This is a genomic window from Acidaminococcus nyctereutis (assembly GCF_052216985.1).
GTDB lineage: Bacteria > Bacillota > Negativicutes > Acidaminococcales > Acidaminococcaceae > Acidaminococcus > Acidaminococcus fermentans_A.
In genome coordinates, this window is the sequence record NZ_JBQOUY010000003.1 from 57,355 (window position 1) to 114,679 (window position 57,325).

A 57,325-nucleotide genomic window follows, 5' to 3' on the forward strand; every position below is an offset into this window, starting at 1 on the left:
CCTGACAACAAAACCACGGTGCCTGAAAGCAATCAGGCAGACAGCTGCAGCTGGAGTACAGGTGGAGATGGAACGTTTTTAGCGTAAATTATTTCTTAATCCAGGTTTTGTAGATCTTGTCTACAATCACCGCAATGGCGTTGTCCCCGGATACGTTGCAGGCAGTCCCGAAGGAATCCTGGGTGATGTACAGGGCTACCATCAGGGCACAGATAGGACCGTTGGGGTCTCCCTGTTCTTTCCCGAAGATCATCCACAAAAAGGGCAGGGCCGTCATGATAGAACCGCCGGGGGCTCCCGGAGACGCCACCATGGCTACCCCCAGAGTCATGATGAAGGGGATGACCGTACCCAGATGGATAGGAATCTGGTACATGAGGCAGACCGCCGTAGCACAGGCTGTAATGGTGATCATGGAGCCGCACATATGGATGTTGGCACATAGAGGAATCACGAAGTTGCGGATCTGTTCGCAGACACCGTCAGCCTTAGAACATTCCAGGTTCACCGGGATAGTGGCTGCAGAAGACTGGGTCCCCAGGGCTGTGGTATAGCCAGGGATCTGGTTCTTCATCAGGGTGAAGGGGTTCTTCCCGCTGAAGGAACCGGCAATCATGAATTGGATCACCAGCAGGATCAGATGCATGGCGATGACCACCAGGAAAACTTTCCAGAGGACGCTCAGGATCACAAAAGTCTTGCCGGAGCGGGTCATGTCCACAAAGGTACCGCAGATGTACAGCGGCAGGAAGGGGACGATGGCGTGGGTCAGGACCTGATCGATGATCTTAGAGAAATCTTTGAAGCTGTTGTACAAAGTATCCCCGATTTCTTTTCCCCGGAGAGAGGACAGGCACAGGCCGATGATGAAGGCCAGCACTACTGCAGAAATGGTATCCAGGATGGGCGGGATGGTAATGGAAAAGAAAGGCGGCAGGCTTTTGCCGGTGGTCTTGGCCAGTTCATCCAATACCCCGGCACTGATGAAAGAGGGGAACAGGGTATCGGCCACCGTGAAGGAGAAGGTACCCCCTACAAGGGTGGAACCGTAGGCCAGGATAGCGGTGATCAGGAGCAGCTTGCCTGCCCCCTGGGACAGATCGGCGATCCCCATGGTCACATAGGCCAGGATCATTAAAGGAATGACGAATTTCAGGAAATTACTGAAGATACCGGAAAGGGTGACGACGGTGCGGCAGATATCTTCCGGCAGATACTGTCCTATCAGGATACCGATGATGATGGCAATGATGATTTTTGGTACGAGACCGAGTTTCATGAAATAACCTCCCCTGAACTTGACAAACCGATTCCCGCCGGCAGGGAATCGCACGTTTGACTTTTCTGTTAATTCAGTGTACTATGGTTATGCTCATAAAGCAAATTAATAAAATCGATTCAATCGATGAAAATTTTTAATACTTCCAAAAGGCGGTTGACAAAATGGAACTAAGAGAATTGAAAAGCTTTCTGAAAATTATGGAAGTGGAAAGTTTTTCCCGGGCAGCGAAGGAACTGGGATACTCACAGTCCGCTCTCAGTGTACAAATCCATTCGTTGGAAACAGAGCTGGGCGTCCGCCTCTTTGATCGTCTTGGAAAACAGGTGGCCTTGACGCCTCCAGGCAGGGAACTGGCCCGGAGAGTGCTTCCCATCCTCCAGGAAGTGGCTGAAGTAGAGAATGTGATGCACAACCGGCCTTCTACGGCTGTGCTCCGGCTGGGGATGATCGAAAGCCTGTGCAAGGCCCATATGCCGCAGATCATGGATTATGTATCCCGGAACCTGCCTCATTTCCACATCACCATCTCCATCGATTCGCCCAGTGTACTCCTGGATGCCCTGAACCACAACAAAGTGGATCTGGTCTACGTATTGGACAAACCTCTCTTTGATGTGAAATGGGTGAAGGTGTTCCAGAAACGGGAGAACATCGTCTTTGTCTGTTCCCAGGATTCTCCTTTTGCCCGGAGAACGGACGTCCCCCTGGAAGAAGTGATCCGGCAGCCCTTTTTCCTTACAGAGAAGGCGGACAACTACCGGCTCAGCCTGGATCAGCGCCTGGCAGCCCGGCAGCTGGTATTGGAACCTTTATTGGAAGTCAGCGATACCGGCTTCATCCTGGACATGGTCCAGCGGAACCTGGGACTTTCTTTCCTGCCTCAGTATGTGGTGGAGAACTGTCCATTCCGAGACAGGCTCCAGATCCTTCGGGTCAGGGATTTCCAGATGCATATGTACCGTCAGCTGTTCTATCACAAAGACAAATGGCTGACCCAAGCCATGAAAGTATTTCTCCAGCTGGCCCAGCAGGAAAATCCTCCGGATGAGAGACTGGATAGGCAGGAGATTTCCCGAAAAAAGAGAAAGGGCTCTTGCATGGGCTAGGGGAGTATGATATAATTGTCAAGCGTTAATGTCGGGATATATTAATGCAATTTTAGAAAGAGGTGTTTCAGGAATGAAAAAGGGAATCCATCCTAACTACGGTGAATGCACCGTGATTTGTGGCTGTGGGAATACATTCAAAACTGGCAGTGTAAAGAAGGAACTGCGCGTGGACGTTTGCTCCAAATGCCATCCTTTCTTCACTGGTAAACAGCGTGATATGTCTGCCAGAGGCCGGATCGAAAAATTCAACAAACGGTACGGCAAAGACGCAAAATAAAAAATGCGCATGAACAGGGAGTGACTTGCAGACATTGCAGCACTCCTTTTCTTGTATCTGGGGAGTCATGGTATGACCAAAAAACTAAGCGTCGGTGGCCAGGCGGTCATCGAGGGAGTGATGATGCGGGGACCGGGGAAGATTGCCGTGGCGGTGCGTAAGCCTAATGGGGAGATCACGGTGGACCTGAAGGATGCCGGCAGCATCAGCGACCGGTATCCCATCCTGAAGAAGCCTTTTCTCCGGGGTGTGGTGTCCCTGGTGGAATCCCTGGGGTACGGGATGAAGGCCCTGTCTTTTTCTGCCCAAGCTTCCGGGGAGGAAGAAGAGGGCGAAGAGAGTATGAGCAGCCTGGAAATGGCGGGGACCATTGCGGTTTCCGTGGGGCTGGCGGTGCTGCTGTTCGTGGTGCTGCCCACGGGAGCTATGAAGCTGCTCCAGAATGAAGGATCCAGCTCCATGGTGCTGAACTTATGCGAAGGCCTTCTGCGGCTGGGGATCTTCCTGCTCTACATCTGGGGCATTTCCCGGCAGAAGGACATCCAGCGGGTGTTCCAGTACCACGGGGCGGAACACAAGACCATCTATACTTATGAACACGGGCTGCCCCTGCGGGTGGAGAACGTGCGGCCCTTTTCCACCCTCCACCCTCGGTGTGGCACCAATTTCCTGATGATCGTCATGCTCATCAGCATCTTCATCTTTACCTTCCTGGGCTGGCCCAGCCTGTGGGAGCGGATCTTGTCCCGGATCCTGCTGATGCCGGTGGTGGCGGGCATCAGCTACGAAATCATCCGGTTTGCCGGGAAGCATATGGATAAACCCTGGGTCCGGGCAGCCATCCTGCCGGGCCTGGCGCTCCAGAAGCTGACCACCCGCCAGCCGGATGACGGCCAGATCGAGGTGGCCATCGCTTCCTTGAAAGCGGTGCTGCCGCCGGAAGAAATCATTGAATGACGGGGAATCATCATGTTTGAGAATTTGGATAAACTCCAGGACCTGGAAGACCGGTACCTGGACCTGGAAGCCAAGATCAGCGATCCGGACGTGATCGCTCGCCAGGAGGAATGGCTGAAATATACCAAGGCCCATGCCAAACTGACGGAAATCGTCACGGTATACCGGGAATACAAAAAGGTAGTGGATACCTGGAAGGACGATGAAGCCATCGTCAATGCCCGGGAAGACCAGGACCTGACAGTTATGGCGGAAGAAGAAATGAAGGAACTCCAGCCTCAGCTGGAAGCCTATGAGGAAAAGCTGACTCTGCTGCTGCTGCCCAAGGACCCCAATGATGAGAAGAACATCATCATGGAGATCCGAGCTGGGGCCGGCGGGGACGAAGCGGCCCTGTTTGCCGGGGACCTGTTCCGGATGTACACCCGGTATGCCGAACAGAAGGGCTGGAAGGTGGAACTGATGGATTCCAGTCCTACCGGGCTGGGGGGATTCAAGGAAGTGGTGTTCATGGTGTCCGGTACCGACGTGTACAGCCATATGAAGTTCGAAAGCGGCGTACATCGGGTCCAGCGGGTCCCGGATACGGAATCCCAGGGCCGGGTCCATACCTCCACGGTGACGGTGGCGGTGATGCCGGAAGCCCAGGAAGTGGATATCGAACTGAATCCGGCGGACATCCGGGTGGATACCTACCGGGCCGGCGGGGCCGGAGGCCAGTATGTGAACAAGACGGAATCCGCCGTGCGGATGACCCACATCCCTACTGGGATCGTGGCCCAGTGCCAGGACGAAAAATCCCAGGCCAAGAACCGGGAAAAGTGCCTGCGGGTGCTCCGGGCCCGGATCCTGGAAGCGGAACAGGAAAAACAGCGGGCGGCTACGGCTGCCGAGCGGAAGAGCCAGGTGGGGACAGGAGACCGGAGTGAACGGATCCGGACCTACAACTATCCCCAGGGCAGGGTCACTGACCACCGGATCGGGCTGACCCTCCACAAGCTGCCGGACATCATCAACGGGGATCTGGATGAGCTCCTGGATGCCCTGATGCTGGCGGAACAGGCCAAAAAACTCCAGCAGGTGAAATAAGATGCAGCAACAGAGAACCGTATGGACCATATTGAAGATCCTCCAATGGACCCAGCAGTACTTCAGCTCCAAAGGCGTGGAAAACCCGCGCCTGGATGCGGAAGTGCTGCTTTGTGCTGTGCTGGACAAGAGCCGGATCCAGCTGTACACCAATTTTGACGAGCCCTTGGAAGAACAGGAACTGAAACAGTACCGGGAGTATGTGGCCCGGCGGGCGGCTAGGGAACCGGTGGCCTACATCCTTGGCCATAAGGGTTTCCTCCATTATGATTTCAAAGTGACCCGGGATACGCTGATTCCCCGTCCGGAAACGGAGCTCCTGGTGGAACAGCTGGTGAGCCTGAACAAGGCGAAGGGTCCAGTGTGGATCCTGGACCTGGGCTGCGGCAGCGGAGCCATCATCGATTCCCTCCTGGCGGAACTGCCGGAAGCCCAGGGCATGGGCGTAGATATCAATCCAGGGGCGGCAGCGGTGACCCGGGAAAACGCGGAAAATCTTGGGGTGGGGGACCGGCTGGAAACGGTGGTGTCTGATTTGTATGAAAAAGTGCCCCAGGAACCGAAGTTCCAGGTACTGGTCTCTAACCCGCCCTACATCCCGGAAGGGGATCTGGCCGGGCTCCAGGCAGAAGTCCACCGGGAACCCAGGCAGGCCCTGGACGGCGGCCGGGATGGTTTGGATTTTTACCGGCGGATCCTCCGAGATGTGTGGACGTATCTGGATCCGGAAGGCATGGTGGCTTTTGAAATCGGCCAGGGCCAGGGAGAAGAGGTAGCCCGGCTGTGCCGGGAAGCCGGCCTGGACTGTGTAAAAATACGCAAAGATTACGGAGACATCGACCGGATGGTCTTTGCCACCAAAGGGGGAACGGTCTATGGAAACGCAATATTGGAAATTAAAGAAAGATGAACCGCTGGAATCTCAGCTGGAATCGGCGGCGAAACTTCTCCGGCAGGGAGAAGTGGTGGCCTTTCCTACAGAAACGGTATACGGTCTGGGAGCGGACGGTCTGAACGGGGAAGCCTGCCGGAAGATCTTTGCCGCTAAAGGAAGGCCGGCGGACAATCCCCTGATCCTCCACATCAGTGACAAGGAAGAAATCCGACCTTTGACCTCCGGTCTTTCGCCCATGGCGGAAAAACTCATGGAAGCCTTTTGGCCCGGTCCCATGACCCTGATCGTGCCCAAGTCGGAAATCATCCCGGAAGTGGTCACGGCTGGCCAGGAAACAGTGGCGGTCCGGTTCCCCAGCGATCCGGTGGCCCGGGCGCTGATCCGCCTGACCGGACGGCCTTTGGCGGCTCCTTCTGCCAATAAATCCGGAAAACCCAGCCCCACCAATGCCCAGGATGTGCTCCAGGATATGGACGGCATCATCGGCGGTGTAGTGGACGGCGGTGCCTGTGATATCGGAGTGGAAAGCACTATCATCGATACCACTGGGACGGTACCGGTGATCCTCCGGCCCGGGGGCATCACGGAAGAAATGATCCAAGAGGCGATGGGAGAAGTGGAGCTGGATCCGGGATTGGTACGGCCGGATCAGAAACCCAAGGCTCCGGGCATGAAGTACCGCCATTATGCCCCCAAGGCCCCTATGGTGCTCATCGAAGGGCCGGAAGCCGGCCTGGGAGTGATCCGGGCAGCCATCATGGCGGAAGCCTGGGGACTGAAGGTGGGTGTGCTGGCTCTGGACGAAACGGTCCAGCATCTGCCTCACACGGCCAGCCTGGTGATCTGCGATGCTGGGAAGGATATGGAAGATCTGGCGGAGAACCTCTATACGGAGCTGCGGGAATTCGACCGGCAGCAGGTGGATATCATCCTGGGAGAAGGGGTCCCCACTCAGGGACTGGGCCTGGCCATCATGAACCGGATGCGGAAAAGCGCCGGCCATAATATCTTGGTCTACGACCGGGGAATGTTCAAGAAAAAGAGCGGACAGGTGCCGGAATTCCTGCAGGCCATGGTGGTGGAATAAGAGAAGGGGGGTGTTGCACGTTACGTGCAACACCCCTGGTCTCATAAGCCGCATAGCGGCTCGGTCTCGGGTCTCGAGTCTCGAGCCGAATGAGAAATTTGCAAGCAAATTTTTTGAATGTACAAACCCTAATCTGCTAACGATAAGATATTCGTTTCTATATCCAGCACGATACTAATTCTACACCTTCAAAAGAACCTGGCCATGGGGACAGGTTCTATCCAACGGCTCGAGACTCACGACTCGAGACCCGAGACCTCAAAAATGGGGCTGTTGCGCATGCAACAACCCCCCGTCTTTTCTCTTTTCCCCCTTTGTGTTACAATGATTGAGGTATGCGGCAGACGCATCGGACTATGGATGAGGGAGGCAAAACTCATGAAAATCATGATCGGCTGTGATCACGGCGGTTTTGAATTGAAGGAAGTTTTGAAAAAATATCTGGCAGACAAAGGTCATGAAGTGGAAGATGCCGGGGCCTATACCCCGGACCGGGTGGACTATCCGGATTATGCCAAAAAAGTGGGAGAAGCGGTGGCTGCCGGCAAGGCGGAACAGGGCATCCTGATCTGCGGCACCGGTCTGGGCATGTCCATTGCTGCCAATAAGATCCATGGCATCCGGGCTGCCGTCTGTGGAGACTGCTACAGCGCAGAAAAGGCCCGGGAACACAACAACGCCAATATCCTTTGCCTGGGAGCACGGGTGCTGGGCACCGGCCTGGCAGAACAAATCGTGGATGCCTACCTGGGAGCGTCCTTCCTGGGTAGCTACCATACCCAGAGAGTCCAGAAAATCATGGACCTGGAGAAATAAGGTGGAAACATGGACAGAGAACAAATCGCACAAGAAATCGAAGAAGACGCAGAAGAACTGATCAGTATGGCCGGTGCCAAAGCCGGACAGGTCTTCGTGGTAGGCTGCAGTACCAGTGAGGTCCTGGGTAATAAGATCGGTACCGGGGGCTCCATGGAAATGGCGAAGGTCCTGTATGCCACTCTGCAGAAGGTCTGCCGGAAGCATAAACTGATCCTGGCGGCTCAGTGCTGCGAGCATTTGAACCGGGCCCTTGTGGTGGAACAGAAAGCCATGGAAAAATTCGGCTGGCAGCAAGTCACAGTCCGTCCCATCGAACATGCAGGAGGTGCTTTTGCCGCTACGGCTTACAATGAATTGAAGAATCCGGTGGTGGTGGAAGAAATCAAGGCGGACCTGGGGATGGATATCGGCCAGACCCTGATCGGGATGCATCTGAAGCGGGTGGCTGTTCCGGTGCGTCTATCCCGGAAGACACTGGGCAATGCGGTGCTGACTGCGGCACGGACCCGTCCGCCCCTGATCGGCGGAGAACGGGCTGTCTACAAATAAAGAGGGAGGCCTGGCATCAGGCTGCCCCCAATCAATCCATCGAGGAGGAAAGAACGAGATGAATAACCAGGAACTGCGTCAGGCAGATCCCCAGGTTGCTGCGGCAATCGGAGAAGAGCTGGGGAGACAGCGCCATAAAATCGAGCTGATCGCCTCGGAGAACTTTGTGTCTCCCGCTGTCATGGAAGCCATGGGGACTGTGCTGACCAATAAGTATGCGGAAGGCTATCCCGGCCACCGGTATTACGGGGGCTGTGAATTCGTGGATAAAGTAGAAGAGCTGGCCCGGGAAAGAGCCTGTGAATTGTTCGGAGCAGAACATGCCAATGTCCAGCCTCATTGCGGCGCCAATGCCAACCTGGCAGCGTTTTTTGCTTTTGTACAGCCAGGGGATACGGTGATGGGCATGAACTTGTCCGAAGGGGGCCATCTGTCCCATGGATCCCCGGTGAATATCTCCGGAAAATATTTCCATATCGTCCCCTATGGAGTGGATCCAGAAACGGAACGGATCGATTATGACAAACTGGAGAAGATTGCGGAGGAATGCCGGCCCAAGATGATCATCGGGGGAGCCAGCGCCTATCCCCGGATCATCGACTTTGAACGGATGGCAGCCATTGCCCACAAAGTAGGAGCAGTACTCATGATCGACATGGCCCATATTGCCGGCTTGGTGGCTGCCGGGCTCCATCCCAGCCCGATCCCCTATGCGGATGTGGTGACCACCACTACCCATAAGACCCTCCGGGGGCCCCGGGGCGGCATGATCCTGTGTCCGGAAAAATATGCCAAGCAGATCGATAAGGCGGTATTCCCTGGCACCCAGGGCGGTCCCCTCATGCACATCATCGCAGCCAAAGCGGTGGCACTGGGCGAAGCACTGAAACCGGAATTCAAGGAATACCAGAAACAGATTATCAAGAATGCAGCTGCCCTGGCGGATGAACTGACCCAGCAGGGACTGCGTCTGGTTTCCGGCGGCACGGACAACCATTTGGTGCTGGTGGATACCCGGTCCAAGGATCTGACCGGTAAGGATGCGGAACATATGCTGGATGCCATCGGCATCACCTGCAACAAGAATACCATCCCCAATGATCCGGCCAGCCCCTTTGTGACCAGCGGTATCCGGCTGGGGGCTCCGGCAGCTACCACCCGGGGCTTCCTGGAAGAGGATTTCCGGGAAGTGGCCAAAATCATCGGCTTGGTGCTCAGCAACCCCGGAAAAGAAGAAGCCCAGAAAGAAGCTGCGGCCCGAGTGGCTGCCCTGTGCGAAAAACATCCTCTCTATCCGAATCTGTAATTGGGAAAGGAGCCTGTACCCATGCAAGTCCATGTTGTGAACCATCCTCTGATCAAAGAAAAAATGACCCATTTGCGTGACAAAAAGACAGCTCCCCGGAATTTTCGGCGGCTGCTGGATGAAATCGCCCAGCTGCTCTTGTTCGAAGTGACCCGTGATCTCCCCATCCGGGAAGTACCGGTGACGACACCGATCGCGGAAACCACCGGGTACGAATTGGCCATCAGTGGCATCACGGTAGTCCCCATCCTGCGGGCCGGCTTAGGTTTTCTGGATGCCGTCCTGGATCTGGTACCGGAAGCCCGGGTGGGCCATATCGGATTGACCCGGGATGAGGAAACCCTCCAGCCCATCAAATACTACTGCAAGATCCCCAAAGACAAGGAAGCGGAAGTCATCCTCATCGACCCCATGCTGGCCACTGGCGGCAGTGCGGCTGCGGCTCTGACGATGCTGAAGGAAGAGGGCTACAAACATTTCCGGTTCATGTGTTTGGTGGCCGCTCCGGAAGGGGTGGAACTGGTCAACAAAGAACATCCAGATGTACCCATCTATACGGCCGCCCTGGACGACCATCTCAACGAGCACGGCTATATCGTACCTGGTCTAGGAGATGCTGGGGACCGGGTATTCGGGACGGTGGAATGAACCATGGACAGACCTGATTGGGACAGTTATTTCATGGAAATCGCCGAGGTGGTTTCCAAACGGTCCACTTGTCTGCGCAGGAAAGTGGGAGCCGTCCTGGTGAAGGATCGGCAGATCCTGGCCACTGGGTACAATGGGACGCCCAAGGGACTGCCTCATTGTGAACAGGTAGGCTGTCTCCGGGAGAAACTCCATGTGCCCAGCGGGCAGAACCACGAACTGTGCCGGGGTATCCATGCGGAACAGAATGCGGTGATCCAGGCGGCGGTGAACGGGGTATCCACCCTGGGGGCTACCCTCTACTGCACCCACCAGCCCTGTGTGGTGTGTTCCAAGATCCTGATCAATGCCGGGATCAAGCGGATCGTTTACGCCAATCCCTATCCAGATAAGCTGGCTCAGGAAATGCTCCACGCGGACACGTCCCTGGAGCTGGAAGAATTTCATAAGAAGTGAGGGGGGTTGCCCCCGGTCTCATAAGCCGCATAGCGGCTCGGTCTCGGGTCTCGAGTCTCGAGCCGAATGAAAAATTTGCAAGCAAATTTTTTGAATGTACAAACCCTAATCTGCTAACGATAAGATATTCGTTTCTATATCCAGCACGATACTGGTTCTACACCTTCAAAAGAACCTGGCCATGGGGACAGGTTCTATCCAGCGGCTCGAGACTCACGACTCGAGACCCGAGACCTCAAAAAGAGGCTGTTGCGCATGCAACAGCCCCTTTTGCTGTCAGATCTTCTGAGAAAGCAGCAGATCTACATTCTCCGTATCGTACTCGATCTGTTCGGACCAGCGGCGGGCGGCTTCCAGGGCATCTCCAGTACGGGCCGCCTGGAGGAAGATGAAACAGGTGCTTTGGCGGGCGTAGCGGGCCAAGGTTTCCATGCCATAGGCCGCTTCCTGATCCAGCTGTCGGTAGAAGATGAACTGATAGAGCCGGTCAAAGAAAGCCAGGGGAGCTTTTGCCCGGTAGCTCCAGTATTGTTCCAGGGCTTCCGGCAGGGCAGCCAGGAGTCTCTGGAGATCCTGGGTCCAGGCAGCATCGATGGGTTCTGTGACAGAAAGATCCTGAAGGATCTGGGTCAGTTCTTCCAGGGTCAGGTCCGGTGAGAAATGCAGTTCCTCTTCCGGCAATGCTTCCAGACCCATTTCTGCCAGCAGCTCCGGAAAGGTCAGCTGGACGCCGGTCTCTTCCTGGGTGAAGTGGAGAGGGCCTGGCAGGGCGGCTAGGATCTCGCAGGTCTTTTCGCAGCAGAGCCCGGTGCCACACAGGATGTATTCATACACATAAGTGAAGAAACGGGGATGGACGGTACAGATGTCGCACAGGGCATCTTCTCCCAGTTCCTTGATCACCCGGCAGAGTCCATCCGGATCCAGCAGATAGCAGTATCCCCTGGGATCCAGCTGGAAATGCCAGGTATCTCCTTCTTTCACCATAGCCTGGCGCAGGTCGTTTCCCAGTTTTCCGGGCAGATGCTGGTAATAGTCTGCAGTGTCTTCATCGATGTCGATCTCCCATACTTGACAGCAGGTATGACGGCAGTCTCCTCCTTTGCAGCAAAAATCATTGAATCCTTCCGGGATGATGGAAATCATGACAGAACACTCCTTTTTATAGAGATGGCATCATTATAACACGGAAGAGGCAATGAAAAGATTGGAACACTTTCACAGTTTATGGTAAAATATAGACTAAATTATTGTGAGAGTTTAGCTTCTGGCTCCTGGCGGGGCCGGAGTGGAAGTTCGAGGGGATTGTCATGATCAAAAGAGAAAAAAGCGCTGTAGAAGCGGCCGTACATCCATACAAGACACGGACAGGGGGGGCCACTGTAACGGTCTTTGTTCCTTATGACTGTAAGAACCATTGTCCGTTTTGTGTCAACAAGGAAGAATACGCAGATATGACCGGATTCTCCCTAGAAGCCATCTGCCACAGCATCGAAAAAATGGATACCCTGACTCCCTACTGTGATTTTGTCTTCACCGGAGGGGAACCGCTGGCCAATCTGCAAAGTCTGCAGATCATGCTGGACAAGGTATCAAAGACCCATAAGATCTACATTAACACCACACTGCCGGTGAGCCGGAATCAGACGGAAGAAGAAGTGCTGGCCTTTTTGCAGAAGAACCGTAGAAAGATCACCTGCCTGAATATTTCCCGTCATATGCAGCATTACGTGGAAGAATCCAATGATGGCCTTTTGGCTAAGCTGCCGGTCCGGTTCCGGATCAACTGTGTGCTGTATAAGAAATACCCCAGGGAACAGATGATTCCCTTCATGGAACGGTTCCGGCAGGTCCATGCGCCTTCTATCCAGTTCCGGTTCGACTATACGGAAACCACACCGGAAAATCTGTACGATGAACCCCATGACCAGATCCTCCGGGATCTGAAGAAAGTGGCCTGTTATACGGGGCTGGATGGCTGCCGGATGCGCTGCGGGTTCCATTTCAAGTACAAGGACCTGGAACTGGTATATCACAAGACCCTGCCTTACAGCACCATTGTGGAGAAGGATCCTGGAGATGGGGAAACGTATGCTATCCTTTACGATATCCTGATCAAGCAGAATGGCCGGATCGACTCCGACTGGGATGGCACGGTGATGGATGTGGATGCCTATGCCCACTGCAAATTCGAACCCTATGACCTGAAATGGCTGGAACGGGTGCCAGCTTGGCAAGTGGAAGAAGAGGAAGAAGAGCTGTTGGGAGCTCAGCCCTGTACGGTGGTGTGAAAAAGGGGGGTGTTGCACGTTACGTGCAACACCCCCGGTCTCATAAGCCGCATAGCGGCTCGGTCTCGGGTCTCGAGCCGAATGAGAAATTTGCAAGCAAATTTTTTGAATGTACAAACCCTAATCTGCTAACGATAAGATATTCGTTTCTATATCCAGCACGATACTGGTTCTACACCTTCAAAAGAACCTGGCCATGGGGACAGGTTCTATCCAACAGCTCGAGACTCACGACTCGAGACCCGAGACCTCAAAAAGGGGCTGTTGCATGCGCAACAGCCCCTTGCTATAATAGATGGAAAATCCAAACACAAGAAGCAAAGTAGAAAGGAAGGAAAATCATGAAATTGGAAGAAGTGCGCCAAAAAATCGATGCCATCGATCCTCAGATCCGGGAACTGCTGATGGAACGGCTGGACTGTTCCCGGCTTGTAGCCGAGACGAAACAGGCTGCGGGGGAGACCAATATCTATCGCCCGGACCGAGAACAGGTGATTTTGCAGAAACTGTCCCAGGGAGTCCCTGGAGACCGGCTGCCCGAATACTTGGCGGTGGTCCGGAAAATCATGGAAACCAGCCGGATGTACCAGTATGGCATGCTCTTTGACTGGAATCCCCAGCTTTTTGCTGAACTGGCCAAAGGGATTGAGATCCATCCAGGAGGGACTCGAGTGGTGGTCCGGCTGACCCGGCCTGACCGCCCCAATGCCATGAGCAGCATCTTGAACATGGTGGGAGACTACGGCTACAACATGCAGTATATGGAACTGCTCCATTTCAATAAACCAGAGAAGACCGTGACCTTCGATTTGACGATCCTGGGAGATCTCAGCGAAACCACTATGCAGAAACTCATGTTCCAGCTGTCCAAGGAAAGCCAGGATTTCCAGATCCTGCGGAATGAATAAGGGGAACTCATGACAAAATCTCAAAAAGATCTGTTTTGTCTGATCCTTTCTTTGGGAGCGGGGTTCGCTGTAAGGCTACTTCCGGCTCCGGCTCCCTTGACCCAGGAGGGCCTGGCTGTGCTGGGAATCTTCCTGACTTCCCTGATGATGTGGATCACCATTTCCATTGACTGGCCCAGCCTGATCACGATTTTCCTGCTGGGCTTCCTGCCCCATTTCGGTTTTGGGAATATCCTGAAGGGGACATTCGGCAACACCACGGTAGCCTTCCTGCTTTTCACCTTCATGTTGGTGTATCCCCTGTCCAAGACCCATTTTGTCCGGCGCTGTACGGTGACTTTCATCACCAATGCCATTGCCCGCCGGGGGCCCTGGTCTTTTGTCAGTTTCTTGTTTTTTGCGGTGACTTTCATGGGCCTGTTCATCTCTCCTTCGGTGCTGTTCGTGGCCTTCATGCCTTTCCTGGAAGATATCTTCCAAGTCCTGGAGATGAAGAAAGGGAGCCCTTCTGCCAATATGATCATGCTGGGGACGGCCTTCTGCATCAGCCTTTCTTCTGGGATGACAGCCATCGGCCATGTGTGGCCCACCATGGCCATCGGCTATTATACAGCAGCGACCGGACGGGATGTGAACCAGTTCCAGTACATGGCTATGGGAATCCCTGCTGGGATCCTGCTGGTGGTGCTGCTGCTCCTGGTGTTCCGGTTCCTTTTTAGGCCGGCTGATATTGGGACCATCGAACCCCAGAAAGCCATGAGCCTGCGGGGGATGGTCCCCCAGGCCGATACCCGAGAAAAAATTATCCTGGGGACCATGGCACTGACTGTGCTGCTGTGGGTGGGGCCCAGCCTGGTGAAAAGCTTCGACCCGGGATTGTACAAGATGGTCAGCCGCTGGACCACCGCTATGCCTCCTCTGTTGGGCTGCATCATCCTGTTCATTGCCCGACATAAGGGAGAACCCATCATGAACTTCAAAGAAGTCATGACCAAGGGGGTATTATGGGCGTCCATCGTCATGACGGGAGCGGCTACCATGTTGGGGTCGGCGCTGACTCATAATGAGATGGGCATCAAGGCCTGGCTCAGCGGCATGCTGGCACCCATTGCCAGTGGGCTGCCGGTACTGGGGCTGATCCTGTTCTTCTTCGCCTGGTGTGTGCTGGAGACCAATTTCTCTTCCAATATCGTGACTACCACGGTGGTCAGTGCTGTGGCCCTGTCCGTATGCCAGGCCCTGCCGGCTGGGACGGTTTCCGTGGGCGCGGTGGTCTGCCTCATTGGTTTCGGGGCCGGGATCTGCAACATGACACCGGCGGGCCAGTCCACCATAAACACGGTGGCCATCGGGTCGGGCTGGACCACGGCCAAGGACATGTTCGTCTGGGGCGGTGTCTTTGCTCTGCTGGCCGTCCTGGTCATGGCTTTCGTAGGCTATCCTATCGGGGCACTGATCTTGGGATAAAAAACCATACGTATGACCTATGACGAAGGGGGGCTGCACGTGCAGTACCCCCTTTCTTTTGCTATAATAAACAGGATAGAAAAAGATGGGAGGTTGGAAAGGATGATCAGATTTTGTCCTCATTGCGGGAAGGAATTGGAGCCAGGGAATCGGTTCTGTCCTTTTTGCGGGAAAGAGGTCCAGGAAATAAAGAACAAAACAATAGCGGGGACATCGCCCTCTGCACCGGCTGCAGGGAAATCCCCGTCCGGCGCCAGGAACAAGATCTTGGCAGGAGGACTCATCGCCCTTATTCTTTTAGGCGGGGGAGCTTTTTATTTCCAGCGACAGAAGGCCCAGGAAGCTTCCCAGGCTGCAGCCATAGCAGCCCAGGAAGCCAAACAGGAAACAAAGGAAAAACCAGCTGATAAGCAGGATGCCAAGGACTCCATTGCTGCCGTACAGGAAATCCTGGATCGGGAAGGCCTCCCAGGAAAGGTGATGGCTACTTCTTATGGTCATGATCCCAACGGCAGCCTGAGCGTGATCGGGGGTAAAGGACGCCGCCTGCTGGTCATCGATGGACAAAATCACCAAAAGGCTTTCGTGGATGCTACGACCCAATTGTATCATTTCATCAACCATCGTACGGGGAATCTTCCCCCAGTGATCTTCCAGATGCGGGTCCTTGACGAGAAACCCGGAGATGATGAAAAAGCAGGATACTGGGATGGGACCAGCCATGTGATCCCCATCTATGCCCAGTATTCTTTTGACGGGGACGGCAAAGTGGTACCAGGGATGCTGAATACAGGACGGGGCGGACGGCCTTCCCATTATCACGATTATCTCCAGGAACAGCGCCATGTGGACCTGGCCAATCTGGTCCTGACAGAAATGCAGGCTCTCCATGAAAATGCTGCTGCCCACCATATCCAGCTGTAGGCTCCCGGTTCACGGAGAGAAAGGATGATATGATGTTTTGTATGAACTGCGGCACCAAACTGCCAGATAATGCCAGATTCTGTTACAACTGCGGGGCGAAGATCCCAGAAGGCTTGGGACAGGAGGGAACGGCCGTCCCGGAAAGTCCGGAGCCATCGGTCACTGACCTTCCGCAAAGCGCTGCTCCAGTAGACGCGGCGGCTCCGGAGGAAACTCCTGCAGCTGCGGAAAATCCCCTGCCGGAGGCAGCCCAGCAGGAAACCCTTCCGGAAGTACCTGGCAGCCATTTTACGGTGCTGGGGAAATACCAGGTGGAACTTCCCCGGGCTACGGCACTGTACAACCAGCTGTGGGCGCCTTTTAACCGGGAAGGGCTGCGGGCGGCGGACCGGGCCCAGGATGAATTGGAGGACCACCTGAAGGAACATGCGGTGGACAATCCAGTGGAATTTTCCTCTCGGTTGCTGAAATACTGTACGGTATCCTGTGATCCTTTTTTAGAAAAAGCAGTGGATCTGCTCCTGGAATATGGCATCGATTATGTCACCAAAGAGGATCTTCGCAACAAATTGGCAGACAAGATGAAAAAAACGGATCTGGTCCAGGCCATGCAGGAGGATCAGGAAGCCATCGAGGCATACCAGCATGAGCTGGCAGTGGAAGCCCAGGCCAATAAGGCCAACTGGCAGGGCGGGGGCTTTGGCATCACCGGGGCGGTGAAGGGAGCCATCAAAGCCCAGATGCTCAACACCGCTCAGGATGCCCTCAGTTCTCTGGGCAGGAGCATCACGGGCAATTCTTATTCTGCTCGGTTCCAGCGGTTCATCGAGAACCGGATCAGCCAGCGGGATTATCCGGAGATGGCATGGGACTTCATCAGCGGGATCTGCCGGTATGACTTGTTCGCCCTGATCCACAGGATGCTGGTAGACCAGGGCAGTATCCCGGCCACCCAATTTGAGACCCACAAGGCCGACAGCCGGCGGAAAAATCTGTTGGAACGGTTCGCAGGGGGGAAGATCACCCAGGAAGAGATGATGGAGGGTTTCTGCCGTTGCCTGGAAATCACCGGGGATTCACTGCCCGTCTATGAACAGATGCTCCTTTTGGATCCGGAAGCAGCCAAAGATGTATTCCAGATGGCGACCGCAGAGGGATATGAACTGTCCTTGGCCCGCCGGATCAGGGACGAATATATAGATGAGCGGGAAATTGTGAAGAACTTCAAATTTCCGGATTGGATGCCAAAGAATCTCCATCGGGTGATGTATCCGGTTTCAGGTCCGGCTATGCTTGAGGCAATGTTGATCCTCCTCCGTGAAGAACCTGAACAATTTGAGAAAAAGGATGACGGAAGGACGGATATTGCTTTGATAGGAGTCCCGGAAAATTACTGGATCCCCTCCTGGACGGAACAGGTGGATTTCTGGGGCATGGAAAAAAGCTGTGCCGTCCTGGAACTGGAACAGCTGGGAAAGACCGATTGGGCCGGCCAGGGCGTCCACTTCCATCTGGTGGATTTTGCCGGGGAAGCCGGGGAATGGGCGGAAAAGGAGCAGGCGGAAAAAATGCAGGAAGCCAAGAAAGCCTTGGGAGCCGGGAAAAAAGAGGAAGCCTTGGCTGCCTTCGATGCCGCCAGGGAATTGGGAAGCGGCGAAGCTGCCTATCAGGCTGGCCTGCTCTATCAGGAACAGGAGCAGGAAGAAGCGGCAGAATGGGCTTTTGTAGAAGCAGCCGTATTGGAAGAGAAGGAAGCCGCCTGGCAGGTGTACCAGATGATGAAGGAAACCGATCCGGAACAGGGTCGGGTCTTCCTGAAAATGGCGGCGGAAGCGGTCAGGTATCTGGAAATCAGCGAGAAATATACCGAAGCCATAGCTTGGTACCGGAAGCTTGCAGAAGAAAAAGAGGGGACGGCCTGTCTCCGTCTGGGCTGGATGGCTAGTCAGGGAGAGGGCATGGAAAAAGATGCCGGAGAAGCCGTGGAATGGTATGAGAAGGCCGTGGAATACGGCTGTGAAGATGCCAAGAAACAGCTGGGGAAACTGGCTTTTTCCTTGGGGCAGCAGGCGGAAGAGAAAGCCGGGAGTGAATCTGGGGAACAAGCTGCTCTGGACAGGGAACAGGCTCTGACATATTACCGGAAGGCTCAGGCTCAAGAACAGGACGGAGCCATGGAAAAAGTCAGGGATCTGGCTCTGACACTGGGAAAAGAAAAGGAGGAGCAGGGCCGGGATCGGGAAGCCCTGGCCTTCTATGAGGAAGCCGCGGATCAGGGAAGCATGGAAGCGTGTCTCCAGGCTGCCTGGATCTGTATGGATCCTCAGAAAGAGACCTACGACTTCGGGCAAGCCCGGAGCTGGTATCAGAAGGCGGATGCAAAAGCCCATGAGAAGGGTGAAGAGCAGGAAGCCATCGAGAAAGAATGGAACCGGCGGAAGGCCCAGGTGCCTTTGACAGATCGGGTAGCCTGTCTGACAGAGCTCATGGATGATGATGGGTACTATTATGTGGGAAATCGGCTTTCCGGACCCTTGGACAATGCCATGCAGGCCTATGGGAGCAGCGGCGGTGTCCAGCGGGAACAGGTAGTGCTCCTCTGCGACGCTACCCATTCTCTCCTGTGGGGGAAGGGAGAACAAGGGTTCCTGATTACCCAGGATGGACAGATGGTCAGCTCCCGGGGATTCCGGATTTCACTGGATCGACTGGGACCGGTGGAATGCAGCAATCAAAAAATGGTGGAAGTAGCTTCTGGTACAGTACTGGCCCAGTTCAAGACACAGGAACTGGAAGATGAGGATTTCTGTAATCTGCTTAATGAAATCGTCCTGCTGCCCCGTCCGGAAAAACAGGAAGCGAGAGAGGCGCCGGCTCAGCCTGGGGTCCAACCGGCTGAACAGCCTGGAGACCAGCAGGATCCAGGAGCTGAAAGCGCTGGAGTGTGTCCTTGCTGCGGGGCTCCTTTGAAACCCGGGACCCGGTTCTGCGGCCAATGTGGGAGCCCTTTGGAGCCGCAGGCAGGTCCGGAAGGCAGAGCAGGGGAAATCCAGGAACAAAAATCGGCAGGGAAGGACCGCCGGGAAGCCATCTTGGCTTTCTGCCGGGAATTCCAAGAAAAGATTTCCGCTCCTTTCTATTTCCGCTGCCTTCCTGATATCCCGGAAAAGAAGTTGAGAAATGCCATGACAAGTTATGGGACCCAGGTCGGCATCCGCCCGGAAGATGTACTGGTGCTCTGTGACACTACTTTGTTCGGCAGTGCCAAAGAGGGCTTCCTGTTGACGGCAGACCGGCTGGTTTCCAACGCGGGGAGCTTCGCTTTGGAGGAATGTGGGGAAATCATCCCTGCCAAAGGGATGATGGACAGCAAAGTCGTCCTAATGCCCCAGCATGTGGTGATCGCCGATATGCCCCCCAGTGACGAACAGACGCTTTTCATCCAGTGGTTCAATGGGATGGTAAAAAAATGAGATGGCAAAGGAAGCCTGCTTTGCCGACTTAGGATTGACTAGAAAGGTTATGGTGAAATGGAATTCTTTCTTTTTGTACTGCTGCTGACTTTGGTGTCTTTTTGTATGGCTGTGCTCGGCTATGGTCTGGCTCTGCGGTTCTTTAATGGGTCCAAACTGGCCCGGTATATCCTGACACCTCTTTTGGTGGTGGGATGGGATTTCCTGGTGGTGATCCAGGACCAGAATCTGCGCTGGGTGTTCGGGGCCCTTCCCATCCTGGCCGTCTTGGGATTGTTCCTGTACGCTCGGAAAAAGTATGAAGAAGACCCGGAACCTTTGGAACTGGCTCGAAAACGGAATGGTTATACACTGGACCGGAAAATGCGCCGGTACCAGAAAAAGAATCAGAAAAAAAGCAAAAAATAAAGGGATTTTCTGGAATATAGCGAATAATATCCCTAAAGAGCAAGGAAGGGGATGAGGATATGTTCCAGAAAATCCTAGTACCGGTAGATGGGTCGAATTCGGCGTGGAAAGCATTGCAAACGGCAGCTGTGCTGGCTGAGCGGTTCCAGGGAGAGCTTCGGGTATTTACCGTGATGGAACCCTATAACAGCCTCAGCCTGTTCCAAATCACGTTGGATGAAAACCTGATGGACCGCAGCAACCGGGAGATGAAAAAGGCCAGCCTGGCCGTATTGGATATGGCCAAAGAAAAACTGCAGGAATGTGGTTTTCAGGGGAAGGCCTCTTTTGAAGAAGCGGAGGGCAATCCGGCAGAACAGATCTTGGAAAAAAGCCGGGAAACGGACTGTGATTCCATCGTCATCGGCAGCCGGGGACTCAGCGGGATCACGGAATTCCTGCTGGGGAGCGTCAGCTCGAAAGTTTCCCAGTACGCATCGGTTCCTGTATTCGTGGTGAAATAAAGGGGGAAATCTTATGTTCCAAAAGATTTTAGTACCGGTCGATGGTTCGAATACGTCCTGGAAGGCACTGGAGACGGCAGAATCCTTGGCGCAGAAATACGGCGGGACATTGACTGTCATTACGGTGATGGTCCCCTATGGGGTAGGGAATCTGCTCCAGATGTCCCTAGACCAGACCCTCATCGACCAGAACAATGCGGTGATGAAAAAAGCAGGATATGCCACTTTGGATACGGCCAAAGAAAAACTGCAGGGATACCAGGGAGAAGTGGATTATCTGGAAGAAATCGGGAACCCGGCGGAACGGATCCTGGAAGTGTGTACGGCGAGAGGCTGTGATACCATCGTCATCGGCAGCCGGGGGCTCAGCGGAGTGGAAGAGTTCCTGCTGGGGAGTGTCAGCAGCAAGGTTTCTCAATACGCAAAGGTGCCAGTCGTCGTAGTGAAATAGGAACGCATAGCGCGGATGGATCGGAAATCTTGAAAAACAGCAGGAATGTATGATCTTTTGTTGAATGGTACCTTATATCAAGTCATGAAGGAATTACTTTGGAGGTGGTTGTATGTTTGAAAAGATCCTGGTGCCGGTAGACGGCTCAGAAACGTCCTGGAGAGCCTTGGCCGAAGCTAAGGAACTGGCAGAAGCCTTTCAGGGAGAACTGCTGGTGGTCAATGTAATCCAGCCCTACAACAATTCAGCGATGCTGGTGGTCCCTTTGGATCAGGCTACCATCAGTCAGGGCAATGAAGAACTGACGAAAATCGGCAACAGTGTGCTGGATACAGCGAAAGAAAAATTGAAGGACTTCAAAGGGACGGCTTCTTATGACCTAGAAGTGGGCCATCCTTCCGAAAGAGTACTGGCAGTCTGCAAGGAAAAGAAATGCACGGCCATTGTCATCGGCAGCCGGGGACTCAGCGGGATCGCTGAATTCTTCCTGGGCAGTGTCAGCTCCAAAGTCTCTCAATATGCCGATGTCCCAGTCCTGATTGTAAAATAACGGCTTTTCGTGCCGGCAAAAGGAGGAGTCTTTATGATCAATAAAATCCTGGTTCCTGTAGATGGTTCTAAGATTGCTCTCCGAGCTCTGGAATTTGCTATGGAGATCGGCGGCAAATTCGGGTCGGATATCATTGTCATCAATATCGATGTCCCCTATGACCTGAGCCGGATCAAAGCTCCCCGGAAAGACAAGAACGGCAATCCGATCCCGGTAGAGGCGGCGGCCCCTACGCCTTTGGAAGAAGCGGAAAAAGAGGCTAAAAAGATGGCCTATGACCGTATTTCCTTCAAGAAGGTCGTCGATATCGATCCGGCGGAACGGATCTGTGCCGAGGCAGAACGGGATGAGGTGGATTTGATCGTTATGGGAAACCGTGGTATGGGTGTCCTGGCAGGGTTCTTCCTGGGCAGTGTCAGCACAAAAGTATCCCAGAGCGCCAACTGTCCGGTGACCATCGTAAAATAAGATTACATATTGACTATAACTCCAAAGGGTGTCATAAAAAAGGGGCTGTGAAAAATGAAGAATCATTTTTTCACAGCCCCTTTGGTTGCGAGTCGTGAGTCACGGGCTTGTTGGTGCAAACCGAAAATCCCATTTTGCAAATTCCAGTGGATTTTGCCTTATCATCCTATAGACAAAGAACAAACGGCTTAAACGTCAAGGCTCGTGGCCCGTGACCGGGGGTGTGAATTTTTTCACACCCCCCTTTTTCCCAGTCTCCTCCTGGCTCTTTTGTGCAGCAGCAAAAGAGCCAGGAAAAGGAATCCGATCCCGGTGATCAGCGTCAAGAGGACACTGCCACCAGAAAGACCGGCAGCCAGGTAAGCGGCAAAACAGCAGGCTGCCACCAGACAGGCATAGGGAATCTGGGTCCCTACATGCTGCAGGTGATTGCAGCCAGCTCCGGAAGAGGAGAGGATGGTAGTATCAGAGATAGGAGAACAATGGTCTCCAAAAACAGATCCGGCCAAGGTGGCAGAAAGGGTGACCGTCATGATGGCAGGAGTGGCGGATTGGCAGATGAATACCACAATGGGAATGAACAGCCCGAAGGTCCCCCAGGCAGTCCCGATGGAGAAAGAGAGGCCGGCAGCTACCAGAAAAACGATGGCCGGCAGCAATTCCATGGGAATGTTGCTGGTTTCCACCAGTATGCCGATGTATTTCCCGGTGCCCAGGTAATTCTGGCACAGGGTCCCGATAGTCCAAGCCAGGGTCAGGATGATGTAGGCAGGGACCATGGTATTGATCCCTGCACCGATGCTGTCCATGAACTGCCGGAAAGTCATGAGTTTCCGGGGCACGAACTGGAAAAAGGCCACCAACAGGGCCCAGAAACCGCCCAGCACCAGAGCAGCCGAAGAATTGCAGTTGCCGATAGCTGCCTGGAAGGAAAGCCCTTTGGACCAGTATCCTCCGTTGTACAGCATGGCCAGGATGGTAAAGATGATCAGGGAGGCAATGGGAATCAAGAGATCATAGACCGTTCCTTTGGTTGTCACTGGCTTCTGCTGTTCCACCGCTTTCTGGTCGATAGCACCCAGTTCTCCTTTTTTCTCTGCCTGGTATTCCACAGTGGCCATAGGGCCGAATTCCAGATCGGTGCAGGAAAGGATGGCGACCATCAGGATGGACAGGATGGCATACATATTATAGGGGATGGTGGCAAAGAAGGCGGCCATTTCATTGGGGAAAGCCCCGGTTTCGTAGAGCGTGGATCCTACAGCTGCCGCCCAGCTGGAAATCGGAGCGATGATGCAGACCGGTGCAGCCGTGGTATCGATGATATAGGCCAGCTTTGCCCGGGAAATCCTGTATTTATCCGTGACCGGTTTCATGACAGTCCCCACGGTGAGGCAATTGAAATAATCGTCGATGAAGATCAGGATCCCCAGGATGCTGGTAGCCAGTTCGGCAGCTCGGCGGCTGGTGATCTTCTGGGTGGCCCACTGTCCATAGGCTTGAGAACCGCCGGCTTTGTTCACGACCGCGACCAGGGCCCCTAGGAGAGCCAGGAATAAGATGATGTTGAATTTATCCGGGGTGCCTACGGTCTTGGACATGATCTCGAATGCAGCTGAACTCATATCTACCAGGCCGCCGCCGGAAGCGGCTGCATAGAGCAGGCCTCCGGACAAGATTCCCAGCATCAGCGAGGAAATGACTTCTTTTGTAAGCAGGGCAAGAGAAATAGCGATGATAGGGGGGAGAAGGGATAGGATCCCTACGTCTACAGGTTCCATGATGTACTCCTTTTCTTACGGAAATAGATTGGAATTCAAAAAAATATGTTTTATTGTATCATACTTCACTCTATATTTCACAAAACTGACGAAATTTGTTGAAAATTTCCTATGCTGTGGTATAGTAAAAGAAATCAAATACGAATGAGGGAGATGCTTATGGAAAATTTGTTTGCATGGATCAACTCCGTCTTGAAGTTTGTAGGTCCCCTGTCTGACTTTTTTTGGGACATTCCCACCCAATTTTCCTGGTATAAAAATCTGCCCCTCCTGGGGAGCTTTTCGTTCGCTATTATCGTCCTGGTCGGTTCCGGCATCTATTTCAGCCTGCGGCTCCATTTCATCCAGCTGACCCATATGGGGGAGGCCATCCGACTTCTGGTCCGTCGGCGCAGTGCTGCCACGGGGATTTCGCCCTTGGCGGCTTTCATGCTCAGTTCTGCCATGCGGGTGGGGCCCGGCAACATCCTGGGGGTGACCGGCGCTATTTCTGTAGGGGGGCCGGGGGCTCTGTTCTGGATGTGGGTCTCGGCTTTCTTCGGTATGGCTACGGCTTTTGTGGAAGGGACCATGGCCCAGATCTTCAAGGAAAAACGCCAGGGAGCCTTTGTGGGCGGGCTGCCTTTTTATGGACGGGCTTTATTCGGTGGCAGCCGGACTGTAGGGGTTTTCCTTTCCCTGTTGTATATTTTCTATGCCCTGGGCTGCCTGCCTGCCCAGGGGTATAATGTAGTTTCGTCCGTGGGAGCGATCGGGTCCATGATCACGGGGACTGAAATCCCTACAAAGTCCTTCTTTTATTATGGGACAGCGGCTGCAGTCCTGCTTTTCACAGCTATCCTGGCGTTCGGGGGCATCAAGAAAGTCACCCGGGCCACCAATGCTATGGTACCGGTGATGGCTGTGATCTATGTGGCCACTACGGTCCTTCTCATTGTGGCCAATGCAGATTCGGTACCCTATTTCTTCCAGGCTGTGTTTTCCGGAGCTTTCCGGCCGGAGGCTTTTTTCGGCGGTGTATTCGGCACGGTGCTGGTCCAGGGGGTCAAACGGGGCCTTATGAGCAACGAAGCCGGTCAGGGGACCATCACCATGTCCGCAGCTTCCGCAGATGATGAACATCCCTGTGAACAGGGGCTCCTGTCTGCAGCCGGGGTTTTCCTGGATACCCATATCATCTGCACCATGACCGGGTTCATCGTCATCATGGCCCATTCCTGGAACCAGGATCCTACCGCCTGGAAAGCAGCAGGGAAACTGCCCAAATATCTGATGGCCGTGACCCAGCTGACCCATACACCGGGGCTCAACCTGGCGGTGACCTTGGCACTGACCCTTTGTTTCTGTCTTTTTGCCTATACTTGCCTGATCGGCATGGTTTCTTTCTCAGAAATCGCTGCTGCCCGGCTGAGCAAAAATCCTCAGGTGATCGTGGCCGTGCGGTGTCTCTGCCTCCTGGTAGCGACCTTCGGGATCCTGGTGAACATCGCCGGCTACGACTTGAGCAATCTCTGGGCCTTTTCGGATCTGGCCAATATTGTCATGGTGTACTGCAACGTCCCTCTTTTGTACAAGGGCTTCCAGTATGTTCTGAAGGCAGAACGTCATTTTGTCAGCAGCAGTCCAGAACCTTTTGACGGAAAGGAAGTCCTGGGCATCGAGACACCTTGCTGGCCGCGGAGATGAGAGGACAATCCTCTACCATATTTGAAATTAAGTCCCAAAGAGCCAAAAGGGGTGCTGCACGTGAACTGCAACACCCCCCTTTTTATGCGGGTAAGTATGATATAATAGAACGGATCATAAAACAATGAGGAAGGTGCATCATGGACGAAAAATTCCTATTGATCGACGGTAGCAGCCTGATCCATCGGGCTTTCTTTGCGCTGCCTCCCTTGACCAATCAAAAAGGGGTCAATACCGGTGCGGTGTATGGCCTTTGCAATATGCTCCTAAAACTGCTGCAGGAAATCCAGCCCGATTATATGCTGGTGGCTTTCGATAAATCTCGGAAAACCTTCCGTACAGAGAAATTCCCAGAGTACAAGGGACAGCGAAAGGCTACGCCGCCAGAATTGAAGGAACAGTTCCCTCTTTCCATCCAGCTGCTCCAGACCATGGGGATTCCCACCCTGGAAGTGGACAATTATGAGGCGGATGATATCATCGGCACCCTTTCCAGCGGGGCTCCGAAAAATGTACAGGTTAAGATCGTCACTGGGGATCGGGATGAATTCCAATTGATCAAAGACAATGTCCAGGTCCTTTTCACCAAAAAAGGGATTTCCAATATCGCTGTCTATGACGAAAAAGCCTTCGGAGAAGAATACCAGGGGCTGGAACCCCGGCAGATCATCGAACTCAAAGGGCTCATGGGAGATACCAGCGACAACATCCCAGGAGTGCCGGGGGTCGGGCCCAAAACGGCTCTGAAGCTGATCACTCAGTATGGGACGGTAGAAAATACTTTGGACCATATGGAAGAAGTCAAAGGGAAGTCTCTCCAGGAAAAATTACGGAACAACCGGGAACAAGCTCTGCTTTCCAAAGAACTAGCCACCATCTGCCTAGAAGTTCCCATCGACAGGGATCCCAGTGCCTATCCTTTGACCGGGATGACCGGAGAATGCCGGAAACTGATGCAGGAACTCCAGTTCCGGAACCTATGGGACCGGTTCGTCCCGGTACTGGGCTGTGCGGATGGGCAGGATGCCGGCAGCAGCGATGATCCCCTGTCCCTTTTCGGAGAACCGATGGAAACCCAGGCTCTGGAAACGGTGGAAGTCACCGATCCAATCCAGGCGGAAAAACTGATGGAAGAAATCAAAGCCCAGGGAGCCCAGGTGGCTCTTGCTTATGAAACGGCCGGCACACTTCCTCAGCTGGAGTTGGTTTCCCTGGATTTGATATTCAAAGATCGCCATTATGTCCTCCATCCGGAAAAAGCTGGAAAGGAAGCCGTCCTTTCCTGGCTCCAGAATGGAAATCTGCCCAAAGCGGCAGCTGATCCCAAGGAGTTGTATAAATATATACTGGGACAGGGACGAGAGCTCCGTGGCATCACCGATGACCCCTCGCTGGCTGCCTATTTATTCGAACCTGGGGCCAGCGGCTATGGGATCCAGGGGCTGGGAGAAGAGTTCCTTTCTGGGACCAGCGGGGAAAAAGCCCAGGATACAGCTGCACTGGTGCCTGTGCTCCGGGAAAAACTCCAGGAACGGAATCTGATCCGGCTGTATGAGGATATCGAGCTGCCGCTGACGGCAAACCTGGCAGAAATGGAATTTGCCGGGATCGCCATCGATCAGGCCATGCTGGATGAAGTCACGGAAGAAATGACAAAAAAAGTCCAGTCCCTGGAACAGCAGGCCTGGGAACAAGCGGGAGAGGAATTCAACTTGAATTCTCCCAAACAGCTGGGGGTGCTGCTGTTTGAAAAATTGGGGCTGCCCATCATCAAAAAGACCAAGACCGGCTACTCTACCGATGTGTCCGTGCTGGAAGCTCTCCAGGGGGAACATCCCATCATCGAGACCTTGATTGCCTACCGGCAGCTCTCCAAACTGCTGTCCACCTATCTACTGGGCCTCCATCCCCTGATCAATCCCCATACCGGACGGATCCATACCCATTTCAACCAGATGGCCACGATCACCGGACGGTTGTCCAGCACGGAACCCAATCTCCAGAATATTCCCACCCGGACGGAGGTGGGGAAACGGATGCGGGAAATGTTCGTGCCAGGGGAAGGGTATGATCTGCTCATGAGCTGCGACTATTCCCAAGTGGAACTGCGGGTCATGGCCAGCATCGCCCAGGATGGACTGCTCCTGGATTCTTTCCGCCATGGTCAGGACGTCCACGCCCGGACGGCTTCAGAAATTTTCGGCGTACCCCTGGACCAGGTGACGTCCTATATGCGGAGCAAGGCCAAGACCGTGAATTTCGGGATCATCTACGGTATCAGCGATTTCGGCCTGGCCCGGCAGCTGGGAGTCCCTCGGGGCGAAGCGGCTCAATATATCGAAAGCTATTTTGCCCGCTATACCGGCGTGAAGGATTATATGGAACGGGAAAAACAGAAAGCCCGGGATCTGGGGTATGTAGAGACTTTATTCGGCCGGCGGCGGTACCTGCCGGATATCAAGGCCAAGAATTTCAACCGCCGGAGCTTTGCGGAACGGACGGCCATCAATACCCCCATCCAGGGGACGGCGGCGGATATCATCAAGATTGCCATGCTGAAAGTGGGAGAGAAGCTGAAAGCGGCCGGCGTCAAGAGCCGGGTCCTGCTCCAGGTCCATGACGAACTGGTGCTGGAAGTCACAGAAAAAGAAAAAGACCAGGTAGCCCAGATTGTAAAGGATACCATGGAGCATGCGGTGGAACTGGCGGTCCCTCTGGTGGCTGATGTAGCCGTAGGGAAGAATTGGGCCCAGGCCAAGTAAGGAGGGCATATGCCGGAATTGCCGGAAGTGGAACAGGTGCGGATCAGCCTGGTCCCTCATATTGTGGGAAAGACCATGGAAAAAGTCCGGGTGGATCTGCCTAAAATGATCCTCCATCCGCAACCAGATATTTTTGTCCGGAAGCTCCAAGGCGCCCGGTTCACCGGGGTCCAGCGGCGGGGGAAGTATCTGCGTCTGGATTTGGAAAATGGATGCTGGATCCTCATCCATCTCCGGATGACCGGGGCCTTGCTGGCTCTCCCCAAAACAGAACCGGAGCCTCTCTTCACTCGGATGGCCTTTTTCCTCTCCGGAGAAGAAAATCTTTATTTCACGGATATCCGGACCTTCGGAGTGGCAGCACTGGTCGGTGAGGACGGCTGGAGGGACAAAGGCTATGAGAGCCTGGGGCCGGAACCGCTTGATCCGGAACTGACGCCGGACTATCTCCGGGCAAAAGCCAAAGGGAAGACCGCTGTGGTGAAAGCTTTCCTGCTGGATCAGACAGTCATCGCCGGTTTAGGGAATATCTATGTGGACGAAGCCTTGTTTGCTGCCGGGATCCGTCCTACCCGGAGGGTGAACCGGATCAGCCGGAAAGCCTGGGAAGGCTTGGTGCTGGCAATAAAGGGAGTGATCCGCCAGGGGCTGGAGCACCACGGGACCACTTTCCGGAATTACCAGGATGCAGACGGGCAGATGGGGGATAACAGCCGATATCTCCAGGTGTACCATCGAAAGGGCCTGCCCTGCCTGCGGTGTGGGACCCTGCTGAAGCAGATCAAAGTGGCCGGGCGGGGCAGCGTCTACTGTCCTCATTGCCAGAAATAGGGAGGAACCATGACAGTCATCGGATTGACAGGGGGCATTGCCTCGGGGAAAAGTACCGTCAGTGCCTATTTGAAACAGAAAGGGATCCCCGTATTCGATGCGGACGGGACAGCCTGGGAAGTGGAAAAGGCTGGTTCTCCCTGCCTGGCAGCATTGGTACGCTGTTTCGGTCCGGAGATCCTGACGCCGGAAGGAGAATTGGATCGGAGGAAAATGGCGGACCGGGCCTTCCATGACCCGGCAGTCCTGGGGCAGCTCAATGCCGTCGTCCATGAGGCCATTGCAAAGAAACGGGACACCTTTTTGGAAGGACACAGGAAAGATCCAGTGGTCGTGCTGGATGCGCCGCTGCTGCTGGAATGCGGGTGGGAAAAGGTCACGGATACGGTGTGGCTGGTCTATCTCCCGGAAAAGGAGCAGATCCGGAGGGCCATGCTCCGCTCCGGCATGACTCGGGAAGAAGTGGAGGACCGGATCCGGAAACAGCTTTCTTTGGAAGAAAAGAAGAAGCGGGCCCAGGTGATCTTGGACAATAGCGGCACATTGGAAGAACTCTATGCTCAAGTGGAACAGGCCTTGGCGGCGGTCCAGCCGTAGCCGGACGGGCGGCAGCAAAGAAAGGTTGAAAGACATCCGGCAGATTTGATATGATATAACATAAAAAGGAATCCTTTTCCGGCAGGAGCCTATCTGCTTCTGCCGGCCGAAAGGCTGAGATATATTGTGAGGGATGGTTTTGGAACGCAAAAGAAAGACAAAACGGCCGGGATGCCTGCCGGTGCTGTTGATTTTCCTGCTGCTGATCATTGCCGGGTATTTCGGCTGGAAAACAGATACGGCACAGCGGAAGTTCGTTTACAATTGGCCCTATGCCAGGGAAATCCATTTGTACAGCGCCCAGTACCGAGTGGATCCTTTCCTAGCTGTGGCAGTGATTAAAAATGAAAGCAACTTCAAACCGGAGGCCAAATCCAAGGCAGGGGCCCTGGGGCTGATGCAGATCACTCCGGAAACTGGCGCCTGGATCGCCAAATGTACGGATTTCCCCAATTTCCGGGATTCTATGCTGCTGAAACCGGAACTGAATATCAAGTTCGGCTGCTGGTACCTGTCAGAGCTGGAACATGAATTCCATGGCAATGAAGTCCTGATGCTGGCGGCGTACAATGCGGGACGGGGTACGGTGAAGGAATGGATGAAGGACAACGGCTGGGACTATGATTTCCATGCCATTTCCCAGATCCCCTTCAGTGATACCCGGATCTATGTCCAGAAGGTGTTGGACGACCGGAACAATTATCAGACCTTATACAAAAAAACATTAAAAAACCCTTGACGAGTTTTCTTGAATGTGATATTATTTATTTGTTGCCGATTGAAGAAACAAGCGGGCATGGCGGAACTGGCAGACGCGCTAGCTTCAGGAGCTAGTGGGGGTAACCCCGTGGAGGTTCAATTCCTCTTGCCCGCACCAAACTTTTTCACCTCAGCAATCACACACAACTCTGCGGTTGTGGCGGAAAGGCAGACGCGTCAGCTTGAGGGGCTGGTGAGGGTAACCTCATGCGGGTTCAAGTCCCGCCAACCGCACCAACTCTATGGCAGACGGGGCGAAAAGGGCGGGGGTCTTCGGCAGACAAATTCTATATGCGGGCATGGCGGAACTGGCAGACGCGCTAGCTTCAGGAGCTAGTGGGGGCAACCCCGTGGAGGTTCAATTCCTCTTGCCCGCACCATTCAAAAGAAGGACACACTGTGGAAACAGTGTGTTTTTTTGTGTGTTATGACGATCGCTTTGCGTACAGAAATCCTTTAAGGCGGGATACAGTCTGAAGTGGGTGTAAAATAATCGCTGGAATCAGGATATTCCATTGACAGGTTTATCAAAAATCACTATACTTTTAAACATAATGAATTTATTTGTAATATATAATCCAAAAAAATGATGCTTGGAGGGGGAGCAGATGGATACAAATTCATTGGTAGAAAAGTATGTAGGAGATATGGTTGCCCTGCGGCGGGAAATCCATGCCCATCCGGAACTGAGCAATCAGGAATTCGAGACGACGAAACGGATCGAGGCCTTTTTGAAGGACTGCGGCATCGAAATCTTGGATGTGGGGATGAAGACGGGCTGTATCGCTTTATTGCGGGGTGGGAAACCCGGCAAGACCGTTGGCCTGCGGGAAGACATCGATGCCCTTCCCATTGTGGAGCAGACGGGGTTGCCTTTTGCATCCCAGTGCGACGGGGTGATGCATGCCTGCGGCCATGATATCCATCAGACTGTTTTGCTGTACACCGCCAAATGCCTTTCGGAGGTCAGGGAAGAGCTCCACGGCAATGTGCTGTTCATATTCCAGCCTGCTGAAGAAGCTCTGTACGGGGCGTTAGACACCCTAGCCACGAAATTCTATGAAAAGTATCCGCCGGATGTCCTTACCGGTCTCCACTGTTCTCCGGAATGGGATGCCGGGACCATCGGACTCATCAAAGGTCCGGCCAATGCTTCCTCTGATTTCCTGTATATCACCGTCCATGGGAAAGCCGGCCATGGCGCCCATCCAGAAAACTTCGTGGATCCCATCATGATTTCCGGCTATCTCCTGGCAGAACTCCAGACAGTGGTTTCCCGGGTGAACCGTCCGGTCTATCCGGCGGTGCTGACTTTTGGCTCCATCCATGGGGGCAAAGCCGGGAATGTGGTCCCAGAAAAGGTGGAAATCGTCGGGACCCTGCGCAGCCTGGAACCAGGCAGCCGGAAACTGATGCATGAAGAAATCAACCGGATCGTGGAACACGGTGCTGCGGCCTTCCGGGGCAAGGGAGAAGTGAAATGGGCAGATGGGATGCCTCCCCTCGTCAACGATCCTGCTGTGATCGATGGGATTGCCCAGGCGGCTGCGGAGACCATTGGAAAAGAGAACATCCGCCAGATTCCCTATCCTTCTACTGGATCCGACGATTTTTCTTGGATGTTCCCGAAACTGTGCCCTGGCTGCCAGTTCCGTTTGGGGACCGGAAATCCGGAAGAACCCAACAGCCGGCTGGGACTCCACAATCCTAAGAATATCTTCGATGAAAAAGCCCTGCCCACCGGGGTAAAGGTCCTGACCCAGTTCACCCGGGATTATCTGGCGAAAGCCTGAGGAGAGATGATGATGGAGAAAAAAGAAAAACAATTTGTATTCCCGGAGACCATAGCCCTGCTGTTCTTCCTGATCTGTGTGGCAGCCATCTTGACGGTGGTGCTGCCGGCGGGAGAATACGATACAGTGAAAGTGGGGAAGATGACCCGGGTGGTGGCCGGGACCTACCATGCGGTAGCCCAGTCGCCGCAAGGACCTTTCGCCGTGCTGAATGCGGTGGTCACCGGCTTCCAGAGAGCTTCCGTGCTGTTTGCTATGGTGCTTTTCACGGGGTCTGCCGTCCATATGATGCAGAAAAGCGGAGCTGTTGAAGTGGCATTCCGTTCCCTTTCGGCGAAGGGCGGTGCCCAGAACCTCAGCAAGATCGTGTTCGTCATCATGGCCTTCATGTCCATCGGTGGTGCTACAGGGGTCTTTGCCAACCCTACCGTGGCCCTGATCCCTATCGGTATGATCCTATCCAAGACCATGGGGCTGGACGCAGCAGCCGGTTTCATGATGATCTATCTGGGGGCCTATTCCGGGTTCAATGTGGGCTGGGCCAATCCGTCCACTTTGGGGGTAGCTCATCCCATTGCCGAACTGCCGGTGTTTTCTGGGATGCCGGTACGGTTCTTTTTCCATGGAGTCAATTTTGTCCTCAACTACGTCTTGGTGATGAAATACATCAAGAGCATCCAGAAAGATCCCACTAAGAGCCTGTGCTACCAGGAAGGGATGGCTGTCAATGAATACATGGGCGCCCAGGAAGGGGAGACTTTTGAATCAGCCGGTAAGCTGAACCTGACCCAAAAGACCTGCCTGGGAGTCATGGTCCTGGCTATTATTGCCATCATGACCGGGGCTGTGGTCGCCAAATGGGGGAACCAGCAGATCGCGGCCATTATGTTCCTGGCGGTACTCATCCAGGGCGGGGTCCTAGGGCTGGGCGTGAACGGTACGACCAAAGCCTTCCTGGAAGGATGCAAACCCATGCTGAATGCAGGCTTCATCATCGCCTTTGCCAATGGGATTTCCGTCATCCTGAAAGACGGACATATCCTGAACACCATCGTCTATTATCTTTCCATTCCCATCGGAAGCTTCGGGCCGGTAATCGGAGCCATCTTGATGTTCTGGGCTAACCTGTTCATCAACTTGTTCATCCCGTCCGGGTCCGGACAGGCTTCGGCAGTGATGCCCCTGATGGTACCCCTGGCGGATCTCACGGGAATCACCCGGCAGGTGGCCGTCCAGGCCTTCCAGTTCGGAGACGGTCTCTCTAACTGCATCGTGCCGACGGCTGGGACCATCATGGGGTCCCTGGGGATTGCAGGGGTGGCCTACAACCGGTATGCCAAATGGTATGCTCCCTTCCTGCTCCTCCAGAGCATCCTGGCTTCCATTGCCCTGGCTGTCCTGCAGCTGGCAGGATGGACGGGATTGTAAGAAAATGGAAAAGGAGGTGTTGCACAGAACGTGCAACACCTCCCTTTTCTATTTATACACCTGCAAGATCCGCTGGGCTTCCTGGACCATCTTTTCCCGTACCCATTCCGGGCGGATGATCTCGACGCCCTCTCCTAAAGCCATGATCCAGCCCAAGAATTGGGCACTTACATCTACTTTCACGGTCAGGGATACGGTGTCGGGCCCTTGGGGGATCAGCATGATGTCTTTGCCGAACCGGTCGATGAAGATCCCAACTTTTTCGTTCTGGACCTGTAGTTCTACTTCTGTCTGATCCCCATTGAACATGCCGAAATGTATATTGGCATATTTGGGGATATCCAATTTCTGGAAGGCCTCTTTGCCCTCCCGGGGCAGGTCTTCCAGAAGTTCCAGATCTTCGATCTTGTCTACCCGATAATGGCGGATCTCTCCGGCCTTTTCATAGTAAGCGGTCAGATAGTAGTTTTCATCGGACAGGATCATCAGCCAGGGACTGACCTGGAACCAGTTTCCTTGGTTGCGGGGGACCAGTTCTTTGCGGGTGTTCCAGCGGGTGTAGTGGAAACGGACCTGCACATTGGTGTTGATGGCCTGGTGCAGTTTATCCACCGTCAAATAGACTTTTTTGTTGGAGGTCTTTACGCGACCGGCAATGAGCACCTGCCGCTGGAGGCTCTTGCCCTGTTCCCGGCTGGCCAGTTTTTCCAGTTTGCTGATCAGAGCGTGGGATTTTTCATCCGGGATGAACTGGGCCGCCTGTACGGAATCTACCAGGAGCTTCAGCTCAGCGATCTGGAATTCCCGGTTCCCTAAATGATAGGTACAGCTCCGTCCTCCGTTGGAACTGATGATATCCAGGCCATATTTCTTCAGTTCTGCAAAATCGCTGTAGAGAGTCTTCCGGTCCGCATTGACTCCGGCCTTCTTCAGCCGTTCTGTGATCTCCTGCAGGGTAAGCCCATGGTCATCATCGGTTTCCCGCTGGAAGATCTTTTCCAGGTACAGCATTTTCAGTTTTTGGTTGATTCCTTTGGTCATGGCAGCCTCCTCAGGGTAAGACATCCGTTTCCTTAATGATATCTTGTTCTGGAAAAAAAAGGAACACCTGGCTGCAAGAAAAATTATGGCGGCCATATGAAAAATATAGTTTACTTTTTTCGAAAATAGCATATACTATATCCTGCAAAACAAAAGGCCGCAATGGATTATTTTTGAGGGGGATGTGTGGAAAATGACTGGCTTACCTTTGATTTTTGCTTTTGTGATTGCCATCATCGTCATGATCGTAGCCATTTCGAAATTCCGTATCCATCCTTTCCTGGCTATCCTGGGGGTTTCCGTGATCTTCGGCCTGATCGGCGGGATCCCTCTGGTAAAGCATGGGAAAGTGCTGGGGATCGCGGATGTGGTCAGTGCCGGTTTTGCCGGGACCTTCACCAGCATCGGCATCGTGATCATCATGGGAGCCCTGATCGGGACCATTTTGGAAAAGACGGGAGCTGCCTTGAAAATGGCTGACTGCGTGGTGCGCCTGGTAGGGAAGAACAATACCAGCCTGGCGGTACTGATCATGGGGTGGATCGTTTCCATCCCGGTATTCTGTGACAGCGGTTTCGTCATCTTGAATCCGATCCGGAAGGCGCTGGTCCGCCGGACCCATTGTTCCGCTGTAGCTACGGCAGTAGCCATGTCCATGGGGCTGTATATTTCCCACTGCTTCATTCCGCCCACACCGGGACCCATTGCTGCTGCCAATACCATTTATGAAGGGATGGGGCTGGAACCCAACCTGATCCTGATCATCGGTCTGGGGACCGCATCTTCCATCCTGCCTATGATCGCCGCCTACTGTTATGCCAACTATATCGGCAAAAAAGTGAAATCCAAAGAAGAACGGGCAGAAAGTACAGAACCGGCAGAGGTCCAGCAGACCTATGAAGAACTCATCAAGAGCTATGGTCAGCTGCCCAGTGCCTTTATGAGCTTTGCTCCCATTGTGGTGCCCATCATCCTTATGGGCCTGTCCAGTGCTATGGCCATGAGCGGGAACAGGACGGATGTCATCACCTTCCTGGGAACGCCCATCATCGCCATCAGTGTAGGGGTGATCCTGGGGATCCTGGTATTGATGCAGAGTACCATGCCGGACAAGATGAAAGCCTTCTATGAAATCACCGATGAAACCCTGAAAGTGGTGGGACCCATCCTGTTCATCACCGCTGCCGGAGGCGTGCTGGGGAAGGTCATCGCATCCACCAGCATGGTGGCGTTCATCAAGGAAAATTCCAATACCCTGGCCAGCCTGGGGATCTTCTTCCCCTTCCTGCTGTCTGCCATCCTGAAGACAGCCCAGGGATCTTCTACCGTGGCCATCACCACTACGGCCGGGATCATGGCTCCTCTGATGGGGACCTTGGGACTGGGGACGACCATGCTGGCAGCCATCACAGTCATTGCCATCGGGGCCGGGGCTATGACGGTGTCCCATGCCAATGACTCTTATTTCTGGGTGGTCACCAACTTCGGGGATATGGAAGTCCAGGACGGCTACCGGGCCCAGACCATGGGGACCCTGGTCACCGGCATCGCCGCCATGATCAATGTGTATATTTTATATCTGATTCTAGGGTGAGGATAAAGGGATTGGTCGCGGGTCGCGAGTCATGAGTCGCGGGCTTGTTGGTGCAGCACTAAAATCCATTTTTTCGGATTTCAGTGGATTTTGTCTGATCATCTGGTAGAAAAAGAACAAACGGCTTGAATGTCCAGGCTCACGGCCCGAGACTCGAGACACGCGACCGGGGGTGTGAATTTATTCACACCCTCTTTTTCTGTTTCATCTCTAACAGGATTTTTCCAAAAAACTTCAAAAAAATTCCCCTGACTGCACTATGATATATTGTCGAACCCGGGAAAATCATTTATAATAGGGAAAGGATTTCAGGTGAATATTTTTTGATTACAGTAGAACCGGGATCCGATCCCTTTTCTTATTTCCCCACGGTCTCGTTCCTTTGCGCAGGACAGGATCCGGAGCGGTAAGATACAAAGAAGGCTTAAATTCAGTACACAGGCGTTGAAGGGCCTGTGGGTAGGAGAGGTTAGTATGAGTGAATTATTGCGAGTGGAAGGATTGAAAGTTGCCGTCGAAGGTAAGGAAATCCTGAAAGGTTTGGATCTGGTCATCAACAAAGGGGAAACCCATGTAATCATGGGCTCCAATGGTGCTGGTAAATCGACCCTATTCAATACCATCATGGGCAACCCTAAATACGTTGTGACCGAAGGTCATATTTATTTCGAAGGAAAAGAAATCACCCACGAGCCGGTAAACGAAAGAGCCAAGGCGGGGATCTTCATGGCTTTCCAGGCTCCTATCTCCGTCCAGGGGATTACGGTAGAAAACTTCATCCGGAATGCCAAGGGCACGATTTCCGGAGAAAAACAGCGGATCATGCCTTTCCGGAAGAAACTCCATCAGGAAATGGACGCCCTGTCCATGGACCGGAGCTATGCAGACCGGTATGTGAATGACGGGTTCTCTGGGGGCGAACGGAAGAAGAATGAAATCCTCCAGATGTGCATGCTGGAACCGAAACTGACCCTGTTGGACGAAATCGATTCTGGCCTGGATGTGGATGCGGTGCGGATCGTTTCGGAAGCGGTGAACAAATATCACAACGAAAATAACTCCCTGCTGATCATCACCCACCACAGCGAGATCCTCCAAAAGCTCCATCCGGATGTGGTCCATGTGCTGATCAACGGCCGGATCGTCAAGACCGGAGATGCTTCCCTGATCCAGGAAATCGAAGCCAACGGCTACGACGCTTATAAGAAATAACGGGCGGGTGAGCAGAATGACGGAAGAAAAGAACGCAGCGCTGGCCCGGGAGACCGCGGCTGACGAACAGAAACTGCAGAAAGAACGGAAGACCATCGACGCGTTGACTGATTTCAGCAACATGTACGACTTCAAAAAGGCTTCCAATCATGAATATAAGACGGAAGCTGGGCTGACCCCGGATGTGGTCCGGGAGATTTCTGCCAAGAAGGACGAACCCCAATGGATGCTGGATGCCCGGCTGAAATCCCTGGATCTGTATTATCAGATTCCCTATCCGGTATGGGGACCGGACATCAGCGGTCTGGATATGGCCAATATCGTCACCTACGTGCGGCCCAATGCCCGGATGAGCGCCAACTGGAACGACCTGCCGGAAGACATCAAAGATACCTTTGACCGTCTGGGAATCCCGGAAGCGGAAAAGACTTCCCTGGCCGGGGTTGGGGCCCAGTACGATTCTGAAGTGGTATACCACAGCATCCAGGATGAACTGGTGAAGCAGGGGGTCATCTATACAGACTTCGATACGGCGGTGAAAAAGTACGAAGACATCGTACGGAAGCATTTTATGAAACTGATCCCGCCTACGGATCACAAATTCGCTGCTCTCCACGGGGCGGTCTGGTCCGGCGGATCCTTTGTCTACGTGCCGGAAGGAGTGGATGTATCCATTCCTCTCCAAAGCTATTTCCGGCTGAATGCACCGGGAGCTGGCCAGTTCGAACATACCATGATCATTGTGGAAAAGGGCGCCAAGGTACATTTCATCGAAGGCTGTTCCGCTCCTAAGTACAACGTGGCTAACCTCCACGCCGGGGCCGTGGAACTGTTCATCGGGGATGACGCTGCTCTGACCTATTCCACCATCGAGAACTGGTCAAAGAACATGTACAATATGAACACCAAGCGGGCCATCGTAGGGAAAAACGGTACCATCAACTGGGTCACTGGGTCCTTCGGGTCCCACACCTCCTGTCTGTACCCCATGAGCATCCTCAATGGGGAAGGGGCCCACTGTGAATTCACCGGGGTCACCTTTGCGGGCAAGGGCCAGTACCTGGACACCGGGTCCAAGGTGGTCCACAATGCGCCCCATACCACCAGCAACATCAACTCCAAATCCATTTCCAAGGACGGCGGGGTATGCATCTACCGGGGCAGCGTGGTGATCAACGAATGTGCCGAAGGGTCCAAATCCAATGTGAGCTGCGAATCCCTGATGCTGGATGAGCAGTCCCAGTCCGATACCATTCCGGCTATCGTGATCAAGAACGACAATGTGGATCTGGGGCACGAAGCGAAGATCGGCCGGATCTCCGATGAGGCCATCTTCTACCTGATGAGCCGGGGCCTCAGCGAAGACGAAGCCCGGGCTATGCTGGTACGGGGGTTTGTGGATCCTGTATCCAAAGCCCTGCCTCTGGAATATGCAGTGGAAATGAACAATCTGATCAATCTGGAACTGAAGGGTTCCATGTAAGGGGGCGGAAATGATGAGCAAAGAACAATTCAATGAGCTTCCGCGTCCTACCTTCCGATGGATGAAGGTGAACCATCTGGAACTGGATCCATTGGCTGCCCAGGAACTGCAGCCGGTGGAACTGGCGGTCCGTCAGGAAGGCTGTGCAGAAGTACGGACTTATGAAGGCAATGAGTTGCCAGACTTGGGAGATTTCCAGGGTGCCAGTGAGGCGTCCCTGGCCCAGGCCCAGAAGGGCGGCAACGTGAACTGCAGCGTCACGGTCCCTGCAGGGGAAGAAGCTTCTGTCTGGATCAGCTACACGGTGACGGAGGATGTACCTCTTCTGGTGGGACAGCTGAAACTCCAGGCTGGAAAGGACAGCCGGCTCCATGTGTATGAACTTTTTGATGGAAACGCCGAAGGTGGGCTGGTAAACCTGCTCCAGTATGTGGAAGCAGGAGACGGGGCCCAGGTGACCATCAGCAAAGTCCAGATCCATGGAGAAAAGGTGCGGCACATTGATCAGCGGCTGACCCGGGAAGGGAAAGAAGCCCAGGTGAAGTTCGTCAGCGCTGAAGTGGGCGGCTACCAGAACCTGGTGTATGTGCGGACGGATCTGGACCATGACGAGGCCCAGTTCAAAAGCGCTTCCATGTATCTGGGCAGCGATGACCAGCTGTTCGACTATTCCTACTGGGTCCCGAACAAGGGTTGCAAGACGGATACAGATATCCTGACCACCGGTGCCTTGATGGGAACCAGTAAGAAATATTTCCGGGGGACCATCGATTTCCTCCGGGGCGGCAAAAAGGCAGTGGGCAACGAATCCGATGTGTGCCTGCTGCTGAACAAAGGAGTCCATTCCATCTCTGTTCCTCTGCTTTTGTGCAAGGAAGATGATGTGGTGGGCAACCACGCTTCCAGTTCCGGCCAGATCGACCAGGACATGCTGTTCTATCTTATGAGCCGGGGCTTCAATGAAGCAGGGGCCCAGCTGATCATCGTAGAGAGCAACATCCGCCCAGTCATCGACCAGCTGGGGGACGAAAATCTGGAAAACAAGGCGCTGCAGGCTGTTCGGACGAAAATGCAGTTCTGCCACCAGAAAGGAAATTGCCATGATAAATGTACGCAGAGATTTCCCCATCTTGACTAAAGTCCATAATGGACATCCATTGGTATATCTGGATAATGCGGCTACGACCCAGAAACCGTATCAGGTGATCCACGCTTTGGTGGATCTATTGGAGCATCACAACGGGAACCCTCACCGGGGAGCCCATGTGCTGTCCATCGAAGCCGGTGAACTGTATGATGAAGCCCGGGAAGCTGTCCGGAAGTTCATCAATGCCAAGCATTTCGAAGAAGTGATCTTCGTCCGGAATTCCACCGAAGGACTGAACCTGATCGCCCGCAGCTATGGAGAGACTCACCTGCATAAAGGCGATAAAGTGGTGATCCCCATCTCCGAACACCATTCCAACCTGGTGCCCTGGCAGAGAGCCTGCCAGAAGACCGGGGCGGAACTGGTCTATATGTACCTGGATGAGACCGGGCATTTTACGGAAGAAGATCTGGCCAAGATCGATGGACGGACCAAAATCGTTTCCTTTGCGGCGGTAAGCAACGTGCTGGGCATGAAACGGCCGGTGAAAGAACTGGTAGAACGGGCCCATAAAGTAGGAGCCATTGCCATCGTGGACGGCGCCCAATCTACGCCCCATATGAAGACCGATGTCCAGGATCTGGACTGCGATTTCTATGTCTTTTCCGGCCATAAGATGCTGGGGTCCACCGGTACCGGGGTGGTCTACGGAAAGAAAGCCCTGCTGGAAGACATGGAACCCTTCCTCTTGGGCGGGGATATGATCGAATACGTCCAGGAACAGACCACCAGCTTCAATGAACTGCCCTATAAATTCGAAGCCGGGTCCCAGAACGTGGAAGGGGCTGTTGCTCTCCATGCGGCCATCGATTACCTGGACGATATCGGCATGGACCAGGTGGAAGAACATGAACATGAACTCACCAAACACTGCCTGGAAGGGATGCTGAAGCTCCCCCATATCCACATCCTGGGGTCCACGGATCCTTCCGAAAAGACTGGGGTGATTTCCTTTACCATCGATGGAGTCCATCCTCATGATGCGGCTACTATCCTGGACAGCTACGGGATCGCCATCCGCAGCGGTCATCATTGTGCCCAGCCTCTAGGGGCCCATCTCCATGTGGAAGCCTCCAACCGGGTCAGCTTCTACATCTACAATACTCTGGAAGAAGTGGATTATTTCCTGTCCAAGCTGCCGGAAGTCCGGAAAGTCATGGGCTTCAAAGATTGAAGGAAACAGGTGAATGATGATGGAAGATATGAATCAATTGTATTCTGATATTATCCTGGAACATAATCAGGATCAGGCCAACAAACATGAGCTGGATCCTCATAATCTCCAGGAACATGGCCACAATCCCAGCTGCGGGGATGATATCACTCTCCAGGCGGATATCCAGGACGGGATCATCAAGGATGCGGCTTATACCGGGCACGGCTGTGCCATCAGCCAGGCTTCTACGGATATCATGGTGGACTTGATCCGGGGAAAATCCGTAAAGGAAGCCCTTCGGCTGGTGGATCTGTTCCTGGCCATGATCAAACGGGAAGAAACGGACGACAGCAAGCTGGAAGAACTGGACGATGCCATTGCCCTGAAGAACATCTCCAACATGCCCGCCCGGGTGAAATGCGCCGTCCTGGCCTGGCATACCCTGAAAGCGGCCCTGGAGAAGGAAGAGGAGAAATAAGGATCTGCTTCGCAGCACCGGTCGCGGGTCGTGGGCTGTGAGTCGCGGGCTCGTCGACAATCAACGGGATTTTCCAATGCTTGTCGAAATGCCCCTGTTTGTGCATTTCGAGAAATAGAACTAAAATTTGAAGAAGTGTTGTTCGTGCTTTTTTATACGGACAACACTTCTTTTGTTGAAAGGAGAGGGAAATCCAGCTTCTTGTATGATGCACGGACTTACGGCATGGCTGTCCAAGCCTGTGACCCGTGACCCTTAGCCCGCAAAGGGGTGTGAAAAATATATTTTCACACCCCTTTTATGGCTTTTTCCCCGCCGGTGTAGTATAATCTACCCATAATGTCAAGAGAGAAATAGAAGGAGGATGCAGAGGATGCATAGTTTTAGTACGGATTTTGGAGGCCGGACCCTTACCATTGAAACAGGTAAGATTGCCAAACAGGCCAATGGGGCTGTATTGGTCCGCTACGGCGAAACCGCTGTTGTGGTGGCAGTGACGGGGACCGATACTCCCAGGGAAGGGGTGGATTTCTTCCCGCTGACAGTGGACTTTGAAGAAAAGATGTATGCAGTGGGCAAGATCCCCGGCGGGTTCCTGCGGAGAGAAGGCCGGCCGGCAGAAACGGCCATCCTGACTTCCCGGCTCATCGACCGTCCTATCCGGCCTATGTTCCCGGATGGATACCACAATGACGTGCAGATCGTATGCACGGCCGTATCTGTGGATCCGGACAATGCCCCGGACATTCCGGCTATGATCGGTGCATCCTGCGCTCTGTCCATTTCTGATATCCCCTTCGAAGGGCCTATCGCCGGTGTGCGGGTGGGACTCATCGATGGGCAGTTCATCGTGGAACCCACGGTGGAACAGGCCAAAGTCAGCGAACTGAACCTGGCCGTAGCCGGTACCAAAGATGCCATCCTCATGGTGGAAGCCGGTGCCAAGGAAGTTTCTGAAGAAGTGATGCTGGACGCTATCTGGTTCGCTCACGGAGAAATCAAGAAACTAGTGGAATTCCAGGAAAAAATCCAGGCCGAAGTGGGCAAACCCAAGATGGATTTCGAAGTCTATACTCCGCCTGCTGATCTGGCTCGGGAAATCGAAGCCTATGGGGAACCCAAGATCCATGATGCCCTGATGGATCCGGACAAGCTGCGCCGGGACAAGATGGTCAGCGAAGCCAAGGAAGAGATCCTGGCCCACTTTACGGAACTGTATCCGGACAATGAAATCGACGTTGCCCATGTGGTGGCTAAACTGGTGAAACGGGTATTCCGGCACATCATTACCGTGGACAAGATCCGTCCCGATGGCCGTGCGCTGGATGAAGTCCGTCCCATCAGCTGCGAAGTGGGTCTCCTGGCCCGGCCTCACGGCTGCAGCCTGTTCACCCGGGGACAGACCCAGGTCCTGAACTGCCTGGCCCTGGCTCCCCTTCGGGAAGCCCAGAATCTGGAGACCCTGGCCGGGGATATCCAGAAACGGTATATCCATCATTATAATTTCCCACCCTACAGCGTGGGCGAAACCAAACCTCTGCGCAGCCCGGGCCGTCGGGAAATTGGCCATGGAGCCCTGGCAGAACGGGCTCTGCTGCCGGTGATTCCCTCTGAAGAAGAATTCCCCTATACCATCCGTCTGGTTTCTGAAGTGCTGGAATCCAACGGATCTTCCTCCATGGCCAGCACCTGCGCCAGCACCCTATCCCTGATGGATGCCGGCGTGCCCATCAAGGCGCCGGTTTCCGGGGTGGCCATGGGCCTGGTTAAGGAAGGGGAGAATTTCACCATCCTCACCGATATCCAGGGTCTGGAAGATGCCAACGGAGATATGGACTTCAAGGTGGCCGGTACTTCTAAGGGCATCACGGCCATCCAGATGGATATCAAAGTGGACGGGCTGACGAAAGACATCCTCCAGGCGGCTCTGGCTCAGGCCAAGAAAGGCCGTGCTTTCATCTTGGGCAAGATGCTGGAATGCATCGCTGAACCCCGGAAGCAGCTGAAGAAGTATGCTCCCAAGATCACCACCATCAAGGTGAATCCGGAGAAAATCAAGGATATCATCGGGCCTGGGGGCAAGATCATCAAAAAGATCGTGGAAGATACCGGTGCCCAGATCGATATCAACGATGATGGTACTGTATACATTGCTGCAGCTGACAGTGAATCTGCCGATGCGGCCATCAAGACCATCCAGGATATCACGGCAGAACCGGAAGTGGGCAAGGTCTATACTGGGAAGGTGACCCGGATCATGAACTTCGGCGCCTTCGTGGAATTCATGCCCGGCCGGGAAGGGCTGGTACATATTTCCCAGCTGGCCAAGGAACGGGTGGAAAAAGTGGAAGACGTAGTCAGCGTCGGCGACGAAATCGTCGTGAAGCTGGTGGAAATCGATTCCAAAGGAAGGCTGAACCTGTCCAGGAAAGCTTGTTTGAAATGATTGAAGGGGCTGCTGCGCATGCAACAGCCCCCTTTTTATGCTACAATGATACCGTACACACAGAAACAAGGAGATCATACGATGGGATTTTTTTTCAGGAAGACGAAAATTGTGCTGACGGCGCCTTTGACGGGGACGCTGGTTCCTCTGGAACAGGTGCCGGACCAGGCTTTTGCCCAGAAAATGCTGGGGGACGGAGTGGCCATCCGGCCGGAAAACGGCGAATTGGTGGCTCCCTGTGATGGGGAAATCACCTATGTGCCGGATACGGCCCATGCTATTGCGCTTACCGAAGGCCACGGACTGGAGATCCTGCTCCACGTGGGGATGGATACGGTGGAACGGCAGGGAACCGGCTTCCGGGCACTGGTGAAAGCCGGCGACAAGGTGAAGGCCGGGCAGCCTCTGCTGGCTTTTGACCGGGAAGTTCTGGAAATGGCAGGGTGCGATCTTTCCACGCCCCTGGTGATCACCAATGGGGACAAGGTCGGAAAAATGGAAAAAGCCCCATTCGGTCCGGTACGGGCCGGACAGGATACAATCCTGTCCATTACCCTGAACTGAGAGGAAGGGAGCAGTCATGGAGGTAAAAGGCAGCGGCGGAAGTTTTGTGGAACAGGCCTACAACCTGGCTCCGGCAGTGGCCTGGGAACTGGGACTCCAGGTGTGCCGAGAGATGCAGGTGGAAGTAGAGAAACAAGATGATGCCGGGATGCTCCTGAACGGGTCACTGGTGTCCGAAGAAAAATCCTTCCTGTTCGGGAAACCCAAACGGAAGGAAATCATTTTTGCAGTCCAGCCGCGGGAGGAAGGCTGCACGGTGATCGTGGATATCCACAAAAAACGGATGGAAGTCTACAGCCTGACTCCTCAGAACCGGGAAACGGATCGATTCGTGGCCCTGTTCGAGGAAAAGGCCCAGGCTTATCTAGAACGGCGGATCTGCCCCCAGTGCCGGGCGGCTTTGCCCAAGAATGTGGCTTTCTGTCCCTTCTGCGGGGCAAAGCTGTAGAGAAAAACAAAAAGGGACTGTTAGCCAGTGACAAGAGACAAGTGACGGGCAGCCCTGCTGCCCCTGATTAAAAAAGAGGTGTTGCCCTTTCTGAGCAACACCTCTTTTTTTATGCTGTAACCTATAAGCTTAGATGGCGCGGGTTACCTTGCCGGAACGTAAGCAGCGAGTGCACACGTTGATGCTCTTCACTTCACCGTCTACCACCGCTTTAACCTTTTGAACGTTAGGTTTCCAAGAACGTTTTACATGTCTATTGGAATGGCTGACGTTGTTGCCGGACAGCTCACCTTTGTTGCAGATTTCACAGATGCATGCCATGGTCCCACCTCCTTCAAGTTATAAGGCAATGCGTTATTTTTAAAACTCAATGTAGCTATTTTAACACAAATTGGATTATAATTGCAAGTAGAAAACCATGAGAAAAGGGGAAAAGAACCATGTGGTGGCAGGAACCGGTAACCAAACTCAAAGGCATCGGGCCCAAAAAGGCCCTGGAATTCGAAAATATCAACGTCGTGACCATCGGAGATTTGCTGAACCATTTTCCTCGGCAGGGCTGCTACCTGGACTATTCCCATGTAAAGACCATCAGCGAACTGACTGTGGGGGGGGAGATGCAGCTGTTCCAAGGGACCATCGTGCGGCTGAACAACCGGCGGAGCGCCCGGAACATGAAATATGCCACTATCACCGTAGGGGATGGTACTGGCTTTGCAGAGATCGTCTTGTTCGGGGCTCAGACCTACATGACCCGAGTCTATCATACGGGGGACGAAGTATTCGTCATCGGCAAGGTGAACCTGGGCCGTACGGCCAAAAGCGTCACCGGTGCCAGCCTTTCCCGTGTGAAGGATGAAAAAACGGAAGCTCCGGGCATCCTTCCTACCTATGCTTTGACCGGCAGCCTGACCCAGAACCAGGTACGGGGAGCGGTGCGCCAGGCTCTGGCCTTGGCCCGGAAGGAATTGCCGGAATGTCTGCCGGAGAAGATCCTCCAGGCCAAACATTTCCTGCCCCGGCTGGAAGCTCTGGAAAATATCCATTTTCCCAAAAGCCCGGACCTTTTGGAAAAGGCCCGGCAGCGGCTGATCTTCGAAGAACTCTTCTATCTCCAGTGCGGCCTGCTCCACCATCGGGTGGAAATCAAGCGGGACAGCCGGGGCATCAAGATGGTCCGATGCGGTCCTTTGGTCCAGAAAGTCCGAGAACTCTTGGGTTTCGAGTTGACGGACAGCCAGAAAAAAGCCTGGCAGGAAATCGATGATGACATGCAGAGCCTGGAGCCTATGAACCGATTGGTCCAGGGGGATGTAGGCTCCGGGAAAACGGCTCTGGCGCTCCTGGCCCTGGCAAAGACGGTGGAAAACGGCTACCAGGGATGCTTGATGGCACCTACGGAAATCCTGGCCGAACAGCACTACCAGGAAATGCAGAAAGTCTTGGAACCAGCAGGGATCCGGACGGCCCTTCTGACCGGCGGCCTGCCGGCCAAAGCAAGACGGCAGGTGCTGGAAGGGCTGGCCGATGGTTCCATCCAGGCGGTGGTGGGGACCTATGCCCTGATCCAAGATGCAGTGGTGTTCCATTCTCTGGCCCTGGCCATCACCGATGAGCAGCACCGGTTCGGGGTGGCCCAGCGGGCCAAGCTCCAGGAGAAGAGTCCCTTTGCACCTCATGTGCTGGTCATGACTGCGACGCCCATTCCCCGGACTTTGGCCCTTACGGTATACGGGGACCTGGACGTATCTCTGATGAAGGGACTGCCCCCGGGAAGGAAACCGGTCCAGACCCTTTGTTATACAGAAGACAAACGGCCGGCGGTGTACCAGGGCATGGTCCATCAGATCCGGGAAGGTCACCAGGCCTATGTGGTATGTCCACTGATTGAAGAAAGTGAAGGGGTGGATGCCAAGGCGGCGGAGGAACTGTATGAAGAACTGACTTCCACCTATCTCCAGGGCATTCCCTGCGGCCTCCTCCATGGCCGTCTGAAGCCGGAAGAGAAAGACGCAGTGATGGAAAGCTTTGCCCGGAATGAAACGAAAGTGCTGATCACTACGACTGTGGTGGAAGTGGGGGTCAATGTGCCCAATGCTACCCTGATGGTCATCGAGGGAGCGGACCGGTTCGGGTTGGCCCAGATGCACCAGCTCCGGGGCCGGGTAGGCAGAGGCAGTGCCCAATCCTACTGCGTATTGCTGACTTCCTCCACCAACCCGGTAACCTTGGAACGGCTCCAGATCATGCGCCACTGCAGTGACGGCTTCCTGCTGGCCGAAAAAGATCTGGAACTGCGGGGGGCTGGCCAGTTCTTCGGTCTGCGCCAGCATGGACTCAGCGACCTGTACATCGCGGATATCCTCCGGGATACAGATACGCTGGTAGAAGCCCGGAAGGCGGCCCAGTGGGCCATGGGGAATCCGAAAACCGCCAGGGAAGTGATCCGGGCGGCAGCAACCACCCAATTCGACGGCCGGTTTGAAAGGATATTCAATGCGTGAGGGGGTGTGATTTTTTTACACCCCCTATTCATGTAAGGAATGTGTATCTATCGTTACACATTCCTTTTCATTTTTTGGGAATTTCGAAAGTTTTCTGTTAAAAGCAGGAAAAACGCGCCTTGCTCCCGAAAAAGAGTACCATCAGACAAGAACATGGGGAAAGCTGCTCCTGGCAGCTGAGAATCCCACATCCTACGGAATAAAGGGGGCTGTACAGTGAAAGAGTATACAGGCGATAAAATCAGGAACGTGGCCATCGTAGGGCATGGCGGCGCAGGCACCACTTCCCTTACAGAAGCACTGCTCTATCGCAGCGGTGCTATCAGCCGTATGTGCAAAGTGGAAGACGGGCAGACCACCACCGACTTCGAACCGGAAGAAATCAAGCGGGGAGTCTCCGTGAGTGCGACGCTGGCACCGGTAGAATGGCGGGATGTCAAGATCAATTTCATCGATACTCCAGGTTTTGCGGATTTCGTAGCAGAAGTCAAAGGCGCATTCCGGGCTGTGGACAGTGTACTGATCGTGGTCAGTGCTACCAGCGGGGTCCAGATCGGGACCGAACAGTGCTGGAAACTGGCGGAAGAGGCCGGCCTGCCTCGGCTGATTTTCGTGAACAAGATGGACCGGGAAAATGCAGATTATGATAATATCCTGGACAATCTCCGGGCCAAGATCGGTAAACGGATCCTTCCCCTGGAACTGCCCTTGGGCAAAGAAGAAGACTTCTGCGGGGTCATCGATGTATTTAACCAGAAAGCCTATAAAGGGAACGGGAACGGGGCGGATGAAATCGAAGTCCCCGATGACCTGAAGGATTGGGTCCAGGATGCCCATGACAAGATGGTAGAAGCAGCGGTGGAAGCCGATGATGAAGTGATGGAACGGTATCTGGAAGGGGAAACCATTTCCGATGAAGAAGTGATGAACTGTCTGGTGAAGGGCATCCGGCAGGGAATCATTTTCCCGGTGCTCTGCGGTTCTGCTTTCAAGAACATCGGGCTGGGGCGGACACTCTCTGCCGTTGTGGACTACACATTCCCCGCCGTCCTGAACGAATATCATGTGACCAACCTGAAAACGGGACAGGTGGAACGGCGGGATTCCAACGCTCCGCTGGCTGCTCTGGTGTTCAAGACGACCTCCGATCCTTTTGTGGGCCGGATGAGCTTCGTACGGGTGTTCTCCGGCATCATCAAAGCCGACAGCTCCGTCTATAATGCCAGCCGGGATGAAATGGAAAAAGTGGGGACTATCTCCACGCTACGGGGGAAGAATCCCTTGCCCATGAAGCAGATCGTAGCAGGAGATATCGGAGTCATCTCCCGTCTCCAGTTCACCATGACCGGAGATACCCTCAGTGCCAAAGAAGAACCGGTGCAGTTCGCACCCATCGAATATCCACTGCCCATGTACAGCCGGGCAATCTCTCCCAAGAAGAAAGGGGACGAAGACAAGATCGCTGCAGCATTGGGCAAACTCATGGATGAAGATCCTACCTTCATCGTCAGCCGGAACCCGGTAACCAAGGAAACCTTGATCAGCGGCATGGGGGACCAGCATCTGGAGATCCTCATGGAACGGATGAAACGGAAATTCGGCGTGGATGCCGTGTTGAAACCGCCCATGGTGGAATACCGGGAAACCATCCGGGGTTCTGCGGAAGTGGAAGGCAAATACAAGAAACAGACTGGCGGCCATGGGCAGTATGGCCATGTAGTCATCAAGATGGAACCGCTGCCTCCGGGCTCCGGGTTCGTGTTCGAAGACAAGATCTTCGGGGGGGCCGTGCCCCGGCAGTACATCCCGGCAGTAGAAAAAGGCATGAAGGAATCCATGGAACACGGGATCCTGGCCGGGTACCCAGTGGTAGATCTGAAGATCACCCTGCTGGATGGTTCCTACCATACCGTAGACTCTTCGGAAATGGCTTTCAAAGTGGCTTCCCATATGGCCTTCCAGAAAGCGGCAGAACAGTCCAAACCGGTCCTGATGGAACCCTATTACAATCTGGATGTGTACTGTGACGAACGGATGACCGGGGACATCATCTCCGACCTGAACAGCAAACGGGGCCGTATCTTGGGAATGCAGTCCGCGGAAGACGGACGGGCTGTGGTGAAGGCCCAGGTGCCTTATGCAGAAATCTTGGATTATGCCGTGGATCTGCGGGCACTGACCCAAGGGACAGGGACCTTTGAAATGAAGTTCGACCATTATGAGGATGTACCGCCCAAACTGGCGGAAAAAATCGTGGCTGATGCCAAAGCGAAAGCGGAAGCCGCTAAAAAGTAAAAGATTTGCATCTATCGGACCTCTTGGCCATTGCCGGAGGTTCGATTTTTGTGTAAACTGAAGGGGAACTGTTTTCACAAGGAGGGAGAATCTGTGACTTTTTCTACGACGAAAAAAGGTATCTTGGCTTCCATCCTGGCAACTGTATTCTTCACGACTATGGATATCGGGGCTAAGAAGCTCCTCCACCTGGGAACCGGAGAGATCACCTTTTTCCGGGGCCTATTGGGGATGCTGTTCCTGCCTTTCATGGCACGGATGGAAACCCTGCCGGTGTTTTCCGGGAAGGACCGGGGCCTGCTCCATCTGCGGGGATTGTTCGGGGCCGCCTGTCTCCTGTTTTTCTTTTACTGTCTGAATGGGCTGACCCTGGGAGATGCAGAGATCCTCACCCAGCTGTCGGCCTTCTTTATGTGCCTTTTGTCCCCGATCTTCCTAAAAGGCAGGCTCCAGGGACGAGCAGTACCTTGGCTGGGCCTGATCGCCCTGGGGGCGGCTGTCGTCCTCCAGGTGTGGAATTTCCATTCTTTTAATTCTTATGCCATCTTCGGGATCCTTTCGGCTTTCTTCGCAGCCAGCGCCTATGTGTGCATCGGGAAGATGACGGAGAACGGCGACCATACCCAGACGGAGCTGGTGTTTTATTTCCAGTTTTACAGTACCTTGGGAGGGCTGGCCATCATGGGAGCTACCCAGCAATGGGTCCTGCCGGCTGGAGGAGAATGGTGCTGGGTCGTAGAAATGGCTCTGTCCGCTCTTTTGGGGCAGGTATGTCTGACCTGGGGCTGTACCCACATCCATCCTACAATGGTCAACTTTCTCATGTATACCGGCATCCTGTTCCATATCCTGGCCGGTTCTCTCTTGTGGGGAGAGACCCTGACTTTGTATTCCTGGGTGGGAGGAGCTCTCATCGTATCAGGCAGTGTGGCTCTGCTGAGGCAGTGAGAAGGGGTTGTTGCACATGCAACAGCCCCCTTGCTTTACCCCTTCAAATGGCCTATAATCAGAATGAATGACTGTGTATACTACTTTTTGACATCCAGTATGGAGGGATTTTTTTCATGGAAAATATTGATACTGAGAGCATCAACACCCTGCGTTTTTTGTCCATCGATGAAGTGCAGGCGGCCAATTCCGGCCATCCGGGCCTGCCTCTGGGGACGGCACCTCTGATGTATACGATCTGGGACCGGTTCATGAAATATAATCCTGAAAATCCCAACTGGTTCGACCGGGACCGGTTCGTCCTGTCCCCGGGACACGGCAGTGCTCTGCTCTATGCCATGCTCCATGTAGCTGGCTATGACCTGTCCCTGGAGGATTTGAAGGGATTCCGCCAGTGGGGCAGCAAGACTCCAGGTCATCCAGAATATGGGGTGACCCCTGGGGTGGATGTGTCTACCGGACCTCTGGGCCACGGCTTTGCCATGGCTGTGGGGCTGGCTATGGCAGAAGAGATGCTGGCTGCCCGGTACAACAAGGAAGGATACAAAGTGGTGGATCATTACACCTACGGCATCACTTCTGACGGGGACCAGATGGAAGGGGTGGCTTCCGAAGCCGCTTCCCTGGCGGGTACCCTGGGGCTGGGGAAACTGATCTTCCTCTATGACGATAACAAGATCACCATCGAAGGCAGTACGGATATCGCCTTCCGGGAAGATGTGGGGGCCCGGTTCAAAGCCTATGGCTGGCAAGTGCTCCGGGTCGCTTCCTCTGAAGATGTGGAAGCCCTCACGAAAGCCATCGAAGCAGCCAAGAAGGAAACCCGCAAACCCTCTCTGATCATCGTCAAGACCCATATCGGCTTCGGCAGCCCTCGGCAGGATATGGCCAGTGCCCATGGGGAACCTCTGGGTGTGGAAAATGTGGCCAAGACCAAAGAAGCTGCCGGCTGGGATGGCAGTCAGTCCTTCGTGGTGCCGGAAGAAGTGAAAGCCCATTTTGACGCCAAACTGCCCCAGTGCCGGGAAAACGAAGCAGATTGGAATGGACTGATGGAAGCCTATGCCAAGGCCTATCCGGAACTGGCCCAGGAACTGACGGATCGGATCGACGGAAAGATGGATCTGGATCTGAAGGAACTGATGGCCTCTTTCAAGGATACGGACAGTGTGGCCACCCGTGCCGCTTCTGGAACAGTGCTCCAGCTGCTGGCAGATAAGCTTCCGGCTCTCATCGGAGGCAGTGCGGACCTGGGGCCTTCCAACAAGACGGAAATGAAAGGGAAGGGATTCTTCTCGGCAGAAGAACGGACCGGCCGGAACATCCATTTCGGCATCCGGGAACATGCTATGGGGTGCATCGTCAATGGCCTCTGCCTCCACGGCGGCATCCTGCCTTTCGGAGCTACTTTCCTGGTGTTCGCCGACTTTATGCGTCCGGCGGTGCGGATGGCGGCTCTAATGGGAATCGGCAGCGTATTCGTCTATACCCATGACAGCGTGTTCGTCGGGGAAGACGGACCGACCCATGAACCCATCGAGCAGACCATGAGCCTGCGGCTGATCCCCAATGTGTCCGTATTCCGTCCGGCGGACGCCCTGGAAACGGCTGTGGCCTGGAAAGCCGCCTGCGAAAACCAGAAACAGCCCACTTGCCTGCTGCTGACCCGTCAGGGACTGCCGGTGCTCCATGACTATGCCAAGACCATTGCCAAGGGAGCACCCAAAGGAGCCTATGTACTGAGTCCTTCTTCCAAGGATAAGGTAAAAGCAATCCTCATCGCTACGGGCAGTGAAGTCCATCTGGCCCTGGAAGCTCAGAAAGCCCTGGAAGAAAAAGGCATCGGCGTCCAGGTGGTTTCCATGCCCAGCTGGGACGTGTTCGAACAGCAGAGCAGTGCCTACAAAAAGAAAGTACTGCCCAAGGATGTGCCGGCCATTGCGCTGGAAGCCGGCGTCCGCACTGGCTGGGCCCGGTATACCGGCAGCGAGGACAGAGTCCTGGGCATCGACCGATTCGGTGCTTCTGCTCCTGGCAAGACCGTCTACAAAGAACTGGGCTTTACCGTGGACCATGTAGTGGATATGGTGAAGAAACTGAAGTAACGGATCGGGGGTTGCTGCCCACATGGTGCAGCAACCCCCTTTATGAAAGAAGGAGAAAATCATGTTCCATCTGTTGACCATTGCTGGATCGGATTCTTCCGGGGGCGCAGGCATCCAAGCAGACCTGAAGACATTTGCTGCCCATGGCTGCTACGGGATGAGCGTGATCACCGCCGTGACGGCCCAGAACACCACTGGAGTGACAGCCATCCAGAACATCGATCCGGAGGTAGTGGAAGCCCAGATCGATGCCGTGTTCCAAGATATCCGGGTGGACGGCGTCAAGGTGGGGATGGTTTCCAATTCCGCCTTGATCCGAGCCATTGCCAAAAAAATGCAGCAGTATGCGCCACCTGTGCTGGTGGTGGATCCAGTGATGGTGGCCACCTCTGGCAGCTATCTGCTGGAAAAAGAAGCCCGGAAGGATCTCCAGGAAAAACTGCTGCCACTGGCCACCCTGATCACCCCCAACATGCAGGAAGGAGAGGTGCTGTCAGGCCTGTCCATCCGCAGTCAGGGAGACATGGAAAAAGCGGCGGCGGTAATTTGCCAGAAAGGGGCTAGGGCCGTACTCCTGAAGGGGGGACACCTGGCGGAAACGGCTGACGATTATCTGCTGTATCCTGGAGAAGGAAACTGGCTCCAGGGCAAATGGTTCCCTGGCCAGCGGTTCGCCAATCCCAATACCCACGGCACCGGCTGCAGCCTGTCTTCTGCCTTGGCTTCCGAAATGGCCTCCGGTGTCCCCCTCCCGAAAGCCGTAGCCAGAGCCAAAACCTATGTAGCCCTGGGCATCCAGCACGGGCTGGCAGTGGGCCATGGCCATGGGCCCATCCATCATTTTGTGGAACTGTACCGGAAAGCCGGCTGGGAGGGATGAATATGGATAAATTCAATCTGAGCCTGTACCTGGTGACGGATCGGCATTGTCTCCGGGGACGGGATTTCTATGAGGCGGTGGAGGAAGCCCTCCGGGCCGGGGTGACCCTGCTCCAGCTCCGGGAAAAGGACATGGGGCTGGAAGACCTGCTGGCGGAAGGCCGGAAGGTCCAGGCCCTTTGCCGGAAGTACCAGGTGCCCTTCCTGGTGGATGACAATGTGGAGGCCGCTCGGATCCTGGGAGCGGACGGAGTCCATCTGGGACAGGAAGACGAGGCCATCGAAAAAGCCCGTTCCGTACTGGGGCCGGACGCTATCATCGGCATCTCCGCCCACAATCTGGAAGAAGCCCAGAAAGCCCAAGCCAGCGGTGCTGATTATCTGGGGGTAGGAGCTCTCTATCCTACGGGAAGCAAGAAGGATGCATCCCTGCTGCCGCCTGGGATGTTGACGGAAATCGTCCAGGCCGTGCAGATCCCTGTGGTGGGCATCGGTGGTATCCAGGAAGCCCAGATCGACCAGGTGCTGGACCAAGGAGCGGCTGGCTGTGCCATGATCAGCGCCATCCTGGGAGCCGATGATATTACAGCCACTGTGGAACGGATGAAGGCTCGGATACGGGCTCGGGAGAAATAACAGGAGGCAGCTATGGCAAGCGACCTGAAAACGGAAAAGCTGGGGAAAAAGCTCCTTTCCCGGTTCACCCGGCAGATCACGGACCAGGTCTTCCTGTTTCTCCAGGAAGATCCGGAATTGTATCAGGAGTATCAGGAACGGGTACGGGAGAGCACGGCCAATGGGGTCAATTCTGTCTTGGGCCGGATGGTCACGGAAGCCTACGACTTGGTGAACCTGAATAAGGAGAAACATCCTCGGTCTCCGCTGCTGAAGAAATATACCCGCCATGCTGTCCGGTGGGAAAAAGACGATCTGGAAGTCCAGAAAAAAGTCTTATATGGGGATCGGAACCTGTTCTCTTCTCAGCCCAAATCCGCCGAGGAAAAGAGAGCCCCCAAAAAGAAAGGGCCGGACCAGGAAAGCCTGTTCTGAAAAAAGCACCCTGTCAAGGAAAAATACTTGACAGGGATTTTCCTTTATAGTACAATAGCACCCGGTGATATTCATGCAGGATGAAGGTTTTGCAAAACGGATCCGTTTTGGTCAGCTCTATGCCATCTATGGCGGGCTGCTCACGGAAAAGCAGCAGAAGATCATGGAAGAATATTTCTACGATGACCTGTCACTGGGGGAAATCGCGGAAAATGCCCAGACCAGCCGTCAGGCAGTCTATGATTTGCTGCGCCGGGTGGAACAAACCCTGGAAAGATACGAAAGCAAACTCCACCTGCTGCACCAGGATCAGGAACGGCAGTTCAAGTTGCGGGGAGCCATCAAACTCCTGGAAGCCTGCCGCACCAGTGACAGTACCGATCCCCGTCTGGGGAAGGTGGAGGACATCCTGAAAAGCATCATTGACGAAAGCAGGTAGCTATGGCTTTTGAAATCTTAACCGACAAACTGACGGCAGCCATCCAGAAGCTCCGGGGACAGAAAACGGTTTCCGAACAGGATCTGAAAGAGACCCTGCGGGAAGTACGGCTGGCCCTTCTGGAAGCCGATGTGAATTTCAAGGTCGTCAAGGAATTTACCGCCAAGATCAAGGCACGGGCTATGGGCCAGCAAGTAGACCCCAGCCTGACGCCTGGCCAATATATCGTGAAAATCGTCCACGAAGAGCTGATCGAGCTCTTGGGCGGGGCCCAGAGCAAACTGAACGTGGCAGCCAAGCCGCCGACAGTGATCATGTTGGTGGGGCTCCAGGGTGCCGGGAAGACCACTACAGTGGGCAAACTGGCCAACTTCCTGCGAAAAGACGGGAAAAAGCCTCTGATGGTGGCCGGTGACGTGTACCGTCCCGCAGCCATCACCCAGATGGAAGTCATCGGCAAGCAGTTGGATATGCCGGTGTTCACCTTGGGTGACCAGGTTTCTCCGGTGGAAATCGCCCGGGAATCCCTGAAACGGGCCAATGCTCTCTTATGCGATACCGTGCTCATCGATACCGCTGGCCGTCTCCATGTGGACGAAACCTTGATGAATGAGCTGAAAGAGATGAAAGATGCAGTCCATCCGGACGAGATCCTGCTGGTAGTGGATGCCATGACCGGTCAGGATGCCGTGACGGTGGCTGATTCCTTTAACAAAGCCCTGGGCATCACAGGGCTGATCGTGACCAAACTGGACGGGGACGCCCGGGGCGGTGCGGTGCTCAGCGTGAAGGCAGTGACTGACTGCCCGGTGAAATTCGTCGGTATGGGCGAAAAACTGGATGCGCTGCAGCCCTTTTATCCTGACCGTATGGCTTCCAGGATCCTGGGTATGGGGGATGTGCTCTCCCTGATCGAAAAGGCCCAGGAAGCCATCGATGCGGATTCGGCCAAAAAGATGGCGGAATCCCTGAAAAAGAATGAATTCACCCTGGATATGTTCCTGGATCAGATGAAACAGGTCAAGAAACTAGGGTCCTTGGAATCCATTCTCAGCATGATCCCCGGCATGGGAAAATTTGCCAAGCAGTTGGAAGGGGTGGATCTGGACGGCAAGGAAGTCCGTCGGCTGGAAGCCATCATCTATTCCATGACGCCCCAGGAACGGCAGAACCCCCGCATCATCAACGGGTCCCGGCGCAAACGCATTGCGGCCGGCTGCGGCCAGCGGGTGCAGGATGTGAACCGGCTGCTGAAGCAGTTCGAAGAGAGCAAGAAGCTCATGAAGACCATGCAGGGTATGAACAAGTATGCACGGAAGGGCAGATTCAAACTGCCTTTCATGCAATAAAACCAATCTGGTAAGGAGGTGAATGTTGTGGCAGTTAAAATCCGTCTGAAACGTATGGGTGCCAAAAAGAGCCCTTTCTACCGTATCGTGGTCGCTGATGAACGCGCTCCTCGTGACGGCCGTTTCATCGAAACCGTAGGGACCTACGATTCTACCGTTGATCCCGCCGTGGTTACCATCGATGAAGAAAAAGCTCTGTCCTGGATGAAGAAGGGAGCACAGCCGACTGATACGGTCCGCTCCATGTTCAGCAAACAGGGTCTGATGGCGAAACTGGCTGGCGAAAAGGCAGCAAAATAAGGAGGATGACTATGAAAGAGATAGTTGAAGTGATTGCTAAGGCTATCGTGAATAATCCCTCCGAGGTCCAGGTGGAGGAGGAAAGGACCGGATCTTCCGTGATCCTGAAACTCCACGTGGCGCCTGAAGATATGGGTAAAGTGATCGGCAAGCAAGGCCGCATTGCCAAGGCCATCCGTCTGGTGATGAAAGCAGCTGCTACCCGCGAAAACGTAAAAGTCATCGTAGATATCGATTAAAGGTGGTTACCATGGATAAAATGATCGTTCGGGTACCTGTAGTCATCAAGGCCAAGGTTACGGAAGACTTGAAAGCCAAGATCATTGCAGATAT

At 54.2% G+C, this 57,325-nt stretch carries 54 protein-coding genes and 3 tRNA genes (1 of these 57 cut by a window edge); 52 read left to right on the forward strand and 5 right to left on the reverse strand.

All coding sequences use genetic code 11. From position 1 onward, the window contains the following. Positions 1 to 88 precede the first annotated feature (88 nt). The gene (locus ACTUHY_RS02760; RefSeq protein WP_442826505.1) at positions 89 to 1,279 is read right to left on the reverse strand and encodes a dicarboxylate/amino acid:cation symporter; all 1,191 of its coding nucleotides are present in this window, start codon (positions 1,277 to 1,279) and stop codon (positions 89 to 91) included. 164 nt (positions 1,280 to 1,443) lie between these two features. On the opposite strand from ACTUHY_RS02760, the gene ACTUHY_RS02765 reads away from it, so the two are divergent. The 11 genes from ACTUHY_RS02765 (at position 1,444) to ACTUHY_RS02815 (ending at position 10,474) form a co-directional block, all read left to right on the forward strand. Beyond that, positions 1,444 to 2,388 (forward strand): LysR family transcriptional regulator, encoded by a 945-nt coding sequence (locus ACTUHY_RS02765; protein ID WP_442826506.1) that lies wholly within the window; start codon positions 1,444 to 1,446, stop codon positions 2,386 to 2,388. 73 nt (positions 2,389 to 2,461) lie between these two features. Continuing rightward, a complete protein-coding gene (gene rpmE, locus ACTUHY_RS02770) occupies positions 2,462 to 2,668 on the forward strand; it encodes a 50S ribosomal protein L31 (protein ID WP_012937812.1) in 207 nt (68 codons plus the stop codon). 72 nt (positions 2,669 to 2,740) lie between these two features. After that, positions 2,741 to 3,625: a DUF1385 domain-containing protein gene (locus ACTUHY_RS02775; RefSeq protein WP_442826507.1), complete on the forward strand. Its 885-nt coding sequence runs from the start codon at positions 2,741 to 2,743 to the stop codon at positions 3,623 to 3,625. Between the two features lie 12 nt (positions 3,626 to 3,637). Then, a complete protein-coding gene (gene prfA, locus ACTUHY_RS02780) occupies positions 3,638 to 4,714 on the forward strand; it encodes a peptide chain release factor 1 (RefSeq protein ID WP_442826508.1) in 1,077 nt (358 codons plus the stop codon). A gap of 1 nt (position 4,715) precedes the next feature. After that, a complete protein-coding gene (gene prmC, locus ACTUHY_RS02785) occupies positions 4,716 to 5,624 on the forward strand; it encodes a peptide chain release factor N(5)-glutamine methyltransferase (RefSeq protein WP_442826509.1) in 909 nt (302 codons plus the stop codon). Further along, positions 5,590 to 6,696, forward strand: a complete 1,107-nt coding sequence (locus tag ACTUHY_RS02790) for an L-threonylcarbamoyladenylate synthase (protein ID WP_442826510.1) — start codon at positions 5,590 to 5,592, stop codon at positions 6,694 to 6,696. Before prmC ends, ACTUHY_RS02790 begins: the two co-directional genes overlap by 35 nt. 378 nt (positions 6,697 to 7,074) lie before the next feature. Beyond that, positions 7,075 to 7,512, forward strand: coding sequence for a ribose 5-phosphate isomerase B (rpiB, locus tag ACTUHY_RS02795; RefSeq protein ID WP_278674470.1), 438 nt, complete (start codon positions 7,075 to 7,077; stop codon positions 7,510 to 7,512). A gap of 9 nt (positions 7,513 to 7,521) precedes the next feature. Then, the gene (locus ACTUHY_RS02800; protein ID WP_442826511.1) at positions 7,522 to 8,064 is read left to right on the forward strand and encodes a TIGR01440 family protein; all 543 of its coding nucleotides are present in this window, start codon (positions 7,522 to 7,524) and stop codon (positions 8,062 to 8,064) included. Positions 8,065 to 8,122: 58 nt separating this feature from the next. Next, on the forward strand, positions 8,123 to 9,370 hold the full coding sequence (glyA, locus tag ACTUHY_RS02805; protein WP_442826512.1) for a serine hydroxymethyltransferase: 1,248 nt from the start codon (positions 8,123 to 8,125) through the stop codon (positions 9,368 to 9,370). A 21-nt stretch (positions 9,371 to 9,391) separates the two neighbouring features. After that, on the forward strand, positions 9,392 to 10,018 hold the full coding sequence (gene upp, locus ACTUHY_RS02810; protein WP_442826513.1) for a uracil phosphoribosyltransferase: 627 nt from the start codon (positions 9,392 to 9,394) through the stop codon (positions 10,016 to 10,018). 3 nt (positions 10,019 to 10,021) lie between these two features. Continuing rightward, positions 10,022 to 10,474 carry a deoxycytidylate deaminase gene (locus tag ACTUHY_RS02815; RefSeq protein WP_075579803.1) on the forward strand — a complete coding sequence of 151 codons (453 nt, stop codon included), beginning with the start codon at positions 10,022 to 10,024 and terminating at the stop codon, positions 10,472 to 10,474. Between the two features lie 276 nt (positions 10,475 to 10,750). Here the strand turns inward: ACTUHY_RS02815 and fliB are convergent, their stop codons facing one another. Next, the gene (gene fliB, locus ACTUHY_RS02820; RefSeq protein ID WP_442826514.1) at positions 10,751 to 11,620 is read right to left on the reverse strand and encodes a flagellin lysine-N-methylase; all 870 of its coding nucleotides are present in this window, start codon (positions 11,618 to 11,620) and stop codon (positions 10,751 to 10,753) included. Between the two features lie 164 nt (positions 11,621 to 11,784). Here fliB and ACTUHY_RS02825 point away from each other — a divergent pair, with 164 nt between their 5' ends. The 10 genes from ACTUHY_RS02825 to ACTUHY_RS02870 all read left to right on the forward strand — a co-directional run bounded on the left by ACTUHY_RS02825 (position 11,785) and on the right by ACTUHY_RS02870 (position 21,917). Continuing rightward, positions 11,785 to 12,765, forward strand: coding sequence for a 4Fe-4S cluster-binding domain-containing protein (locus tag ACTUHY_RS02825; RefSeq protein WP_442826515.1), 981 nt, complete (start codon positions 11,785 to 11,787; stop codon positions 12,763 to 12,765). Between the two features lie 341 nt (positions 12,766 to 13,106). After that, positions 13,107 to 13,673: a chorismate mutase gene (locus tag ACTUHY_RS02830; protein ID WP_442826516.1), complete on the forward strand. Its 567-nt coding sequence runs from the start codon at positions 13,107 to 13,109 to the stop codon at positions 13,671 to 13,673. A 9-nt stretch (positions 13,674 to 13,682) separates the two neighbouring features. Next, complete coding sequence (locus ACTUHY_RS02835) at positions 13,683 to 15,140, forward strand: SLC13 family permease (protein WP_442826517.1); 1,458 nt, start codon at positions 13,683 to 13,685, stop codon at positions 15,138 to 15,140. A 102-nt stretch (positions 15,141 to 15,242) separates the two neighbouring features. Beyond that, a complete protein-coding gene (locus ACTUHY_RS02840; protein WP_442826518.1) occupies positions 15,243 to 16,064 on the forward strand; it encodes a zinc-ribbon domain-containing protein in 822 nt (273 codons plus the stop codon). Between the two features lie 29 nt (positions 16,065 to 16,093). Next, the gene (locus ACTUHY_RS02845) at positions 16,094 to 19,537 is read left to right on the forward strand and encodes a zinc-ribbon domain-containing protein (protein WP_442826519.1); all 3,444 of its coding nucleotides are present in this window, start codon (positions 16,094 to 16,096) and stop codon (positions 19,535 to 19,537) included. Between the two features lie 57 nt (positions 19,538 to 19,594). Then, positions 19,595 to 19,945, forward strand: a complete 351-nt coding sequence (locus ACTUHY_RS02850) for a hypothetical protein (protein WP_278674483.1) — start codon at positions 19,595 to 19,597, stop codon at positions 19,943 to 19,945. 59 nt (positions 19,946 to 20,004) lie between these two features. Next, positions 20,005 to 20,448, forward strand: coding sequence for a universal stress protein (locus ACTUHY_RS02855; protein WP_442826520.1), 444 nt, complete (start codon positions 20,005 to 20,007; stop codon positions 20,446 to 20,448). 13 nt (positions 20,449 to 20,461) lie between these two features. Continuing rightward, complete coding sequence (locus ACTUHY_RS02860; RefSeq protein WP_442826521.1) at positions 20,462 to 20,899, forward strand: universal stress protein; 438 nt, start codon at positions 20,462 to 20,464, stop codon at positions 20,897 to 20,899. A 112-nt stretch (positions 20,900 to 21,011) separates the two neighbouring features. Further along, positions 21,012 to 21,449: a universal stress protein gene (locus tag ACTUHY_RS02865; RefSeq protein ID WP_442826522.1), complete on the forward strand. Its 438-nt coding sequence runs from the start codon at positions 21,012 to 21,014 to the stop codon at positions 21,447 to 21,449. Between the two features lie 33 nt (positions 21,450 to 21,482). Further along, positions 21,483 to 21,917, forward strand: coding sequence for a universal stress protein (locus tag ACTUHY_RS02870; protein WP_442826523.1), 435 nt, complete (start codon positions 21,483 to 21,485; stop codon positions 21,915 to 21,917). A 233-nt stretch (positions 21,918 to 22,150) separates the two neighbouring features. Here ACTUHY_RS02870 and ACTUHY_RS02875 read toward each other — a convergent pair whose 3' ends face one another. Beyond that, positions 22,151 to 23,698 (reverse strand): Na+/H+ antiporter NhaC family protein, encoded by a 1,548-nt coding sequence (locus ACTUHY_RS02875; protein WP_442826524.1) that lies wholly within the window; start codon positions 23,696 to 23,698, stop codon positions 22,151 to 22,153. Between the two features lie 159 nt (positions 23,699 to 23,857). Between ACTUHY_RS02875 and ACTUHY_RS02880 the strand changes: the two genes are divergently transcribed. From ACTUHY_RS02880 to ACTUHY_RS02925, 10 genes are all read left to right on the forward strand, one after another. Next, on the forward strand, positions 23,858 to 25,384 hold the full coding sequence (locus tag ACTUHY_RS02880; protein ID WP_442826525.1) for an alanine/glycine:cation symporter family protein: 1,527 nt from the start codon (positions 23,858 to 23,860) through the stop codon (positions 25,382 to 25,384). A 140-nt stretch (positions 25,385 to 25,524) separates the two neighbouring features. Next, entirely contained in the window at positions 25,525 to 28,146 is a 2,622-nt protein-coding gene (gene polA, locus ACTUHY_RS02885) for a DNA polymerase I (protein ID WP_442826526.1), read from the forward strand. A gap of 9 nt (positions 28,147 to 28,155) precedes the next feature. Next, a complete protein-coding gene (mutM, locus tag ACTUHY_RS02890; RefSeq protein ID WP_442826527.1) occupies positions 28,156 to 28,977 on the forward strand; it encodes a bifunctional DNA-formamidopyrimidine glycosylase/DNA-(apurinic or apyrimidinic site) lyase in 822 nt (273 codons plus the stop codon). A gap of 9 nt (positions 28,978 to 28,986) precedes the next feature. Further along, positions 28,987 to 29,574 carry a dephospho-CoA kinase gene (coaE, locus tag ACTUHY_RS02895; RefSeq protein WP_442826528.1) on the forward strand — a complete coding sequence of 196 codons (588 nt, stop codon included), beginning with the start codon at positions 28,987 to 28,989 and terminating at the stop codon, positions 29,572 to 29,574. Between the two features lie 139 nt (positions 29,575 to 29,713). Beyond that, positions 29,714 to 30,313: a lytic transglycosylase domain-containing protein gene (locus ACTUHY_RS02900; protein WP_442826529.1), complete on the forward strand. Its 600-nt coding sequence runs from the start codon at positions 29,714 to 29,716 to the stop codon at positions 30,311 to 30,313. 51 nt (positions 30,314 to 30,364) lie between these two features. Beyond that, positions 30,365 to 30,451: transfer RNA gene (locus ACTUHY_RS02905), tRNA-Leu, on the forward strand. Positions 30,452 to 30,484: 33 nt separating this feature from the next. After that, a tRNA-Leu gene (locus ACTUHY_RS02910) sits at positions 30,485 to 30,570 on the forward strand. A 56-nt stretch (positions 30,571 to 30,626) separates the two neighbouring features. After that, positions 30,627 to 30,713 (forward strand) — tRNA-Leu (locus ACTUHY_RS02915). A gap of 228 nt (positions 30,714 to 30,941) precedes the next feature. Beyond that, positions 30,942 to 32,126 carry a M20 metallopeptidase family protein gene (locus ACTUHY_RS02920; protein ID WP_442826530.1) on the forward strand — a complete coding sequence of 395 codons (1,185 nt, stop codon included), beginning with the start codon at positions 30,942 to 30,944 and terminating at the stop codon, positions 32,124 to 32,126. Positions 32,127 to 32,138: 12 nt separating this feature from the next. Continuing rightward, complete coding sequence (locus ACTUHY_RS02925) at positions 32,139 to 33,554, forward strand: YfcC family protein (protein WP_442826531.1); 1,416 nt, start codon at positions 32,139 to 32,141, stop codon at positions 33,552 to 33,554. Between the two features lie 48 nt (positions 33,555 to 33,602). On the opposite strand, the gene ACTUHY_RS02930 is transcribed toward ACTUHY_RS02925, so the two are convergent. Then, the gene (locus tag ACTUHY_RS02930; RefSeq protein WP_442826532.1) at positions 33,603 to 34,595 is read right to left on the reverse strand and encodes a helix-turn-helix transcriptional regulator; all 993 of its coding nucleotides are present in this window, start codon (positions 34,593 to 34,595) and stop codon (positions 33,603 to 33,605) included. A 193-nt stretch (positions 34,596 to 34,788) separates the two neighbouring features. Between ACTUHY_RS02930 and ACTUHY_RS02935 the strand changes: the two genes are divergently transcribed. From ACTUHY_RS02935 to ACTUHY_RS02975, 9 genes are all read left to right on the forward strand, one after another. Beyond that, positions 34,789 to 36,189, forward strand: a complete 1,401-nt coding sequence (locus ACTUHY_RS02935) for a GntP family permease (protein WP_442826533.1) — start codon at positions 34,789 to 34,791, stop codon at positions 36,187 to 36,189. A gap of 474 nt (positions 36,190 to 36,663) precedes the next feature. Further along, the gene (sufC, locus tag ACTUHY_RS02940) at positions 36,664 to 37,401 is read left to right on the forward strand and encodes a Fe-S cluster assembly ATPase SufC (RefSeq protein WP_442826534.1); all 738 of its coding nucleotides are present in this window, start codon (positions 36,664 to 36,666) and stop codon (positions 37,399 to 37,401) included. Between the two features lie 16 nt (positions 37,402 to 37,417). Then, positions 37,418 to 38,884: a Fe-S cluster assembly protein SufB gene (sufB, locus tag ACTUHY_RS02945; protein ID WP_442826535.1), complete on the forward strand. Its 1,467-nt coding sequence runs from the start codon at positions 37,418 to 37,420 to the stop codon at positions 38,882 to 38,884. Between the two features lie 13 nt (positions 38,885 to 38,897). Then, positions 38,898 to 40,022: a SufB/SufD family protein gene (locus ACTUHY_RS02950; protein ID WP_442826536.1), complete on the forward strand. Its 1,125-nt coding sequence runs from the start codon at positions 38,898 to 38,900 to the stop codon at positions 40,020 to 40,022. Beyond that, positions 39,985 to 41,205, forward strand: coding sequence for an aminotransferase class V-fold PLP-dependent enzyme (locus ACTUHY_RS02955; protein ID WP_442826537.1), 1,221 nt, complete (start codon positions 39,985 to 39,987; stop codon positions 41,203 to 41,205). The genes ACTUHY_RS02950 and ACTUHY_RS02955 overlap by 38 nt, the downstream gene beginning before the upstream one ends. A gap of 19 nt (positions 41,206 to 41,224) precedes the next feature. Next, positions 41,225 to 41,665: a Fe-S cluster assembly sulfur transfer protein SufU gene (gene sufU / locus ACTUHY_RS02960; RefSeq protein WP_347567756.1), complete on the forward strand. Its 441-nt coding sequence runs from the start codon at positions 41,225 to 41,227 to the stop codon at positions 41,663 to 41,665. Positions 41,666 to 42,038: 373 nt separating this feature from the next. Next, the gene (locus tag ACTUHY_RS02965) at positions 42,039 to 44,111 is read left to right on the forward strand and encodes a polyribonucleotide nucleotidyltransferase (RefSeq protein WP_278673618.1); all 2,073 of its coding nucleotides are present in this window, start codon (positions 42,039 to 42,041) and stop codon (positions 44,109 to 44,111) included. An 81-nt stretch (positions 44,112 to 44,192) separates the two neighbouring features. Further along, positions 44,193 to 44,675 carry a PTS sugar transporter subunit IIA gene (locus ACTUHY_RS02970; protein ID WP_442826538.1) on the forward strand — a complete coding sequence of 161 codons (483 nt, stop codon included), beginning with the start codon at positions 44,193 to 44,195 and terminating at the stop codon, positions 44,673 to 44,675. Positions 44,676 to 44,691: 16 nt separating this feature from the next. Next, the gene (locus tag ACTUHY_RS02975) at positions 44,692 to 45,123 is read left to right on the forward strand and encodes a zinc-ribbon domain-containing protein (RefSeq protein WP_278673616.1); all 432 of its coding nucleotides are present in this window, start codon (positions 44,692 to 44,694) and stop codon (positions 45,121 to 45,123) included. A gap of 129 nt (positions 45,124 to 45,252) precedes the next feature. Here ACTUHY_RS02975 and rpmB read toward each other — a convergent pair whose 3' ends face one another. Next, positions 45,253 to 45,444: a 50S ribosomal protein L28 gene (gene rpmB, locus ACTUHY_RS02980; RefSeq protein WP_012937850.1), complete on the reverse strand. Its 192-nt coding sequence runs from the start codon at positions 45,442 to 45,444 to the stop codon at positions 45,253 to 45,255. 119 nt (positions 45,445 to 45,563) lie between these two features. On the opposite strand from rpmB, the gene recG reads away from it, so the two are divergent. From recG to ACTUHY_RS03040, 12 genes are all read left to right on the forward strand, one after another. Then, complete coding sequence (gene recG, locus ACTUHY_RS02985) at positions 45,564 to 47,627, forward strand: ATP-dependent DNA helicase RecG (protein ID WP_442826539.1); 2,064 nt, start codon at positions 45,564 to 45,566, stop codon at positions 47,625 to 47,627. Between the two features lie 216 nt (positions 47,628 to 47,843). Beyond that, positions 47,844 to 49,922 carry an elongation factor G gene (gene fusA, locus ACTUHY_RS02990; RefSeq protein WP_442826540.1) on the forward strand — a complete coding sequence of 693 codons (2,079 nt, stop codon included), beginning with the start codon at positions 47,844 to 47,846 and terminating at the stop codon, positions 49,920 to 49,922. A 93-nt stretch (positions 49,923 to 50,015) separates the two neighbouring features. Beyond that, positions 50,016 to 50,870, forward strand: a complete 855-nt coding sequence (locus tag ACTUHY_RS02995; RefSeq protein WP_442826541.1) for a DMT family transporter — start codon at positions 50,016 to 50,018, stop codon at positions 50,868 to 50,870. Between the two features lie 116 nt (positions 50,871 to 50,986). Then, entirely contained in the window at positions 50,987 to 52,975 is a 1,989-nt protein-coding gene (gene tkt / locus ACTUHY_RS03000; protein WP_442826542.1) for a transketolase, read from the forward strand. Positions 52,976 to 53,036: 61 nt separating this feature from the next. After that, positions 53,037 to 53,855 carry a bifunctional hydroxymethylpyrimidine kinase/phosphomethylpyrimidine kinase gene (gene thiD / locus ACTUHY_RS03005; RefSeq protein WP_442826543.1) on the forward strand — a complete coding sequence of 273 codons (819 nt, stop codon included), beginning with the start codon at positions 53,037 to 53,039 and terminating at the stop codon, positions 53,853 to 53,855. A gap of 2 nt (positions 53,856 to 53,857) precedes the next feature. Further along, a complete protein-coding gene (thiE, locus tag ACTUHY_RS03010; RefSeq protein WP_442826544.1) occupies positions 53,858 to 54,490 on the forward strand; it encodes a thiamine phosphate synthase in 633 nt (210 codons plus the stop codon). Between the two features lie 12 nt (positions 54,491 to 54,502). After that, positions 54,503 to 54,904: a hypothetical protein gene (locus ACTUHY_RS03015; RefSeq protein ID WP_442826545.1), complete on the forward strand. Its 402-nt coding sequence runs from the start codon at positions 54,503 to 54,505 to the stop codon at positions 54,902 to 54,904. A 73-nt stretch (positions 54,905 to 54,977) separates the two neighbouring features. Next, positions 54,978 to 55,343 carry a YlxM family DNA-binding protein gene (gene ylxM / locus ACTUHY_RS03020; protein WP_442826577.1) on the forward strand — a complete coding sequence of 122 codons (366 nt, stop codon included), beginning with the start codon at positions 54,978 to 54,980 and terminating at the stop codon, positions 55,341 to 55,343. Positions 55,344 to 55,345: 2 nt separating this feature from the next. Further along, a complete protein-coding gene (gene ffh, locus ACTUHY_RS03025; protein WP_442826546.1) occupies positions 55,346 to 56,692 on the forward strand; it encodes a signal recognition particle protein in 1,347 nt (448 codons plus the stop codon). Positions 56,693 to 56,719: 27 nt separating this feature from the next. Continuing rightward, positions 56,720 to 56,992 (forward strand): 30S ribosomal protein S16, encoded by a 273-nt coding sequence (gene rpsP, locus ACTUHY_RS03030; protein WP_012937860.1) that lies wholly within the window; start codon positions 56,720 to 56,722, stop codon positions 56,990 to 56,992. 11 nt (positions 56,993 to 57,003) lie between these two features. Further along, the gene (locus tag ACTUHY_RS03035; RefSeq protein ID WP_012937861.1) at positions 57,004 to 57,231 is read left to right on the forward strand and encodes a KH domain-containing protein; all 228 of its coding nucleotides are present in this window, start codon (positions 57,004 to 57,006) and stop codon (positions 57,229 to 57,231) included. Positions 57,232 to 57,242: 11 nt separating this feature from the next. Continuing rightward, on the forward strand, positions 57,243 to 57,325 hold the 5' end (the start) of the coding sequence (locus ACTUHY_RS03040) for a YlqD family protein (protein WP_278673607.1). 325 nt of this gene lie beyond the right edge of the window; only the first 83 of its 408 coding nucleotides appear in the window; it begins with the start codon at positions 57,243 to 57,245; its stop codon lies off the right edge, out of view.

Bases quoted from the DNA above. Each gene is read 5' to 3' on its own strand.
- ACTUHY_RS02760 (WP_442826505.1), bottom strand. From the start codon at position 1,279: ATGAAACTCGGTCTCGTACCAAAAATCATCATTGCCATCATCATCGGT.
- ACTUHY_RS02765 (WP_442826506.1), top strand. From the start codon at position 1,444: ATGGAACTAAGAGAATTGAAAAGCTTTCTGAAAATTATGGAAGTGGAA.
- rpmE (WP_012937812.1), top strand. From the start codon at position 2,462: ATGAAAAAGGGAATCCATCCTAACTACGGTGAATGCACCGTGATTTGT.
- ACTUHY_RS02775 (WP_442826507.1), top strand. From the start codon at position 2,741: ATGACCAAAAAACTAAGCGTCGGTGGCCAGGCGGTCATCGAGGGAGTG.
- prfA (WP_442826508.1), top strand. From the start codon at position 3,638: ATGTTTGAGAATTTGGATAAACTCCAGGACCTGGAAGACCGGTACCTG.
- prmC (WP_442826509.1), top strand. From the start codon at position 4,716: ATGCAGCAACAGAGAACCGTATGGACCATATTGAAGATCCTCCAATGG.
- ACTUHY_RS02790 (WP_442826510.1), top strand. From the start codon at position 5,590: ATGGAAACGCAATATTGGAAATTAAAGAAAGATGAACCGCTGGAATCT.
- rpiB (WP_278674470.1), top strand. From the start codon at position 7,075: ATGAAAATCATGATCGGCTGTGATCACGGCGGTTTTGAATTGAAGGAA.
- ACTUHY_RS02800 (WP_442826511.1), top strand. From the start codon at position 7,522: ATGGACAGAGAACAAATCGCACAAGAAATCGAAGAAGACGCAGAAGAA.
- glyA (WP_442826512.1), top strand. From the start codon at position 8,123: ATGAATAACCAGGAACTGCGTCAGGCAGATCCCCAGGTTGCTGCGGCA.
- upp (WP_442826513.1), top strand. From the start codon at position 9,392: ATGCAAGTCCATGTTGTGAACCATCCTCTGATCAAAGAAAAAATGACC.
- ACTUHY_RS02815 (WP_075579803.1), top strand. From the start codon at position 10,022: ATGGACAGACCTGATTGGGACAGTTATTTCATGGAAATCGCCGAGGTG.
- fliB (WP_442826514.1), bottom strand. From the start codon at position 11,620: ATGATTTCCATCATCCCGGAAGGATTCAATGATTTTTGCTGCAAAGGA.
- ACTUHY_RS02825 (WP_442826515.1), top strand. From the start codon at position 11,785: ATGATCAAAAGAGAAAAAAGCGCTGTAGAAGCGGCCGTACATCCATAC.
- ACTUHY_RS02830 (WP_442826516.1), top strand. From the start codon at position 13,107: ATGAAATTGGAAGAAGTGCGCCAAAAAATCGATGCCATCGATCCTCAG.
- ACTUHY_RS02835 (WP_442826517.1), top strand. From the start codon at position 13,683: ATGACAAAATCTCAAAAAGATCTGTTTTGTCTGATCCTTTCTTTGGGA.
- ACTUHY_RS02840 (WP_442826518.1), top strand. From the start codon at position 15,243: ATGATCAGATTTTGTCCTCATTGCGGGAAGGAATTGGAGCCAGGGAAT.
- ACTUHY_RS02845 (WP_442826519.1), top strand. From the start codon at position 16,094: ATGATGTTTTGTATGAACTGCGGCACCAAACTGCCAGATAATGCCAGA.
- ACTUHY_RS02850 (WP_278674483.1), top strand. From the start codon at position 19,595: ATGGAATTCTTTCTTTTTGTACTGCTGCTGACTTTGGTGTCTTTTTGT.
- ACTUHY_RS02855 (WP_442826520.1), top strand. From the start codon at position 20,005: ATGTTCCAGAAAATCCTAGTACCGGTAGATGGGTCGAATTCGGCGTGG.
- ACTUHY_RS02860 (WP_442826521.1), top strand. From the start codon at position 20,462: ATGTTCCAAAAGATTTTAGTACCGGTCGATGGTTCGAATACGTCCTGG.
- ACTUHY_RS02865 (WP_442826522.1), top strand. From the start codon at position 21,012: ATGTTTGAAAAGATCCTGGTGCCGGTAGACGGCTCAGAAACGTCCTGG.
- ACTUHY_RS02870 (WP_442826523.1), top strand. From the start codon at position 21,483: ATGATCAATAAAATCCTGGTTCCTGTAGATGGTTCTAAGATTGCTCTC.
- ACTUHY_RS02875 (WP_442826524.1), bottom strand. From the start codon at position 23,698: ATGGAACCTGTAGACGTAGGGATCCTATCCCTTCTCCCCCCTATCATC.
- ACTUHY_RS02880 (WP_442826525.1), top strand. From the start codon at position 23,858: ATGGAAAATTTGTTTGCATGGATCAACTCCGTCTTGAAGTTTGTAGGT.
- polA (WP_442826526.1), top strand. From the start codon at position 25,525: ATGGACGAAAAATTCCTATTGATCGACGGTAGCAGCCTGATCCATCGG.
- mutM (WP_442826527.1), top strand. From the start codon at position 28,156: ATGCCGGAATTGCCGGAAGTGGAACAGGTGCGGATCAGCCTGGTCCCT.
- coaE (WP_442826528.1), top strand. From the start codon at position 28,987: ATGACAGTCATCGGATTGACAGGGGGCATTGCCTCGGGGAAAAGTACC.
- ACTUHY_RS02920 (WP_442826530.1), top strand. From the start codon at position 30,942: ATGGATACAAATTCATTGGTAGAAAAGTATGTAGGAGATATGGTTGCC.
- ACTUHY_RS02925 (WP_442826531.1), top strand. From the start codon at position 32,139: ATGGAGAAAAAAGAAAAACAATTTGTATTCCCGGAGACCATAGCCCTG.
- ACTUHY_RS02930 (WP_442826532.1), bottom strand. From the start codon at position 34,595: ATGACCAAAGGAATCAACCAAAAACTGAAAATGCTGTACCTGGAAAAG.
- ACTUHY_RS02935 (WP_442826533.1), top strand. From the start codon at position 34,789: ATGACTGGCTTACCTTTGATTTTTGCTTTTGTGATTGCCATCATCGTC.
- sufC (WP_442826534.1), top strand. From the start codon at position 36,664: ATGAGTGAATTATTGCGAGTGGAAGGATTGAAAGTTGCCGTCGAAGGT.
- sufB (WP_442826535.1), top strand. From the start codon at position 37,418: ATGACGGAAGAAAAGAACGCAGCGCTGGCCCGGGAGACCGCGGCTGAC.
- ACTUHY_RS02950 (WP_442826536.1), top strand. From the start codon at position 38,898: ATGAGCAAAGAACAATTCAATGAGCTTCCGCGTCCTACCTTCCGATGG.
- ACTUHY_RS02955 (WP_442826537.1), top strand. From the start codon at position 39,985: ATGATAAATGTACGCAGAGATTTCCCCATCTTGACTAAAGTCCATAAT.
- sufU (WP_347567756.1), top strand. From the start codon at position 41,225: ATGGAAGATATGAATCAATTGTATTCTGATATTATCCTGGAACATAAT.
- ACTUHY_RS02965 (WP_278673618.1), top strand. From the start codon at position 42,039: ATGCATAGTTTTAGTACGGATTTTGGAGGCCGGACCCTTACCATTGAA.
- ACTUHY_RS02970 (WP_442826538.1), top strand. From the start codon at position 44,193: ATGGGATTTTTTTTCAGGAAGACGAAAATTGTGCTGACGGCGCCTTTG.
- ACTUHY_RS02975 (WP_278673616.1), top strand. From the start codon at position 44,692: ATGGAGGTAAAAGGCAGCGGCGGAAGTTTTGTGGAACAGGCCTACAAC.
- rpmB (WP_012937850.1), bottom strand. From the start codon at position 45,444: ATGGCATGCATCTGTGAAATCTGCAACAAAGGTGAGCTGTCCGGCAAC.
- recG (WP_442826539.1), top strand. From the start codon at position 45,564: ATGTGGTGGCAGGAACCGGTAACCAAACTCAAAGGCATCGGGCCCAAA.
- tkt (WP_442826542.1), top strand. From the start codon at position 50,987: ATGGAAAATATTGATACTGAGAGCATCAACACCCTGCGTTTTTTGTCC.
- thiD (WP_442826543.1), top strand. From the start codon at position 53,037: ATGTTCCATCTGTTGACCATTGCTGGATCGGATTCTTCCGGGGGCGCA.
- thiE (WP_442826544.1), top strand. From the start codon at position 53,858: ATGGATAAATTCAATCTGAGCCTGTACCTGGTGACGGATCGGCATTGT.
- ACTUHY_RS03015 (WP_442826545.1), top strand. From the start codon at position 54,503: ATGGCAAGCGACCTGAAAACGGAAAAGCTGGGGAAAAAGCTCCTTTCC.
- ylxM (WP_442826577.1), top strand. From the start codon at position 54,978: ATGCAGGATGAAGGTTTTGCAAAACGGATCCGTTTTGGTCAGCTCTAT.
- ffh (WP_442826546.1), top strand. From the start codon at position 55,346: ATGGCTTTTGAAATCTTAACCGACAAACTGACGGCAGCCATCCAGAAG.
- ACTUHY_RS03035 (WP_012937861.1), top strand. From the start codon at position 57,004: ATGAAAGAGATAGTTGAAGTGATTGCTAAGGCTATCGTGAATAATCCC.